Source organism: Novosphingobium terrae (assembly GCF_017163935.1).
In the GTDB taxonomy this organism is placed as follows: Bacteria; Pseudomonadota; Alphaproteobacteria; order Sphingomonadales; family Sphingomonadaceae; genus Novosphingobium; species Novosphingobium terrae.
Window position 1 is genome coordinate 1,095,139 of sequence record NZ_JABVZR010000002.1, and the last position, 57,671, is coordinate 1,152,809.

Genomic DNA, 57,671 nt, shown 5'->3' on the forward strand with positions numbered 1-57,671 from the left:
GGGTTGCCTTGGTCTGGAACATTCGGGAGTTTTTAATGAAGAGACTAGTGATCGATTTGGATGGAACGATCACCATCGATGAGCCAGGCAAAGGTTATGACGAAAAAACCCCCAATGCAGATGTTGTTGCACGGTTGAGGGAATATCGTGAGGCTGGTTTCGAGATTGTTATTCAAACTGCACGCAACATGCGCACGCATAACAACTCGGTTGGCAAAATCACAGCTCATACCGTTCCTGTGATCATAGAATGGCTAAACCGGCATGATATTCCTTACGACGAAATCCATGTCGGCAAGCCATGGTGTGGCACCGAGGGCTTTTACGTCGATGATCGTGCTATCCGGCCCGATGAGTTCGTTAACATGAGTCGCGAACAGATTGCAGTTCTGCTCGGCGAAGGAGACCCTCAATGAGCCCCGCAGAACTCATTGCCATGCCCCCCGAGCAGCCAGATCAACCTCTGTGGCTCATCCTATCGGGCGCCTATGTCGGTCAGGAACTGGCCATCGAACTGGGCCAGTTACCGCCATCGATGATCCCGGTCGGCCATTCTCGCTTGTATGAAATGCAACTGGACGCCATTGGCCCCGGGCAGCGCGTTTATCTGGCGTTGCCTGCTCAATATCAGCCGCCGATTGAAGACTTGCGCCGCTTACGCGATCGTGGCGTGCAGATCGTCCAGATGCCCGAGGGACTAACCTTGGGTGAGGCGGTGGTCTATGCGTTCAATTACATCGGCGTTAGCGATCACCCGGTCCGGATTCTTCACGGTGACACCTTCGTCCGCGACATACCCGAAGCCATTGATACCATAGCGGTTGCCAGCAGCAGCGATGATTACCAATGGGCCGATGTCGAGGTTAAGGACGGCTTGGTTACCAAGCTCCATACTGCTTCGGCAGGCGCCAACGGCGGGGATAGACTGGTTGCCACCGGATATTTTGCGTGCTCTTCATGCTCGCTTTTGCTCCGTTCGATTGTCCTGTCTCACGGTGATTTCATTGCCGGACTTCAGGAATATAATCGCCAGCGTCCGCTCCAAGCCAGCTCGGTCGAGCAATGGTTGGACTTCGGCCATATTCAGACCTTCTTCCAGTCCCGCCGCTCGGCATCAACCGCCCGAGCATTTAACGATGTACGGATCGGCCAACATGTTGTGCGCAAGTCGAGTGCATCCAACGCTCAGAAAATTCGCGCCGAAACCCGTTGGCTAGCTGATGCACCTCCAGCCTTGCTACCCTTTTGCAGCCGGGTCATTGACAGCGGCGAAGGGCCCGACGGCCCCTTCTACGAAACTGAATACGAATACATGCTCACCCTGTCCGAACTCTATCTGTTCGGCAGCATCGGGCGGACCGGCTGGACTCGCGTGGTCAATGCCTGCGCAGATTTCCTACAGACATGCGCCTCGCTGGAAAGCGGTGCGATGGACAACACCACCTTGCGCCTGCTGACCAACAATATGTTCGGACGGCTGGAGCGATTTGCGCGTGAAACTGGTTTCGATATTGAGGCACCAACCGCGTTGGATGGAAGCCCTCTACCCTCATTGCTCGCCATCGCGGAGCAGGTGCAGGCGCGTATTGACTTGGAAACCCCTCGGCCGCAGCGAGCCATGCACGGCGATTTCTGCTTCAGCAATATTTTCTACAATGCTCGTGCACGTCGGGTGCGTGTTATCGATCCCCGTGGTTTTGCGGAGGAAGGGGTTTTCAGCCATTATGGTGATTCCCGCTACGACATGGCCAAGCTGGCCCATTCTGCAATCGGGCAATATGATCTGATCATTGGCGGCCGGTATCACTGCGAAAGGCAGTCTCCGACCGGTTTCAAGCTGGAGTTCGAAAACACGCCGGGACGACTTTGGCTCAAGGATGCCTTTGGTGAAATCACCGTTCAGGGGCAACGTCTGGCCTGCGATGAAATCCAGGCGATAATGACGGGGCTGTTCCTCTCCATGCTACCGCTGCATTCCGACCGCCCCGATCGTCAGCAAGCCTTTATCGCTAACGCCTTGCGCCTTTTTAAGGAGCGCTCCTGATATGATTATCATCCCCATGGCGGGCCTGTCGCGCCGTTTCACTGAAGCGGGCTATACCCAACCGAAATATATGCTGCCTTTGCATGGCAAGCCGGTGTTCGATCATGCCATCGAAAGCTTTTCTACCTATTTTGCATCACACCCCTTCGTACTGGTGGTGCGCGATGTGATGGATACTCCTGCCTTCGTAACGGAGCGATGCAAAGCGCTTGGCGTTGCGGACTTCCAGGTGATCGCACTGGATGGACCGACCGATGGTCAGGCCGAAACGGTGCAGCTTGGTCTTGATCGCGGCGATTTCGGCGACGAATCAGCACTGACAATTTTTAATATCGACACGTTCCGCCCGGGCTTCACCTTCCCTCAGGCCACCTGGAACCACAATTCGGCCGGCTATCTGGAAGTGTTTCACGGTAGTGGCGAGAATTGGTCCTATGTGAAACCAGCGCCTGAAGGCGATCATCTCGCCAGTGAAGTAGCGGAAAAGCGCCCCATTTCTGACCTGTGCTGCACCGGCTTATATCATTTCGCTAGGGCCGGTGATTTCCGTGCGGCGCTGAAGGCTGAGCGCGCAGCCCCATCGGCAAAGGAGCTGTTTGTTGCACCTTTGTACAATCATCTAATCGCCCAAGGCGGCGCAGTTCATTTTCAGAAAATCGAGCCCACTGAGGTGATATTCTGTGGCATTCCTGCAGAGTATGAAGCCTTGCTGGCTGAGAAAAACTGATAGATCTAGCTATTTTGGTTTGATAATGACCACGCTTGCTCCAACCTCTGCAGCCGAACTGTTTTCGCCACACACCGGCCATCGGCTGAGTATTGTCGTACAAGGCGGTGTCAATGCAAGCAACATCGCCCAAACCGCCAATTATTGCCAGCACTGGCGAGACCTTTTCCCACACGCCGAAATCATTATGGCCATTTCTTCACCGGATACCATCGGAGGCACACGTTCCGATGGCAATCCAGAGGGGCTTATGCTCAATCGGAATGATGGTGGGCTGGCCGAAGCAGCGTTGGGCGTGATAAAAGGTGCCTGCGACAAAGTTGTTCAAGCTGAAGGCGCACTACCTCTCCCCCCAATCAAAACGGATTCGCCTGGCCTCAACAACGTCAATCTCCAAATTGCTGCCGCGCAGGCCGGACTGGCGTTGGCCACAGGCACGCATATTCTGCGTATCCGAAATGATCTGATCTTTGCCGACACCGATTTCGTGACACAATGGCTGAACGGCAACAAATTGGCGCGGGGCACATGTGCAGCGTTGCGGCAAAGAGTGCTAATATCATATCTCTACACGCTTAATCCCTACACCTATGAGCGAATGCCATTCCACTACAGCGATTGGTTCCATTTTGGCTTGGCGCCAGACGTAGCGGATTTGTGGAATGTGCCCTTCATGACCATGGCTCAAGCCATCCATTATAGACATCATTCTTGCGCCGACTATTCAAACTATCAAGAGCGCAGAATGCTGACCCGCTTAGCCGTGGAGCAGCATATCGCTTATTTTGCATTGCGGCACTATTTTCCCGACTTGACGCTAAATTATCACAATGATCTTACTGATGTTAGGCGGTCGATTGATATCCTATGTGATAATTTCATCGTATGTGACCTGCTTGCAGCAAAAAGCGTATTTGATAAATACGCAAACGACTTTGAAAATCCACTCAAAAGACTACATTGTATTCCCCCAGAAGATGGGAGAATGCTGGCTACGTTACCGCCAGCGGCACGTGAACCGGCGCTACTGGAAAGAGCCCGAATCGCCGACAATCCGGCGCTGGCGCCCTTCCCGCGGCATTATCGGGCAACTGCATTGAGTACCCAAACGGGCGAACATGCCCATGGGGTGCTTATGACGATGAGTCGCGCTGGGCTGCTTGCTCACGGTCCATACGACACGTTACCGCGTGGTTCCTTCACTGCGTTAGTTGATTTACGACGCTTTGACGGGAAAGGGCTGCTTGATCTACGGGTGACACTGGGTGGGGGCACAGAGGTGCTCGCTCGACGAAGTGTGGCGTTATGCGATGTGCATGATCAAACCATCGCGATTGATTTCGACATCCATCACGACACAGGCCGATTGTTCGAAGTGGTAGTTGAAGCTCCGGGCGTCCCACTAATTGCTCTTGGCGGTGTGACCGTGGAACGACGACAGCCTGGCGAGGCTAACACCGTCGGCGTGCAGTTGTCCGCCGCCGATCACCCCTTTCAAAGCCAAGTGGGCACGAGTGCTCAGGGGATGCTGCATACCAGCGGGACAGGCGGGCGTCTGTTGTTTGGGCCATACTTGGCCCTCGCAAGGGGTAGCTATACCTTGCGCATCACCATGCCCCAGGGCAATGCTGTAGGCCACAGTTATATTGAAATCCTGGCCGGGGACAGGCATCGACGAATTGCCTGTCGAGGAATTAAGGTAAGTGATCTAGCGACCAGAACAATCGAACTGCCGTTTCTGCTGAGCAATGACGAAGATCAGGTCGAATTTCGTATCACTGTCAACCAAGGGGCAAATTTCACTCTGGATGATGTACAGCTAAGCGGCAAACTTACTGACGGCCCACCTCCTGGGGTTGCCAGGCAAGCCCTCTCTTCATACATTCATCACACTTTTCACACCCTGCGCGGGCTTATCGAGGTCAAATGAGCAACAACACTTCCGCACAGCAGGCTAGCTTATCCGCTAAAAAAGCGTCGCCCAAAGCGCGTACAGCAGTTTTATTCTATGGCATGCTGCGTAATTTCGAGATCGGGGCTAACTCGATCAAGCGGCATATGCTTTACGACGATGAGTGCGATGTCTTCTATTTCGGCCCTCGTGATACCGATAATCCTGACGTCAACTACACCGTTGGCCTGATGGATAAGGACGGATTCTTCATAGAGAATCCTAAGGAAAAATTCCAACACACAGAGCAGGCAGACACCGAGAAATTTCTGGAAATATATAAGCCTTTCATCAAGAAAGCCAGTTTCCACGACATGACGTTTAGCCAATTCGAGGATATCAGCTTAAGCCTTCGTCCGAAAGAGGACTGGTTGATGGGATTGAATCCGGCTCGCATGATTTCCATGTTCTACAACATGGGCGGGGTCATCGACATGGTTCTTAATCATATCGATGGTGAGCTCGATACTTATGACAAGATTATTGTCACACGTACCGATCTAGTCATTTATAGTAGGATTGCCTGTATTTTATCAGGACAAGAGATGCACATCCCCTTCGGCGAAGGGTTCGGCCCGAATGGCGAAAAGCATCGTGGTAATGCATCAACGCTCTACTATAAGAACATGATCACTGGTGACTATTCGCCTGGAGGTAGGACCGCCAATTTCAACGATCAAATTATGGTTATCAAAGGGCAGGATCTCGCAGCCTTGCGGAATCTGTTTCAAACAGTGACAGCCCTGATACGGGATCACGTCCCCCTCTCACCCGAAACCATTCTCTACATCGTATGCAAGAGATGCAATTTTGATATTCATACCCATGATGAATGGCATTATGAGATCTATCGGGATGGCAGAAAGCCAATTCAGTCTGTTCTTGACATACCTGACCTAGAAAAGATCGACAGGTATAATCCTCGACTACGTCAAAGCGAAAATAACACGCCAGCAAAAACAGCAAGTGACATTTTAGGCATAACTCGTGATGAGTTCGCCCGCCTTCGAAAGAGCTTTTTCTTGCGTCCTGTTCTGCTTGGGCGGGAAGTCCGCAGGCTGTCGGATGAAAAGTTGTTAGGATATGTCTTAAGATCGAAAAAAAGGATTGTGGGAATTGTGAAAAAATCGCTGTCAGAAGATTTGTCCCGCCAGGGTATTAGCGTTTTTTCCCTGACGACCAATGATGTTCACAGTCAATGCGCTATGCGGGTTGGTCAGAAGGGTGTCATCATCCCACAGGCAGCCTGCCACGCTCTTTACGGCCCCTATATCCGACTGGAGCCCGGACGATATACTGCAGAGTTTGTGTTTGACGAAATTGAGGGCGACCGTGTTCTAGTCGATGTTACCTCACCTACAAATGCTACAATTGCGGAAGCCCAAATCAAGATCAAAGGCGACAAAGTTATTTCTATCGATTGGGAACTGACCGAAGCACACAACGAAGTAGAAATCCGTCTTTTCGCATTTCCCGGCTTCAAGGGTATCTTTGAATATCTTCTGATCCAGAAAAAATGATCTTCTGATCGGGCCTGAGAGGGCCCGATCTGCACTCTGAAAAGTTACCATTCGTGGCAAGCGAAATTTCAGCGGCTTAGCCAAAGGCAACACTTGCCACGCCGTGACCTTTCCCGACCTTGATCAGACAGCTTCGATCCGAATAGACTTCATCGCAAAGATCGCATTTTTGTCCACCTTTACGATAACCGAAACGTTACTGTTCCTCCCTTCAATCAAGAAATCGGCCGTCAAACCTTCGTCGTTGCGCGAGCAGTCTTTAAGCTTCCGCTTACGGATCGGTAGCAGCGCGCCCGCGCGACGTACCTCCACCGCGCTGTTCCCCAGATTCAATACGTCATCCATAATCATCCGCACAACATAACGTCCAGGCTCCAAATCGACAATTGGAACCCGTGCCAAGTCACCCGCCTTACCATTTGTGTAAAGCCTATTCCTGGCAATCAAGCCGGCCACCGCACCAGCCTCAAGCCAAGGTGCATACCTAATTGAAAGGGCCGGCACAAAAGCCTGATTCGCCTCTACAATGGTCAAAGATCGGACCGACACCCGGGCAAAACCGGCATTATGGACGGCCAATTCAAGATCTTTAACCTCCTCGTTAGCCAGAAACGGGAACGAGATTTTTAGGCTTTCCTCACCAAACCACAGGCATTTCGCAAGCCTCCGCGCTCCACAATCAGCGGTGATGCTAAGTTCTAGCTTCCCCTGCCCTTCTAGATCGCCAAGGACCACGTGCGCCATATAACCGCCTGCGGGCAATTGAGCATAAGGTCCATAGGATACCAATCCATCGCACCCGATTAGGGCGATCCGATCCCCCAGCCTTTCTCCATCCCCAACACTCAATTCAGAGGCGTTCCAAACTCGACCTTCAAATACCGCTGCGGAGAAAGTCGAACCTGCAGAAAGGTCTCGCAGCAAAGCCTTTTCCGTGGCAATCTGCGCATCAGCCACAAAATCGTCATAACCAACAAAATCGGTGGGCAAAAAGCGGCCTGACCAAGCTTCACCTGCGTGCACCTCTTTGGCCAAATCAGGTTGGATTGAGACCATGTGACGTTCGAACTTTCCGTCGATCGCGGCCCACTCCACCACAACATATCGGTCCTCATCTTTCCAGACGAAGACGTTGCGGTCCACGTGGGCGATCTCCTCGATCTGCCCATCACGAATACCAGCAAAATGCCAGCGATCCCCAATCGTGACACTCGAACCTTGGGCCCTTATCTCGCCTTTGTGCAGATGGGCAGTCGGATTCAGATCAGCCCAGCGCAATTCGAGCACCGCAGCGGGCTCGAACCCTTGACTGATATATAGCCGCTCCAGCGCCTTTGGGCGGTCCAACGCAAAACGCGTAGCCTTCGCCTTGTCGCTAAAAAAAGTGTTTGCGTTTTCGAATGCAGGAAAGAGGCAAGGCGCTGACCACCAGACACCGTGCTGAGCGTGAAGAATCCGAGTAATATTTTCAGGATGATAACCTTCACCGCGCATCAACGCGTAATTCAAGTGAAACTGAACAATGTTCATTCGCGCATTGAGCATGTTAAGCGATAAAATATGCTCAGGATTAAAATAAATATCCTCAACTCGTTCTCGAGCATAAGAATAAGTGGTCATATAAACTCGCATGGCATCTGTGCCACCGATCGCAATCTGATCGTTTAAGCCCTGCGAATGAAAACCGCGGGGAACATAGAGAGAATTCCTGTTCAAATCTCCTTCAGCGCTGATCGCACGTAGGATCTCCCACAGCGGTAGTTCGAAAAACACATCTGGCCGCAACTTGATAATAAAATCATAATCTTCACCACTTGCTTCGACTAATTCGAAGCAACGTTCCATGCTATAGAACATCGCCAAACTGCCAATGTCACGGCCCGGACGTACGTTGGGTTCTCGATGCCTGATCCGTGCATCGATTTCCTTGAACATGTGGCGCGGAGGGTGCTCGAAAAGGCTGGCTTTAGGCTGAAGCGACTCAATAATGACCGCCTCGTCAGGATGATGCCATCCGTGCAGATACAAGTCATAGTCGCAGCCCGTTAAGAAGCCGGACAAATGCCTCACTTTATCAAAAGTCAGGGCGGGATTCCGAAACTCCCCTGTTATGCAAATGGCAATTTTCTTACGCAGCCAGGGTATATGCGCCGAGGATACAAAACAGCATATCGATGGTATTTTCAGAAACTCTGTTAAATATTCCGCCGAAATGAAAAAGGGCTCAAGGCGGAAAAATGGGACATGATAGGCATCGAAGAATGGTGCGATCTTCGCAACTTCGGAAGGTCTTAGAGTATAAGTGGCATGATCCGCGCCGAGAAAAGACAAAGGCGCCTTCTTCAAGTCATATCTTTGCGCGATTTCGGGCGAAACCGTGGATCTCCAAGCCTCTTCGAAATCGACAAAATTATATTCCCCTTCATAGTTATTTTGAAGGAAGATATAAATCATGATATTTTCAAAGATAGGCATCGATGGATTGGCGCTAGCCAAGAAAGAATTCAGATCCGATCCGTGCCTCGCCATGAAGGCGTGAACCTTGCTAACATCAAAGAACCAGAAAATCAGTTCCATGTAATTACGGCCAGGGTGATCGCATTCCATAATCGATGAACATTGCGTGGTTACGTTATCAACCAAACTGTTCCGCCACTCATCGCCACGACGATCAGTTTTCGTGTAAAATACATAAGGGTTAGCTGCGTAGGTTTGTACCAAATCAGCAATAGAGAAAGATTTCACGAATAGCGTTTCGCTATCTAGAACAATGGCCCACTGGGTGGCGGAATGCAAAAGTCCGCCGAATTTTTTAATGGACTGGAATGTAAATTTTCCAACACGTGAAAGAAATCGCGAGGGACGCTCGTTTATGTTGAAAATTTCCAGCGAATGCTCAGTCGTCACAGTTCGAACGTTAAGTTCGGGAAACTGTAACGCCATTGTCTCGATATGAAGAACGTTATGGCTTTCGACAACGACAATGATGTCGAGAAGATTTTTATCGGCGCAATATAGATTGATCGATTCGATAAAATCATGAAACCGCGAAAAATGTCGCTCATAAGTCGGAACGGTGATTGTGTAGCGACCGTGATCCAAGGGTTTTGCGAACTCAGACATAAATCTTTTCTCCTGGAAGCGCGGTCCGCACTTCCAAATGATCGAAACCCGGCCCGACCATGCCGCGCTTAACCGACAACTTTCATCAAAGTCGGCAACGGCATGACCGGTGCTCTTGCATCATTTCACTTTAAAGACTGTGCTCTTTCACACCTGCCCACAGCAACCACCCGATGGCATAGGCAAAGAACAACGCCGCAAAGACGGTGAACACCGTCTGGCCACGCTTAGGAAATTCCGATCTAACTGGTAGGTTAGGTTGAACCACCCGGATAAGATACAATTGCTTACGCTTCGCTTCAGCCTTGGCTTGCTCAAGCCTGACTGCTGCAGCGGCATATACCTTGGCAACCTGCTCACGCTGGATCACCAACTCCTCATAGCTGCTCAAGCGCTGCGCTACCGAATGTCCAGGTCCGGCGATCTTGGCACTCTGGCCTGCGACCTGCGCTTCCAGCGCGGCCACTTGGCGTGACATGGCTTGATATTGCGGACTATTATGGCTGATCACACCGCTCATGGCCTGAAGCCGCGCGCGTGCTTCCACCAAGCTCGCAGTCAAGCCTGTTACCATCGAAAGCTGTGCCTTACCCGTACTTTCAGGATCAACGTCGCTTTCGCCTCGGCGATAGCTCGTCATTCGGGTCTGAACGTCGGTCAACTGCTGGCTGGCCACGTCCAATTCCCGCTGCGAACTGGAAACATTGTCCTTGTAAGTACGCTCATTAATCGCGTTAATCTGATCTTCGCCCATTTTTAACAATTGGCCAGCAATGCGATAGGAATCGTCCTGACGGAAGGTGTGCACAGTCATATGGACAATACCCGTGGTCCCGTCCTGCTCGACATTCACATGGCTGCGATAATATTTCAGTAGTCGTTCCGGTGCTGGATTGGCCCACCAAAGGCGGCTGACCCAGTCCGTTCCGCTGCGACGGAACACATCGGTCAAATTGTCCTCTGCCTGTAACCGAGCCACCGCGTCGTGCGAAAGCAGGTACTCTTGCACCACGTAGGCATCCGAACTGGTTTGATTGCCACCCAAGCTAAAGCCCAGCAACTGACCGACATCAGCACCTGCGGATGGGCTTTCCGATCGACGCACGACAAAGTCGGCGCTGCTCTCATATTGATTGGACGCAACGAGCCCATAATAGAGCGCAACGATTACCGTCGGTAAGATAACTAGGGTGAAAAACACCCGATTAGCCCAAACCATGCTGCGCAAGCGCGCCCAGACGGTATGCCGCTGATCACCATTTTGAGCATTGGGGAAGACTATACCGTGCACATGAATTCTTTCAGCTTCGAGTCAAATTAGCAATTGGTCGCCTGAAAAAAGGCGACGTCAGGGAACATGAATATACTTACGCACGCGCCTGATCTCTAATAGCCCCCAATAACTGGCCAAGGTGGCGACCGTCACCACATACCAGGGGAATATATAAGTGGAGGGAGCCTGCTGGAATTGGCCATAACGCGCCATTTCGAACACGCTCATCATTGGGTTCCATGCCATGTAAGGCCGGGTCCACGCCGGAAGGATCGACATGGTGATAAAAGCGCCGCTGATCGGCAAGGCAAAATAGGACATTGGCGCAACCAAGCGTCCCATCAGTGGGCTGCGATAGGCATAGGATGATACAATCAGCGTCATTCCAAAGGCGAACCAAGCGAATAACAGAATTGCCCCGATCAGATAGATCGGTCGAGCGGGGAAATCAGCAACGCCAATCATGATTCCGGCGCTTTGCAGAAAAACTAGCGCCGACAGGCACCCGATCGTTTCCACCAATGACTTAGACAGCATGATATCAAACGGGCTGATCATCCCATGGTACATCAGCGTTTCCGAGGAATGCAGTGCGCTTTCTCCTCGGTTGAATGTATTGCGGAAAATGATGTAGATACTGTAACCAGTGAGCATGAACGTATAAGGGCTCATGCCTCCATCACTCTTGCCCGCGACCACCGAATGCAGCATCGTAATCACTGACGCCAGCATCATAGGCTCGGCGATCACCCATAGATAGCCGATATTGTCGCGCCCAAAGCGCTGTTGCAACTCACGGATCGACAGAGCGCGGATCACCGATGCTTGGGTAGACAAGCCGCTCCACAGAATATCCAGCCAGGATCGAGACATTGGCTTGTTCATACTATTGCCTTTGCACGATCAGAATGAAGCTGGCAACGCGATCCTCATCAAGAGCCAAATCGTTCGGAGCGGCAAAAGCCAAGGGCGCAACCGAAAAGCCTTTACCAATCAGACGCAACGCCCATTGCCCGATCTCATTGCGCGTTAGTTCACGATGATCCGCTGCAGTCTGACTACTCAAAAGCGCGTCACTTGACCGATATGAGAGACCGATAGCCGCCATGCCGCCAACTTTCAGGTGTCCCAAGGCTCCTTCCATCTGCTCCCACCGCTTCTGGGGATCGGCGTTCATCTCACCGCCTTGGGGCCACAGCAGAAAGTCTACAAAGTCATCGGGTGCTACTTGCTCAGCCAAAATGCCAGCATCTTCAATCTGCTGCAAAATAAAAGGTTTCGTGGCCAACTGAGCCCGCGCAGCATCACTAACCGGTCCAATCACCAAACCATGAAGGCCGCTGAGCACTACGCCATAGGCGGACAACGAGGCGAGACAAGCCTGCTCGCGCCACTGCGTCATAAGGACAGGCAAACTTAAAATAGCGATACCATTTTGCTCCCCCATCGCAACCAGTTGCGCCACGGTGCAATCCTGTGACACTGGCTCCTGCAGAGTGATCCGGCCAAAGTGAATCAGCGCATTGGCAGGCCGAGCATCCTTCATCACCGAATCGGCTGCCAGTGCCGAGCGCGGTGGTTCAATGAAGGCACCTACATCTTCACCTTCGTATTCGTGCAACTCGACCTTCACATGGGCGGCTTCGATGTCAGTATCCTCGGAAAAATAGCCATAGAAGGCATAAACTACACCGCGTAGCGCCGTGAAACGGGCTTCCACGCTCACATCCCCGTCACGCTCCTCCAACGCAAGGCGAGCGCCAGCGACCAGGCTGATCTGTACATCGTCGGGCGGCCGGAAGGCGTGGACCCGGAGCGTAAGCTCACCATGGGACGCCTTGACGCCATCCAGATGTATGACATAGCGGGCCGGGCCGGGCCGAACGTCGTTGTACATTGTATGAAAACAATAACGCGGGTCAGGCGATCGGCGCCTACCGCCAAATCCATGAATGGCGCTGGCGTGATCGGGCCAATAACTGAATGCCTCGACTTCCCGCATCATCGCTGTAACATCAACATAATATCCTCATTCGGGTCTGCTGCCAACACCTCAGCCTCAGCCATGCCAACAAGGCCGAGATAGGGATCAACCCGTGCCAGCGAGAACCCCGGCGCGAGAAGGCGGCCTAGGAACGCGGCCGGATCTTCATACCGCTTCGCGCAGAATTCCAGCAATACGTTTTTGAGCCGCCCTCCATCGAGAAGCCCCTGCATCCCTGCCCAGACCATCTGCTCGGCGCCTTCGACATCGACTTTTGCAAATTCGATGGCCTGCCAATCCACCTGACTGTCAAGCCGGGTACTGGATACGCGAATTTCTCGTCCAACCAGCGCATCAGGCGTGATTGGCTGCCCAGCACCAATTGTGTAGCCGTTCTTTGGCTCCCCCTCTGGCACGACCAGTACGGCCCCGCCGTCCGTCTCGCCCCCCAGCGCCGTGGGATGCACAATCACCCGCGGCCAAAAACCGTTGATTGAGACATTGCGACACAAAAGTTCCGTCATGCGGGGGTTTGGTTCGAAGGCATGCACCCTGCCCTGAGGTCCTACCAGATCCGCCATCACCATTGTAAAGTAACCAAGGTTGGCACCGATATCTGCGACAACCATACCTGGCCGCAGCAGTGAGACGATCGCCTCCGTCACCCACATTTCCCAGAAGCCGTCCAGCATCAGGTGAGGAGCAAGGCCATAATCATGGGTATCGACAAAAAACTTGTAGCGCCCCAGCACACGGCACAGCGACAGATTATCGCCAAGATAGGCGGTTTGTGCCATATTGCGAATCGCAGCCTCAGCGGGACCGCGAGTCAGGCGCGAGAGACCATGGACCGAAATAACGCCGTTTTCATCCCGTACCGGGCCGGCCACAGGCAAAGGCAGCGGCGCAGAACGCCTGAATGAGCGAAAAACCATGCCGGGCTCCTTACCCATCTGCCCCCGGCCGGTAAATATGTGTTGAGCATAGGACCCCTCAGTTTATACGAGTCCGATCCAAAAATTTGCGCAGGGTCAGAATGATCGAATTTCACGGCGTAACCAAAACCTACCACACCCGGGGCCTGAAACGTCGGGTGTTCAGCAACCTTTCCTTTCGAATCGAACCGGGTGACAGTCTGGCGATTTGTGGTGCCAATGGCGCTGGCAAGTCGACGCTGCTACGCTTGATCGCCGGGGTAGAACATCCGACCGGAGGCCATATTCACCGGACCATGCGCACATCATGGCCAATAGGCTTTTCCAGCGCCTTTCAGCCCGGTATGACAGGAGCTGACAATGCGCGCTTCATCGCCCGCATCTATCAGCAAGATGAGCAAGCAGTCCTTGATTATGTCAACGATTTCGCGCAGCTTGGCGTTTATATGAACCAGATGGTCAGCACCTATTCCTCGGGAATGGTGTCACGGCTTGCGTTTGGTGTATCGTTGGCGATTAATTTCGACTGCTATCTTGTCGATGAGGTCGCAGCCGCGGGTGATGTGCGCTTCCGTCGTCGCAGTGAGGAAGAGCTCATGAAACGCCGCGACAGCGGCACCCTCATCATGACCTCACACGATCCGTATATGCTGGAGCAATATTGCACGCGCGGTGCAGTGCTGTACAGCGGAGCGCTGGTGTTTTTCGATACGGTAGCTGAGGCATGCGAGGTGCATCATGCCCTGCAGATGCGCCAGCACTAAAGCCTTCTCTCTCCGCCTTTGATCAACACCAAGTCGTACTGCCGCTGTGCGTTAGCCAGTTCCACCCATTCGGCTCGACTCAATTCATGGGTCGAGCCATCTTCGTTGAGCAAGGTCACCGCAAAGCCGTAATGGGCAAAATCCTCCAAGAGAGCGAGCGGGTCGCTGCCGCGATCGCGATAGCTAACAGGGGAATACTCCAGAATGATCGCGAGCTTATCCTTCTCCCGCACCCAGGCCTTCATCCCCTCCCACAGCTCAACCTCAAAGCCCTCAACATCAATCTTAATCGCATCCGGACTACAAGCGCGATGAATCTCCGCAGCCAACTGCTCCAAAGCGGCGGGTAAAGTCGCCATGGCGACCTCCTCATAGTCCACGATCAACTCATTGCCGGTTAGCGTGGCCGACCCTGTCAGATGTTCAAACTTGCCCAAGCGCACGCGATCTTCTCGATCGCCGATTGCCAAGCCTTTTGCATGAACGAAAGCCCCCATATTGTTGGCGCTGATACTGCGTTTGAACAATTGAAGTGGGCGTTGCTGGGGTTCGAAGCCCACGACCAGCCCATTCGCTCCAACATGCCGGGCAACCATCAGGGCATGAAAACCAATGTTGGCACCGATATCCACGAAACATTCGCCAGCCCGCAGATTCTGTGTCAGCCAACGGCCAATCGCCGGTTCCCAAGCCCTATCGCGTAACAAACTAGGAGTGAGACTCGCATCGCGACCATCAAGATAGAGAAACATCCCATCAGGCCCACCCATCACTATCGTATCATCGCCTACATATTGGGCGAAAGAACGCTGCTCATGGTGCAGAATCTCCGCCAAAAAGCGGCGCAACCTATTTTTCAGATCAAGCAGCGCCACACCCAATCCTCGCCTCCACACACACGATAATCTGATTTTGAAGGGCGCTGATAGAGAAACGCTCTAGGTTCAAGCAAGAGGTAAGTGACATCTGAAAGACGTCACCTAGATCAAGACCAGCCCCTCGCCATTTCACCAAGGGATTTTACGTACTTTGAGACCACTGCTGCCACTGCATTGCGCAGCCATCCAAGCCAAAGGACGCTTCAGCACACCGTGATATTATGCAGGAGGATACCAAAAGGATTTTCGCACGGCAGGCAGACTATCAATTTTAGCCGCAATCAGAAATTCCCTTAGGGGTAGTTACTTATGGCCTAGAATAGCGCCAACAACCGGGTTTGCGGCCGCCCCCGAAGCGCCGCTCGTCGTTGACGAGGCCACGAAGGTACCTCCCAATTCCTGGGCAGCAGGGCCAAAGAACAACCCGCCAATGGGGCCGCTGTAGGAGTTGCTTCCTACTGTCAAGTTGACCGCACCAGAAAAGCCGTTGCCAGCACTGGCCAAGGTGCCTGTGGACTGGAAAGTCCCTGAGGCGCTGGTATGACTAATCCCATCACCACCATTATAACTGGCCATCTGGGTGATGTTTCCAGAAAAATTGTAGCTGCCGGATCCAAAATTCACGCTACCCGTACCAGTTCCCAGATAGGTGCCCATCAGATCGAGCGCATAAGTTGCGCTGCCGGTGCGCGGTATCGCGGAAGTAGGTGTCGGCATGCCGAACACAGCTACATCATCGCTCACGTTTGTTGTGAGTGGAACGATAGAACTTGCGTACGAATGAACAGAAGCGAAGGCGGCGTAACTATAAACAAAAGGTCCATTGCCTGTATGCGTGACAACATAAATGCTACTACCAGAATTCGCGGTGCCCGAAAAGCTGCTCCCATAACTCACCTCTGTCGGGTCGCTCGTTCCTGACTTGAATTGGGTGCTCCGCGCTGTTGAAATCAAGCTGTAGGTATTGCTGGCCGCATCATAGGATATATAAGAGCCCGCGGTTGACGGGATGGAAACGAAATTGCCACCCTGCATCGCTGCTCCAAAGGATGTGCTGCCTGACAATCCGGTGGGTGTAACCGGTGTCGGTGTCGGTGTGCTGCCAGTGCCGCCGGGAGCAGTGGTGGATACACTATTGACCCCACTGCCGCCATCGCTGCCGCATCCAGCCAAAGCGAGAAGAGCGAAACAGCCCAAAGAGCGCCCCAAATTCAACACGAATTTCATGCCTAACTCCGGCCTATCATAAATTTGCAGCGATTTTTAGCTCACCCAATCAGTAGGTATATCTCAGAATAACGAGTGACGAATAGCTTTTCCATACTTAATTTGAAACTGCACATTTTCTCCGATTCATACGTTGCATGAGATTATAAAATCCTCTGCGTTACCGCTGCAGGTATAGAAAAATCTTTCCTTACCCATATGTGCAGCTATCACCCACCCTTTGCCAGCGATGCCCCCACGATTGAGGTGCCAGCGTTCGCGCTGCCAGCAGGCATGGTCAACTGGAATGGGCCGCCGATTTCCTGACCCGTAGGGCCATAAAACTGGGTGGTGATGGTGCCTACGGCAATGGTGCCCTGGTTGAGGGCGCCCGTCACACCTTGCCCGCGCACCATGGTGCCAGCAAAATTGAACCCGCCGTAATTGACCGAGCCCGTGCTTCCAGAACCCGACAGGTTAAGCGCGCCCGTATAGGTCTGACTGCCGAAATTGACGTCATAGCTCGACGTGCCAGTCACCGCATAGGAGGCGCCCGTGGACGAATTGCCCGCCGCACCGTAGGCCACACCACTGTAATGCGCAGTGCCCGTACGCGCAGAGAGCAGATCATAACCGGTGGCCAAGCCGAAGACCTCATAGGTCTGCTGCACCGAATTGCTGTTGGTCGCCCCGTCGAACACATGCGCGAAGCTGGCGTAGGTCAGCGCCAGCTCGGTGTTGGCGCTACCGCTGTTGTAGACCTCGGTGGTTGCCGTCTGGCCGTTCACTGTCTTTTGATAGGTGGTGAAATTGGCTGAACCGCTGATCTTGTCTGCCGCGGTATATTGATAAGAGGGCAAGGCATAGTTGTTCGGCACCAGCAGGCTCCCGTCAGGGGTCTGCGTCAATTGCAGATGATCGGCGCCCGTGCTGGTGTAATAGGCAGGGGTGGCATTGCCGTGCGAGGCATAGAGCGTATCGGCCAGCGTATAATACAGCTGGTTGGTCACCAGATTGACCAGCGACAGGTTGACCGGCGTCAGCGCCGTGGTCGGCGCATAACCGATCAACGAACCACTGGCCGCGCTGCCGTCCGCGCCATTTGCCGTGAAGCTGGCGCCAACTTCCTGCCCATTGGGGCCGTAAAGGCGCCCGCTCAGCGTGCCAGTGGCATTGGCATGCAGGCCGCTGTAATTGACCAGCCCCGACAGCGTGCCGTCGGTAGACGAAAGCGTGCCACTGCCAGTCAGTTGCACACCGCCGCCCGTTGCGCCTGCGCCGGTGACCAGCGCGCTTTCGGTAACAGACGTGGCCGTGCTGAAGAGCCCTCGCTGAAAATCGATGTCGAACCGGCCGGTACCGCTGAAAGAGGCCGGCTCATAGCCCGGCGTGGTGGTCAGGCCGAACACATAGGTGGCCAGCGCCGCCTGCCCCGTGCGCGGCACCGCCGAGGCGGGCGTGTCGAGGCCATAGGTGAAGATGTCAAAGCTGGTGTTCTGCGTGGTGCCGCTGACTCCGTTGCGCTGCCAGAAGCCCAGCCCGACATATTTAGCCCCGCCGGTGCCACCAAAGGTTGCCGCCTGTAACGTCAGATAATCCAGCGTGCTGCCCGTGGTCTTCTTGAACACCGCCTGCCCGTTGGCATTGCTTGTGATGTCCGTCGCGGCAAAGCTCTGGCTGCGGCCTTGCGTGGTCAGCGTATAGGTGTTGCTGGCCAGATCATACTGGATGGTCAGCGCCGATTTGGCCGATGAGCCCGAGATCGTCTGCGACGTGCTCAGGTTGAAGGTGGCGCTATGCGTGGTGGCGTCATTGGGGAAGCTCTGACTGGCGACCAGGCTGGCCAGCGAAGCATTGGTGGGCGCGGCGGGCGGCGCAGTCGTCGAAGCCACACCGCCGCCGCCATCGCTGCCGCAGGCCGCCAGAGCCATGCTGGCGGCAGGCACGACGATGGCCCGGATCGCAAATTTCACGCGCATTCGCCCTGTTCTCCTGTCGCGCCGGATCACCGCATCAAAAGGCGGTGGTGATCCCGGCTTCCCCTACGAAACGTCTGTAATCATAAATTTGCACGGTGGAGGCATTTCGCTCGAAGCGAAAGCGCAGCACCGGAGCGATGCTGCCCACGCGGATCTGGCGCAGAGTCGCACTGACCCCGGCGATATAGGTGTTATCGATCCTGCGGTCGGTGAACAGAACAAGCCGCGCGTCGCCCTCCAGATGATTGTAGGCGGCATTGACCGTCACCGTGGTCTTGCCGATCTCGCGAAAGACATAGCCGTTCAGACCGCCGCCCGCCGTGGCATAGCCTGGATCACGCGCGGTCTGGCGGAGAGCCGTGACCTGCATGCCGCCGCCCAGCCTTGCGGAGAAGGCCCGGTCCAAACCTATCCCCAGCGACCACGCATCACCCGTTTCCAGAGCATCGCGCCGGTTGTCGATGGCTGCGAAACCGGCGTCCACACGGATCTGCGCCTTGCGACCCAGCGGATGCTGCCAATTGGCGCTGCCCAACCATGAGAAGGAATAGGGCACCGCGCCATACCATCGCCATGCCCCGCCGACTGCAAGGTTGAGCTTCCCCTTGCCCAACGTGATCTCGGGGCCAATCTGAGGCGCCAGAATAAAATCGTCGAATTCGCTGGCGCGATAAACATTGGCACTGCCCGAAACGCGAGCCAGCAGGTCCACTCCGTTCGCAGCCGGCACGCGAACAAAGCCCTGGCCACGCACCGTTGCGCCCAGCCCCGAGGAGGCTTTTGCATCATTGCTCAGCGCAAAATTACCCAGAACCGTGGCCAGCGTGGGCGCAGCGGTGGCACGGTTGATGTTGCTGTCAGGCGCGAGGGTCACCTCCAGACTGCCCCCCACCGGTCTGCGCACATCCAGCGCCTGCGCGTAAAAACGCACCGCCCGTTCCACCTCGGGCGGGAGCCCGGCGGCCTGTGCCGCGCGCAATTCGCGCCCCGCCGCGCCCACCCGGCCCAGCAGCGCATCGATCCGCGCCAGTTCCAGCCGCACGCGGGCAACCTTGGGCTTTTCGTCGAGGATCTGGCGTAGCAGTTGCGCTGCCTCGGTCGGGCGCTTGCATTGATAGGCCAGCATCATGGCCAGCCTGAACCGAGCCTCGGCGCGCACATCGGCATCGGTGTTACCGGCCAGCGCGCGATAGGCAGCCTCGGCGGTGGTATAATCTTTTTTATCGCGCGCGGCATCGGCGAAGCCGAATAGCTCGAACGGGGTGAGTTGGACGGCTGCCGGAGATCCCTGGGGCCTTTGATCCGCCTCTTGGGCGACCGCCACACTGGGGCAGAATGCCACATAAGCGACACACACAGCCAGTCCCAGCCCTGAAAAAATACCCCGTCGCCCCATAGTGCTTCCCTTAGGGCGGCAGTTTCAACTCAGCAAGAGTTACCTATAAATATCTTGACCTTACGCGCCCGAATGCATGATCATGCGCTGTAGGATATGTTACGCTGACCCAGAATAGAGAAAAGATGCTTTCCCGGCGCACAAAGCAGGAAGCGACATAGGCAATGTTTGGGCGTACTGTAGCGCGCGCGGGGTGCGGGGTCGGGATAAATTCACGCTTACGGCCTGTCACGCGAGAGAAATTGGGCAGGAAGCGATCCTGCTCGAACTGCGATTGATCACGCCACCGCTGGCGCAACAAGCGCGCTGGCCTTCTGTTCAAAAAATTCGGCACGCGCCCGATGCTTGCTTGAATCAGCGGCATCGCTTTCGAGAGCCTTCTCACGCTCCTCTTTCGCGCGCATGCGGTAGTAGGCTGCGTCGATCTGGTCGAACATGGGCATTCCTCTCAAAACGGTCACCTTTGGCGACTCGCTTGAACTTGCCTAGCACCGGAATGTTGCCCGTTCAGGTCAAATATTATACCAATTCATTGCTATGCTCGCCGAGGCTGCTCTCGCCAGATCCGGCCAGTTCATCACCGGCGCCTGAATCTCCAGCGAGCAAATCTCCGATCAGCCGGAGTCGGCGCTCCCAACGGCAACCGGAGACCGTGGCGGTTGCTGCGCGGGAAAGGCACATTGGCCCGCTACGCATTTGATGAAATCAGGGGGCCTGAACAACGCTGTTTCGACCTTCGCGCTTGGCGCGATAAAGTGCCGCATCGGCTTGATCGACCAGTTGGGCCGGATCACCTGGTTTCTGGAATGTGGTCAGGCCGATGGAAGCTGTCACCACCTTGAAGGGAAGATTGCCCTCGTGGGGGAGCTGCATCTCCTCGATTTCGGCGCGTAGGCCTTCGAAGAAAGCGAGGGCGCTTTGCACATCGATCCATTTGCTCGCCACGAGGAACTCCTCGCCACCGATGCGAAATGCCAGATCATCGCCTGCTCTGAGCGATCGGCGCAGCAAGCTGCCAATCTTGCGCAGAATCACATCTCCCGCCGCGTGGCCATAGCGATCATTGTAGGCCTTGAAGTTATCGACATCCAAAAGCCCGACCGCACGGACCATGCCATCGGCCTCGGCTTCCACAAAGCGTGGAAACTGGCCGGCATAGGCGCGCCGGTTGGGAAGGCCGGACAGCGCATCGATATGGGCATGGCGGGCCTCGGTCACATCGGTGAAAATCCAGAGCCGGGCTGCAAAGGAGCCGCTTTCATCGAAGGGCACGCTGCGGCGGGCCAGCACCCGCCCATCCTTCAGCAACAGCTCGTCCTCCGAGGCCTCCATGGTCGGATGGATGCGTTCGACCTCGCGCAAGAAGGCGGCCGGATCGACCAGTTGCTCACGCACCAAATCGAGCAGGACCATCTCATCGAGGGCCCTCAGCGCCCAGGCGGGGATGTTCCAGTGTTTGGTGAAGGCAAGATTGCAGTAAAGAATGCGGCGATGGGCATCCGCCAGCAACACGCCATCGGGAAGCGCATCCAATGCCCGTTCAAACATGGAGTGCTGCGGTGAGGCTGCCGCAGGGTCAGCCGTGATGTTGGAAAACTGGAAAATGAGCCGCCACCTTCTTGTCCCGGGCGCTATCCTAAGCCTGCTTGCCTAATGATCCCTTAGGGAAGGGTATCGTCAGTACACCTTGGGGCATGCCGCAAGGGCCAGCGGCGTCACCGCCCTCACGCGGCGATAAACATAGAGAGACGGCGTTTGCGGCATCTCCTGATAGTTATCTGCCAGGAACGCTCGGATGTCTGGCCTCCTCAGGAAAAAAGCGCGCATATCGAACGGGATCGGCTGAGAAGCATAGCGCACTTGGCGTTCAATCAGAATGGCGGCAGGCGGCGCGCAATGCATGTCCAGCGCGGCTTCTTCCAGAATGCGCCCGGACAAGATGCGCAGCTGCGGCGTGGAGGTCCCCGTGCTTTCGGCATGAGCGATCGCCGGAAGCATCCAATAGGTATAGAGGCGGGAATGCCACGGCAAATGCCTCTCCTCGACAAGAGGCCAGGCCCACAGAGGGTCCGCACCCAGAATTTGCACTGGCTGACCGGACGGAACCGTAGCCAGCGCCCTGTCCGCCTCAGACCGCTGGGCATTGGAATAAGGGCCGACAATCAAAGGCATTGCCATGGCCAGCACCAGCATCGCATACCCCAGCATCTTGGGCATGAAGCGTTGCTGCAGCCCACCCACCAGCGCGAAGCCCAATGCCAGCGCAAATGCGCCCGCTGTCGGCAAGGCATGATAGGCCCATCCCTTCATCTGCGCGACATAGGCAAAGGCAAAACCCAGCGCCGTGATCAGCAAGGTCTGCACCAGCGGATCGCCTTGCCTGCGCCCATAAAGACAGAACCATGTCGCCATCAGCGCCCAGAGGAGCGTCCATGGTGCGAGCAGCACGTCAAGCCAGGCTGCATAACCATAATAGCCAACGCGGATCATCGGTAGAATATTGCTGAAAAAAAGCCGGCGTCACCATGACGGCACCGATGGCGTATACCAGCGCAACCAGCGTCAGCGTGGTCGTTTCCGGCCTGAGCAGGCGCCACTCTCGGCGCATTCTCACGATCAACCACAGTTCCAACAGAACCGGGATCGCCACGAAATAGTGTTTCAGCGCAAAACCATAGGCCGCCATCAGGGCGACCAGCACCGCACATCCTTTCGAGGGCTCTCCCGCCGACGCCCATGTCCTCCGGGCGAGCAGGGCGGCATAGGGAACCGCACAGATCAGAGCGAGATGTTCGCGCTGGGCAAAATCGGAGAGCGGGCCGATCACCACCAGCCAGAAGGTCATCAGCATCGCCACAAAGAGCCGCGACGGCGTGGCATACCCCGCCAAATGCCCGACCAACCAGGCCGACAAGGCACCAAGCGCCACCACCCCCATCACCAGAAGCTGCAAAGGCGGTACGTGCAGCGCCTGAGCCAGCAGCCGGATCGGCATCGCCGTCCAGAACCACAGCGGCGGGTTGACCTCCCATATGTCGAGGTAGAGTTGCGAGCCCCCGAGCAACTGTCGCGCAATCCAGAATTGCCATACGACGTCATGCGACAGTGGCATTCCTCGCAAGGTCAGGGCGGTGACGATCGCAATGCTGGCGAGTAAGCATGCCGGAAGTTGGGCAGGTAACTGAGCCTTGAGGCGTTGAATGAGTACCGACGCCTGATCATCAGCAGCAACCGCAGCAACGTCAACTTTGGTCATGGTATCGTTCTTTGGTGAGCTCCAGTGGTCATCCCGATCTCCGTCCATGCCGCAGGCATAGTGCAGCATTTCAGGGCAATACACAGCGGCCACTGCTTGGCTGCCATATAAATCCGTCCAAAATACTCTCCGAAGACGCCCATGATCATCAGTTGCGCACTATCCACAATAAAAAACAACGCCTGCTTAAACAGGATTTCTCCCGGGTGGCAAGGATCGTTATCTATAGAGCAGACCATAGCCTTCTCGGATCTTTTCGAGAATTTCGGTAAGAAGCTCTGGCGGATCCTGTAGATCAGCGTCGATAGCCAGCACCGGATCGCCGCAGCAAGCCTACCATTTGGCGGTCAATGTTAGCTGGTATCCGTTGGTTGATGCTAACCGGCTGCGGCAATCGAGCCGCATAGGCAAAAATCATCGGCTATGCCTGATCTTGCGGGCCATCTTTGATCAAGAAAATCCCGCCATTCTCCGGAAATTAAATTTCGAGAGATTTACGAGATAATTATAGAAAATACCAAGCACTGATTGGCAAATTCGACGCCAATTAACAATACAAAATCTACATTATATCATATAATACTTATTAAATTTCTGGATTTTATCAGTTTCATCCAACGCCATAGATCGATTGTCAAAATTAAAAATTTAACAATCGATGACTTTCGACGAAACGACCCACCGCTCTTAATTGATAAATCGACAATGACCGCCGCCCACATTCAACGAGGTTCAGCGGATAGCCGACTGGCCCATTTTTCCAGACACGACCGGAATAAATCGATCCAGTACCATCCGCATCGCCCAATCCGATACTCATAAAGATTGAGTCGATATCGGTGGTTCTTCGGAGCAAGTGCAACTGCTCTCTTCTGCTCGCAGATCGCTGCGGATCGTTCGCCGCACTTCCACAAGAACGCCGCCCGCCAGTTTCCAAGATGAGCAGTTTCCGGCGCCACGTCCGTGACCTCCTTCGCGATCGCTATAGCTTCCCTCTGCGCACCGGAAAGGCGAAGGGCCTCCCCGAAGGGAACAAGATACATCGGCATACGTCCCGTCTGCAAAAGGATCTCGCGGTGAAGCGCCACGGCTTCAGCATGGTTACCAGCACGTGTAAGGGCGCGCGCCAGACTCAACGCAGCAAGAGTCGCGTCAGGATTTAATCCGTATGCCGCTTGTGCAAGCGCCAGAGCCATGCGCGGTCGAACATCGGGCTGCCTCTCTGAAAGTGTGCCGAGATACACAGTACTGATAGATCGACGTGCCCGGATTGTTTCGGTAACAGCCTGAGCATCGAAACGATCTTTCAGCACATCTTCAATCAATTGCTGAAGCAGACCGATCTCGTTGAGAAACGTGCCTGTCGGATGACCGCTATATGGGGCAGGAATCAACACTGACGGCGTTTCTGCCGCAATTTTTGCGGCATGCCTGCGATCGAGTGGCAAGTGTGGATCATAGACCAGTACCGGCTTTGCCCGGCATCGCGCGGATCCATCAATCTTGTCGAGCCAACGGATCCTGCGAGAATCCTCCGGCCAGCGGTTTTCCCAGCGCGCACGAGAAGGATTGATCGACCATTGCGGAGATAGTGCAAGCACGGCGTCCGCCCCAACCGCATCGGCAAAGCGTACAGCCGCATAGCCCCCCATGCTTGATCCGTATGTTATCCGCCGCAGGGCACCAGCGGTTGCCTTGCGAACCGCCGCAAGCGCATCGAAAACGTCGTCATATTGATACCAATCGTTGCCACGCCCAAGAATGTGGATTGCAGAAATCCCCATCCCCGACAGGATCTTTTCACAAAAACCGTGGCGATCAAAACCATTTCCGATACTGTGGTGATCAAAGGTAATGACCCAAGGCTGCGCGGAATCGGCCGTATTTTTTTTGACCAGCAGTGTATCACTGCGGAATAATTCGACCGACATCCACCCTTCCTTTTACGGCCTCTCGAGATACCTCTCTAGCAATTTATTTGGATCGAACAACACCCGCAGCAATCAGCATAAAGAGCATGCACAAGAGACCCTATTCACCCCGGGAATGCCGGTATGAAATGAGTTGTAGGTTATCGTCCTACAATCCACATCAATTCCAGCGATGATGATCGATGCGTTCAAATTTGACCAAGGAGTTATTATCGCACAATTCCCGGCCAAATGCTTGCCATGTGGGTAGTACGTGAGGGGGGATGGTCGCGACGTAGCGGATGCGCATTTTGCGAACGAGCTCATCTGCATTGAAGCATCAATACATGCAGAAATCGATGGTCACGATAATCGCTTGCCCATCCTGCTTGTTTGATCCGTCTGTTCCACCACTTGCACAGGCTCGATCATGACTTGATTCAAGCTTCCCGGTGGCAATGGCAGGGAGAAAATTTTGCAGAAGCAGGCTGGGCGCCGTATTGCTGGGAAGGTCTGCCCGGCCGACCTCAAGCACGCCAGGCATAAAGCGCATCTGATAGTTCGCCCCCGCAGACAAACTTCCGACCTCAATCAGGTAAAGGCCAGGAGGAGAATCTGTCGTCGCGCTTGTTGTCAGGGTGCCCATCAGCCTGTCGCCTGACGCGAGACCATCACCGGCGATGGTATAGGTCAACAATGGGTTGGGGGCGCCGGATTGACGGACAACGGAATCGGCCGTCACCAGAATGGATCGGGTCCCTACGGTCAAGGTCCCCGGCCTATAGGCAATCACATAATTGCCACTTTGCAGCCCGGAGGCCGTCAGGCCATAGCCCCCGGCATTGATCGCCCCCTGCGCCGCACCACCATAGACAAGCGCGCCACTCAACACCGAGGCTGTCTCGCCATTGACGAAACCGGCATAGGCCACACCATTGCCGCCGCTGTAGGCCAGCCCATCATAGGTTTTGGAAGCATCATTGGCTGTGACGATCAGCGGTGACTTATTCACCACCAGCGTGGCGGGCGCATAGGTAATCGCATAATTCCCACTGCTCAGACCCGAGGCAGCCAGCCCATAGGTCCCGGCATTCACCGCGCCCTGCGCTGAACCGCCATAGGCCAGTGCGCCACCCAATACCGAAGCCGTCTCGCCGTTGACAAAGCCTGCATAGGTGACGCCATTGCCTCCGCTATACGCCAACCCATCATAGGTTTTGGAGGCATCATTGGCCGTCACCGTCAACGCTGCCTGATTGACTGTCAACATGCCCGGGACATAGCTGATCGCGTAGTTCCCGCTGCTCAAACCCGAAGCTGCCAGCCCATAGGTTCCGGCGTTCACCGCGCCTTGCGCTGCGCCGCCATAGGTCAGCGCACCACTCAGCACGGAGGTTGTCTCGCCATTGACGAAGCCCGCATAGGTCACACCATTGCCGCCGCTATAGGCCAGCCCGTCATAGGTTTTGGTCACATTATTGGCGGTGACGGTCAGGGCTGCCTTTTGCACAGCCAGCGTGCCCGGCGCATAGGAAATGGCGTAATTCCCACTGCTCAGACCCGAGGCTGTCAGCCCATAGGCACCCGCGTTCACGGCACCTTGCGCCGTCCCGCCATACGCCAGCGCGCCGCCCAACACCGAAGCCGTTTCGCCATTGACGAAACCGGCATAGGTCACGCCGTTGCCGCCGCTGTAGGCCAACCCGTCATAGGTCTTGGACGCATCATTGGCGGTTACAGCCAGCGCGGCCCTGTTCACCGTCAGCATGCCCGGTGAATAGGTGATGGTGTAGTTCGCGCTGCTCAAACCCGAGCTTGTCAGAACATAGGTCCCAGCGTTCACCGCTCCCTGCGCCGAACCGCCGTAGACCAAAGAACCGCCCAGCACAGAGGCTGTCTCACCATTGACAAAGCCCGCATAGCTCGCGCCGTTGCCGCCGCTGTAAGCCAACCCATCATAGGTTTTGGATGCATCATTGGCCGTCACGACCAGCGCGACTTTGCTCACCGCCAGCACCCCCGGCGCATAGGTGATCGCATAGTTCCCGCTGCTCAATCCCGAGCCTGACAGGCTATAGGTCCCGGCGTTCACAGCCCCTTGCGCCGTGCCAACATAGGCCAGTGAACCACCCAGCACAGAAGCCGCCTCACCATTGACGAAACCGGCATAGGTCACGCCATTGCCACCGCTATAGGCCAGCCCATCATAGGTCTTGGCCGCATCACTGGCGGTCACTGTCAGCGCGGCCTTGTTCACCGTCAGCACGCCATCGGCCAGCGCCAGTTGATAGCCGTCAAGTCCGGCCAGCGAACCTTGCCCCATCGTGATGGCATAAGCTCCGGTGCCGACACTGGCGCTCGCCGCAGCCCCGCCCGACGACAGCGTCGGAGAGCCTGACAAGGCAGTCGCCAGCGTATCCGGCAGAAAAGCGCCCGAAACGCCGCCGCGCAGCCCGCTGACCGTGTAATCCGTGCCGACAACCGTGCCGAAACTCACCGTATCGCCATAGGTCTTGGTGCGGTCTGCAGCGGTAAGAGTCAGCACCGGCGCCTCGGCAAAGAGGTAGCGGTTGCCCGTCTGCGCCATCGATCCCATGGCTGAGACGCCCCAGATCGCAGTGTTGCCGCTGTCCAATCCGCCGAAGGAGGAAGTCGAAGGGCTGGCCGCATAGATCAGCCAGCGGCCATTGGGCGTGGTCACCGCGCCAGCCCCCGCCTGATTGACGAAACGCTGGCCCGCCAGCAAGCTCACCGCATCGCCGCTGGCCGAGGAGGTCACCACCGCGCCAGAGGCGAGGGTCAGATCGCTCCCCACCGCCGCGATCTGCACCGCGCCGGTGGAGGACAAAGACTCCACGGTCAGCGCATCGAGATTGTTGACCGTCACCTGCCCCACCGGCGCTGAAGCCGAGAGCGTGGCAAGATGGTTGGCCCCCGTCAGGCTGTAGCTGCCCGCGCCGCTCAGCAGCAGCCCCGCTGCTGTTACGGCGCCCGTCGCGGCAAAGCTGGCACCACTGGCGACATTGAGCTGAAGCGTCCCCCCACCCCCATTCCAGGAACCGTTCAGGTTAAGGCTGCCGCTGCTTAGCGTGGTCGCCCCTGTATAGCTGTTCGCGCCCGAAAGCGTCAGCGTGGAAGCCCCCGTATCCTTCACCAAAGCCCCCGCGCCGGACAGCGCGCCGGACAGAATCTGGTCCGCGGTGGAGGACATTTCCAATGTCGTACCGCTGCCCAGCGTGATGGCGCCGGCATAAGAGCCCGATCCCAGCGTGCCGTTGCCCGCGATCTGGACGGTGCCGCCATTGATGATCGTCGGCCCGCTGTAGGCATGGGTGCCTGACAGGCTGAGGGTTCCACTCCCCGCTTTGGTGAGGGACAGGATACCCGTGCCATCCTGCAGAATGCCGCTGAAGCTGGTGGAACTGTTCGCCCCGCCCGTGGTCAGCGTCGCCCCGCCCGCAGCGCCATTGGTCACCACCCCCGCGCCGGAGAGCGATCCCACCGTGGTCGAGAAGCCTTGCAGATCCAGCACCGCGCCGCTGGCGATGCTCAGAGTCGTCAGGCCGCCAAACGCACTGTTCGATCCGGCCAGCAGAGTGCCCGCCGCAAGGGCCGTCACCCCCGAATAGGTGTTGGTGCCAGAGAGCGTGACGGCACCCGCACCGCTCTTGGTCAGGCTGGCCGCATTCGTAATCGCGCCCAGCATGGTGCCAGTTGCAGCGGCGCCTTCGGTGTCCAACGTCAGCGTTCCGCTGCTGGAGATCGTCCCGGCGGAACTGCTGGAAAGGCCGCCCGCACCCAACGCCGTCAGCGAGATGGCCCCATTTGCGCTCAGCGCCGCATTGAGCGCGACACTGCCTCCGGTGATGCTAATCGGCCCCAGCACGGACAGCGCATTGCTCAGCGTCAGCGAGGCCGTGTTGGTCGCTCTGCCCAGCGTGAAGCCCGTCAGGCTGCCGCCGAAGTCCCAATCGCTGCCAAAGCTCAAGATCCCCGATCCGGCGCGCAGATAGGTAAAGCTGGTGCCGGATGGCTGAATGGTCAGCGCGCCCCGGGTCTGGGCCTTGATCGAGCCGGATGTGGCATTGCTGTTGCTCTGGTTGATCGAATTGGCATTGATGGTGATGGCGCCGCTGGCGGTGTTGCTCCCGTCATCGCCGATGCGGATGCTGCCTGCCGCATTGGCGGCGGACAGGATCAGCCCATCGGCATTGGGGCCAATCGCCTCCAGCGTGTTGCTGCCGGTGATGGCGATCGCTCCGCTGCTCGACACAATGCCGACCTGCCCGGTGACGGTATCGCTTTCCAGCCGCACCCCTGCCGTATTGCCGCTGGTGTAATTGTTGGTCGAAAAGCTTGCCCCGCCACTGAGCGCGATGGCGCCGCTGTCGCTGCGCACGATGGTCTGGTCCCCGGCACTGCGGGCAACCAGCGTCAGCGCGTCGCGCTGGCCCGTGCTGCCGCCCGTGCTATCGGCCCCGGTTCCGGCGATGGTGATGGTGCCGCTGCCGCTGGTGATCAACACATTGCCGGTGGCGCTGCCGGAACGCCCGCCCAGCATCACCCCCGTGCCGCTGGCATATTTGCCCAGCAGATCGCCCGCGATCGCGATCGAGCCGCTGGTGGTGGTGAGCGAGGTGCCGGTGTCGAGCCAGATGCCGACATTGTTCGTGCCATTGTTGAGGGTGCTGGCATTGCTCTGTGCGCGCAGGCTGATGCTGCCTGCGCCGGTGGTGATGCTTGAGGTCCCAAGATAGATGCCGGGGATGTTGCCGGTGTAGCTGGTGACCGGATTGGCCCCCACCGCCAGTCCCTTGAATGTGCCGCCCGGCAAGCCCCCGCCCATCCAGACGCTGCCGCCATTGGTGTTGATGGTCGATCCGGTGATGGAGATCGGGCCGTCATGCCCGGTGGAGTTGTAGCGCGTCCACAGCACCAGATTGAGCGCGCTGTTGGCGGAGGTGATCGTGGCACCGGTCAGCGTGATCGGCGAACTGCCCGACGCATTGCCCGCCTGCAGGGTCAAGGTGGACGCGGTACTGCCTGTCTTGGCGAGGCTGACGCCGCTTTGCCATGTGATGCTGCCCGTCACCGAATTGAGCACATCGGTACCGGTGCCCAGCGTGTTGGCATAGCTGGTGGCGATGCTCTGGGTGATGGTGCTGTCCGCCGGATCGATCAGCCATGTGCCGCCCGCCCCCATCGACGCCCCCGCATCGACCAGCCCGCCCGCACTGTCGACCTGATGGCCCGAGGTTTCGACCATGCCGCCCGCCCCAGAGCCCGCGCCGCGCGCCCGGATCGTGCCGGCAAAACGCGTGAGCGATGCCGGATCGGCCACATCGGACCACAGGACGGCGGTGCCGCCCTGACCATCCCCCATGGCGCTGACATCCACGCTGCTGCCCGCAGCCATGCTCACGCTGGTGGCCTGAGGCAGGCCTCCCGCGCCATGCAGACCGCCGCCGACCAGCACGGTGCCCCCGGCGCTGCCTCCGGTGGCGGCCAGACTTGCGCCAGTGTCGAGGTCGATATCCTTGCCGGTCAGGGTGATGGCCCCGCCTTGCGTCGCGCCCGAGGCATCCACGCTGCCCGCCACCCTTACCGCGCCGCCCGCCCCGCCATCGAGAATGACAGTGCCCCCCTCGGCATGCGCACCCTGAGCGGAGAGCGCGCCGGGCACATTGACGGCGTTGCGGATGGCGTCAGAGACGGTCGCGGCGCGCAGCTCAATGCGCGCGCCCGACAGCTTGCCCGCCATCTCCACCAGAGCATCGTCGCCCGAGGCGGGGGAGGGAAGCACCACCTGCAGGAAGCCATCGCCGGTGAGGTCCAGCGTGGCCTGCCGCCCCGCGCCCAGACCGATGCGGCCCAAGGGCGCGGCAATGGTGCCGCTGCTCGCCACCTTGCCGCCCAGCAGCGCCGCAAAGCCACCGCTGCCTATGCTGATCGCGCCGCTATTGCTGACGGTTCCCGTACCGGAACCGCTGAAGCTGAGCGAAGCATTGGCGAAATCGCGGTCGCTGATATCCAGCGTGGAGGCGACAAAACCGCCGCCCATCGCCACCGTGCCGGACGGCGTGATGGCGATGCCATTGGGATTGACCAGAAACATCTGCCCATTGCCGCTGACCGTCCCGGCAATGGTCGAGGCCGCGGCGCCCGTCACCCGGTTGAGGATCGCCGCGCTCACATTCGGCTGATTGAAGGTGACCGATGCCCCCTGCCCCACCGAAAAACTGTCCCAATTGACCACGGCGCGCTGGCTGGTCTGGTCCACGGTGACGCTGCTGGCGCCGCCATGGATCGCCGCATTGCCCAGCGCCACGCTGCCGCCTTGCGGCAGGCTCGCCTGCGCATGGGCCAGCGCACTGCCCGACAGCAGCATGGCGATCAGGGCGATACGGGCGGGAGTGCGCGCCATGCTCAGAACCTCACCGCTGTGGAGACATTGACCCGCGCGCCGTCGGGGCGGGCATGGCCACCGGTCATGCCCAGTTCGACTTTCAGGCTGGCGCCTGGCTTGCCGGTGAGGGCGAAGCGCGCGCCCATGCCGAAGGCGTGAAGCGTGGTGAAACGCGGCTCCACCGCGCTGGCCGCATTGAGCCAGCCCCAGCCCTGAGCCGCGAAGAGGTAATGTTCAATGGCCGCGCCACGCACAATGGGCGGGAGCATATGGCCAACCTCGGCGCGCAGGGTCAGCCCCTGATCGACGCTGGCGCTGCCCGAGGGGAGGGTCGAGGCCGCCTCCGGCCCATCCAGCGTGAACTGTTCGGAGAGCATCTGGGGCTGGCCAAAGGCATCCTGCCCGCGCGCAACAAGATGAAGATGCAAGCCCTGAGCCGAGCCCACACCAACCCGCGCCGTGGAGGCCAGCGTGGAGAAATGGCTGTCCGCGCCCTGCCGTGACAATGGCAAGGACTGCGTCCCATCGCGCCCGTCCAGCCCATGCGACAGGGTGATTTCCAGCCCGGTCTGGACGCCCGGCAGCTGATATTGCCATTCGCCCCCGATGCGCAGCGCACGATAGCTGTCGCGGTTGAGGGTGAGGTCGAAATCGGGCGCGCGCAAGCTCTGCCGGATGGCGGCGAAGGTGCCGGTCAGCCGCAGCGTTTCGCGGCGCGTCCGCACCACCGGCACCGTCAGACGCATTTGCAGGCGGGTGAAATTACCCACGGTGACCGGCACGCCGGGCGGCGGCGTGGGCTGGGTGCGCGAGATCACGGCCTCGCCGTTGAGCGTCACCCCACCCCGGCCCAGCGGCACGGTCAGGCCGCCGCCCAGCACGCCGAAGGGGCCATGGGGGAAGCCGTAGCGGCCCAGCGCCGGTTGCGCTCCGGCAAAGGCATAGAGCTGGTCGCCCAGCCCCAGCAGATCATTGGCCGCGAGGCTGGCATTCACCGCCCATGTGCCCAATGAGGCAGGCAGCGTGTTGTCGAGACCGAGAGCGCCGTTGAAGCGGTCAAACCGGCCTTCCACGATGAGCCGGGCGCCGCCGGTCTGATCACCACGTGTCAGGGCGCTGCGCAGATGGGCGCCGGGCAGATCGGCGGCCAGCAGCAGGGCGCGCTCGATGTCGCTCTGCGTGATATGGCGGCGGCCCACCAATGCGCGCAGCCGCGCCAGCACCAGGCCCCGATGGGCAGGCGACAGGGCGGAGACATCCACCGCCTCGATAAAGCCATCGGTGATGACGACGCGCAAGGGGCGGCCCGGGGCAAGCTGTTGCGGCGGAATCGTGACCCGCGCCAGAATATAGCCGTGGCGCGCATAGGCCTGTTCCAGCTGGCGCGCCGCCGCGAAAAGCCCGCCCACCGTCATGGGCCTCAGCGCGATCTGGCGGGCAAAACTGCTGTTGGCCGCGGCCATCTCCGGAAAGGCGCCTTCCAGATCGAGGGGGCCCGGATCGACCGGAAGGTCAGCGCCACGATCCATCGCATGGTCCGCCGGGGCCGAGGCATCGGGCGTGATCAGAGGCGCTTGCGGCTGAACCGGCGGCGGCGGGGCGATGTCTCGGGGTGTCACCTGACTGGGCGCCACCTGCGCGGCAGCCATGGGCACATGGGCCAGACCCGCGAACAAGGGCACGGTTAACCCTATGGTACGACAGCCTGTCCGGGCTTTCGAGACTGTGGCCGCTGGCAAATTTCTCTCTGTGGATCGCGCTGTCGATGCTGATCCGCAGATGTATCAGGCGGCTGTTGAGGCCTCTTTAAGCATGTGACCGTGTTTTCTCTGATGGATGAGGCTTGGCGCACCTTTGGGCGGCCCGTCCATGTTGGATGCAGACGCCTCCGGCAGCCATCAAAGGCTCGCCAACCCATTGCCGACAGGATAATCCCCGCCCAGGGCTCCCTGCAAGATAGCCCCTATCGGAAGAACATGTTCACACTTGACCACATTATCAGCGACCGAGGCTCCAAATATGCCGTTTCAGGATCACCCTGCGCGGATCTGGACGAAGCCAGAGAGCTGATCGCGCAGCTAAAAGCGCGAAGCAAAAAATTTGCCAAGGCAACGCATCACAGCTGGGGGCTGATCGCCGCATCGGGGCCGCTCAAGGACGATGACGGCGAATCTGGTGCCGGCAACATCATCCTCAAGATTCTTGAGCGCGAGGGTCTCTCCAACCATCTTGTCGTGGTCACACGCTGGTATGGCGGCAAGCATCTGGGAGGCGACCGTTTCAGGCATGTCCGCGATGCGGTCATGGCCTATCTTGCTGAAACTGCTGGCAGCGCACCCATGCGATCCGGGCTGTAACGAGCAGCGCAGTGGGGCTCTCGCGGCCCTGAAGCAATGGCGGCAGGCCTTAATGCGCCAGTGCGGCCTGATTGCCCCTGCTCAAGTCAGTGTGGTTTTCGGCGCTTAACGAACGCGTTCAGGATCAAGCGCTTATCGCCTCTGGGCGCAGCCCGACATTTGTTCAAGCTGGATGGTTCTGAGGGGAAAGGGCATGATGCCCTCTCCGCCTCTCCTGTCAGAGCCGGAAGCGCAGACCCGCGGTTGCGCTTTCACGTTTGCCGGCCTTACCCAACTCGCCAGAAGCGTTGAAAAACAGGCTTGCGCCCGGTGCCAACCGGTATTCCACACCTGCCGCAATGGTGGCGTCCAAGCGGTTACGCCCCACACCCAAGGCTGTCAGCGTGGGCGAATAGCCCGCCAGCGCCGCAGTGGCCATGGTGCCATCGCCCTGAGCCCGATAGCGCGCGCCCAGCGTCAGGAAGCGCCGCCATGGGCCCTTTGCATCAGGCGCGGTTTCGAAACCCAACCCTGCATCGATAAAGCCCTGAGTCATATCCGCCGCCTGCACGTTCAACGCAAAGGGGTGAGCGCTGACCTCGGCGATGGCGTCATGGCTGGTCCTCACCCAGGTCGTGCCAATTTGCGGCCGCACCACCCAGCCATCCCCCAGGGGCACGGCATGGCTGATCGAGGCATCAAAGGACCAGCTCGGCAAAGCATAGCTGGTCGAGATCGTGCCGGCATCCGGGACATAACGCCGAGTCAGCGCATGGGCATTGTCATAATTGACCGCCAAGGTTAGGCGCGTGGCGCCGCCGAACCGCGCAGCGACGCCGCCCACGACCCCGCGCGCCTTGGTCGATGCGCCCAGCGCGGCGATGGACTGCATCTGATCGACCCATCCGACATAGGCGGAGAAGGCATAATCGGCCCCGGCCACACCCAAGCCGCCCAGCACGCCAAAACCGTTGATCGAAGCATGGCTGACGCCCTGCTCCTCATTGCTGGCAAACTGGCGAAGGCTGCCCAACATCTGACCGAAGCCAAAAAGATGGGTTGCCCCGCTGGTTTCACCCTCACCGAGCGAACGCGCCGCACTCGACAGCGACAAAGCGGTTTCCGTGCCGATCTGCATGGCATCGGCATAGGGCTCGGGCGTCAGCTGCGCGAAAGCCGAGGCAATCGGTGCAGCATTGCTGTCCTGCAGGGAGGAGAGGGCCGGGAACAGGGCAGTTGGTGCGCTGCTGGCCGCCATGGCGTTGTTGAGATAGGCGATCGCATTGCGGACCTGGGGCGTGTAGTTCCCCGGGTTGGCAAACTGGACCAACAGACCCAGATCGCCATTGGCCAGTGCACGAACCGAGCCAGCCATGCCCGTCACTGTGTCATAGGTGCCGCTCACCCCGCCTGTGGCGCTGATCAGATCGAGCGTGCTGCCCACCTTCACCGGTGAGGAGGCGGCGATCTGCAAGGTGCTGCCGGACTGGATCGTCATCTTGCCATTGACGACCAGCTTGTCAGACACTGTCGGCGTGATTTCGAACAGCGATGTCGAGCCACTGTTCAGCGTCACATTGCCGTTCACCGTCATCGTGCCCGGCGACGCACCGGGGCTGAGTGTGCCGCTGACGGTGACATTGCCCTTGACCGTGCCGGCTGAACCGAAGGTGGCATTGCTGCCCACAGTGAAGTTGGCGGCACTCAACACGGATCCGGCCAGTCCCACCAGACGCCCGCCTGTCAGCGTGGCACTGTCGAAGGTCGCGGCGCCCGAGACGGTTGCAAAACCACCCGTTTGCGTCAGCGTATTGATGCCATAAATCGACTTGAACGCCACCGGCGCGCTCTGGCTGCCACCGTTGATGGAGAGGGTGTTGACCTGTGTTCCGACATAGAAGCCGGTTCCGGCATAGATGCTGCCGGAAAAAGCGCCGTTCATGGCAATCGTGGCATTGCCGGTCCCTGTGCTGATGTCGCCGTTGATGGTCCCATTGTTGATCACAGTGACATCACCGCCACTCAGGGAGATCCCGCCGTTGATCGTGCCGCTGTTTGTTACGCTCAACCGGCCAAGATTATAGCCAGTGGCATAGATCGCTGTTCCGACCAGAGAGCCATAGGGCTGGCCGGAGATTGTGCCACTGTTGACGACGTCGAATGAAGCTCCACCCGGGCTGTTGTTGGTGACATAGGCGTTCACCCCATTGGTGATCGTGCCGCTGTTGTTCAGGCTCAGGCGAGCGACATTGTAGCCATAGGCGGTGAGCCCGTAATTGTTGTAGCTGCCTGTTGTTGCCTTGCCGGTGATGGTTCCGCTGTTGATCAGGTCGAGCGTCACAGGGTTTGCCGTGTTCGTGACGCTGAAATAATTGGCCGTGGCGATAAGCCCGCCAGTGATTGTGCCGCTGTTGGTCACCGTGCTGTTGCCGGTGGTGACTGACAGGGATGCGGCCGGCGTGTTGCCATTGTTGATGATCGTGCCGCTGTTGTTGAAGACCATGCTCCCGGCCGTCCCGACAGACAAGGCCGTGCCTGTCAGGCTGGCTGAACCGATGATGGCCGAATTGTCAAAGCTGGTCGTGTTGAGCGACACGCCGCCCACATTGGCCCGGTTGACGAAGCTTGCCAGCTCCGTCTTGAGGTAAGGCGCATAGCTGATGCCGGATGCATTCAACCCATAGACGGTGCCAGTGGTGGCAAGCTGGTTGATGATCGTGCCATCCCCGCCAACATAGATATTGCCGGCATAAGCGCTGGGGCCTGTCAGCGTGACCTGCGAGGCGGAACCCGCTGCCACGGAGAACTCGCCGGAGAAGGTGTTGGGCAATGTGCTGCCCAGCGTGACCGTCGCCGTACCGCTGCGCTGATGGCCGACCCAGTTGGTGCCCGCACCGCCATCGATCGTGCCGGTCACACCGAAACCGGCCCCCGTTTCGATCAGTATGTCGTTGCCAGAGCCAAATGTCAGATTGCCGTTCAGCGTGCCGCCGTTGGCGATATAGGCGCTGGTGATATAGCCGGTACCGCCGGAAGGCGAATAGCTCAGGTCCACATTGCCGTTGATGGTGCCTGCGTTGCTGACCAGCGCATTGCTCATCTGCACAGCCGCACCGACACCATTGATGGTTCCGCCGGCAAGATTGATCAGCGTGTCACCACCGCCATAGATCACGGCACTGCGGATCGCTGCGCCAGCGGTGCTGGTGATGGTGCCGCTGTTGGTCGTGGTGGAATTGCTGGTCGAGACCGCCACGCCGTTGGAGGTGATGCTGCCCGTGTTGTTGAGCGTGGTCGCCGAAACGGCTGTGCCGCCGGTGGCATTGATGGTGCCATTGTTGGCCACCGTCACGCTGGATACGGCGGCATAGGTGCTGCTGCCACCAGTGGTGTCAGTAAAGCTGACGGTGCCGTTGTTGATGAAGGTGGAGCCGGTATAGCCGGTGCTGCTGTAACTGGACGGCAGCAGCACCGTGCCTGTCGTGCCGGAGCTGGAGCTGCGTGTGCTGGCCAGCGTGCCATTGTTGGTGACCGTCAAGATGCTGTTTGCGGAGGTAAAATCCGAATTCAGCACTGCGGTGGAGGTCAAGGCTGCCTGGTTGGTGGTGTTCACCGTTCCGTTCAACACCACATTGCCATTGCCCGCCAGGGTAACCGCCGAGCCCGAGCTCCCATTGGTCCCCAGCGTCAGCGTGGTGCCGCTGGCCACCTGATAGATGGTGGTGCCGAAACCGGCATGGGTGGTCAGCGTGCTGCTGGCATCGGCTGTTACGTCGTAGCGCAGTATCGAATTGTTGCCATAGACCGTGCCATTGATCCCGGCATAGCCGCTGGTGCCGCTGCCAGTGAGGGGGGTGACGAGCTGGTCGCCATTGCCCAGCACCAGATTGCCGTTGAGCACGCTGCCCGCCGACGCATAATAGGTGTTGCCGATGCTCAGGCTGGACCAGTTGGAATTCGTGATGTTGACCGAACCGTTGATGGTGCCGGCATTGTGGACATTGGAAAAATAGTTGCCGTAAGCGACGGTAATCGCGGCAGCACCGCCGGAGATAACGCCGCCGGCCTGATTGTCGATCCTGGCATAGCTGCCAAGCGTGACCGCGGTGTTGGACGCGCTGATGGTGCCGGTGTTCGCCAGAGTCCCATCGATCAGGTTGAGACCAAGGCTGGCCCCGGAAATCACGCCGCTGTTGCTGCCCGTGCCGCAAGTGCAGGAAAACATCAGCGACAGGCCCGTGCCTCCCGTGGAACTGATCGTACCGCTGTTGGTGAAATTACTCCCCACATAGACGGAAGCAGCTGTCCCTCCGGCCGAGATCGTACCACTGTTGGTGAACGTGTTGCCGCCTGACAGCACCACCGCATTGCCGGTGGCCGAGATGCTGCCGATGTTGTTGATCGAGCCCGAGACCATGCTGACCGCGGCGGTGGTTCCCGAGGTGGCGCTGGTGATCGACCCGCTGTTCTTGAAGGTGCCGCCCGCCGCATAGCCGTTCAGCTGGCCCAGGATCTGGCCCGAACCACGAATCGTGGCCTGATTGTCCAGCGTGCCTGTGCCATCGAACAGAATGGTGGAAAGCACCGGATAGGTGCTGGCCAGTGTCAGCGTCGTGTTTCCGGCAGGGGCGAGATCCAGCACCGAAAAATTGGTGGGCAGTGCCACGGCAGAGGAGAGCGTGGCGTCGGTGGAAGTCTTCACCACAACCGCGTTGGTGCCGCCGCCGCCATCGATGCTGCCAGAAATGCCGGTGTAAAGGCTGCCGTTCTTCAGTGTGGCAATCAGCGTGTCATTGGCGCTGCCCAGGATAAGGTTGCCGGTGATCGTGCCGCTGCTCGAATCGATGGTGCTGACGCCGTTCCCGGCCATCACATTGCCCACGATGGAGCCTTTGTTGACGAGATTGAGCCCAGCCGTCGTGCTCAGCACGGTGTTGCCTGCAGCTGTGGAGATGACGCCACCGGCATTGTTGGTCACAGCCAGGCCATTGCCGCTCACGGCGATGACCGCGCCCGTACCGGTGTTGGCGATGGTTCCCGAATTGGTCAACGCAGCCGTGCTGGTGCCCCCGCCCAGCACGGCGCTGCCGCTCGCGCTGATCGTGCCCCCTGCCAGATTGGTGATGTTCAGCGCGGGCGAATTGACAGCCATGCCGCTGCCCGTGTTGGTGATCGTGCCGCTGTTGGTTACATAGACGTAATTGGCGATGGTGCCGGCGCTGCTGGTCGAGGTGATCGTGCCGCTGTTGGTGATGCTGCCGTAGTAGACCGCAGTACCGCCGCCCGGAGCGATGGCGCTCAGCGAACCGCCATCAATCGTGCCGGCGTTGGTGATGCTGGAATTGGCCTGAATCGCTCCGATCTTGCCGGTCGCCTGGTTCGTGATGGACGAAAAAGAGGCACTGTTGCCCGAAGTGTAGAGCGCCACGCCACTGGAACCACTGATGGTGCCGGCATTGACCAGCGAGACTGAGGCTGCACCATAGCTGTTTCCCGCCGTTTGCGCGGCGGTGATGCCATAGGTGCCGCTGACCGATCCTGTGGCGCCCACCAGAATGCTGGCGGTGGTCCCGTAATAATCATAGCTGGACGTCCCCAGCGAGCCGGCTTGTACGCTGATCCCCGCAGCGCCGTTGGCCGACACCGTTCCATTGACGGTGATCGTGGCATAGCGCGGGCTGTATGGTCCCGAGGCCGGGATGGAAACACCAATCGCCGCTGCGCCATTGTTGGTCACGCTGGCGTCGCTGTTGACCGTCAGCGGCGAGGCGCTGGTGGTGATGGTGTAGCCATTGGTGTCACTGCCCGAACAGGTGATCGCATTATTGGCCTGGCTCGGATCAGGAGAGCATTGCGCCCAGGATTGCGACGGAGCGGCGGCAATCAGCGCCACAAAACTGACTTGCACGCCAAAAAACGCCGCTCGATTCGAGCGACGAACAGTCTTTTTATGGATCACCGATTGCCCCTGGTTTACCCTATGTAGTCAGTATCGCTATCGGATATTTTCGGCAAAGTCATACGGAATTTGTATCAAATATCCGAATTATTGCATAAATTAAGTACCAGATGTTAAGAGGATGCGCGATCATCGAGGGTCATCTGTCGCGACCCATTGCGCCATACCCACCAAGACCGCTCACCCGATTCAGGGCTTCCCATGCTCATCGGGCATGGTCGCGGGCAGCTTGCCGGAATTTCAGAATGCGGCCTGTTCAAACCGGAAAGCAAGATTCTGTAAAATTTACAGAAATTCTCGCTTTTCATCCCAGCATCAAACCGGGATGGCTCGGAATGGCTGACGAATTTGCCATCCGCGCGATCAAGCATCCGCTCTTATAGCTGCCATCCGATGTGATCAGCATGATTGCAGGATCAAAGGCGCCCGCCAAGCGTTGGCGAGGCGGAGCCGGCTTTGCGGGAGCACCATGACCGATCTTCTCAAGGCCCTGGTGAAAGCCGCAAGTCTGGCGCGCAAAGGCCGCCCGCTCTCCGCCGTTCTCGCGGCTCAGCGAGGCCTTGCTCCCGCCCGCCCGGCAAAACGCAAAGGCGGCGCGAAGACCAAGGTCAGCCGCAAGCCCCAAGCATCGGCAAGCCTGTCGCCGCGCCCTGCCCCCGGCAGCTTCATCTCCGGGGAGTTTACCTGCCCTCAGGGCACGCTCGCCTACAGGCTCTACACGCCCCATGGATCGCCATTGCGCCGTATGCCGCTGGTGGTGATGCTGCATGGCTGCTCCCAATCGGCGGTCGATTTCGCGATCGGCACCGGCATGAACAGGCTGGCCGATGCCTTGGGCTTTATCGTCCTCTACCCCCAGCAGAGCCAGAGCGCGAACCTTGCCCGGTGCTGGAACTGGCACAATCCGGACAACCAGAAGCGTGGGCGCGGAGAACCTGCGGTGATCGCGGCCCTCACCCGCCATGCCATGGCCCTCAGCCGGGCCAATCCCGCGCGCATCTACATCGCGGGCCTCTCGGCAGGAGGCGCCGCCGCCGCGATCACCGGGGCAGCCTATCCCGACCTCTTTGTCGCCATCGGCGTCCACTCCGGGGTGGCTCAGGGCCAGATCGGGTCGCTGGCAACGGCCATATCGGCCATGCGCGGGCGGAGGGCTTCGGGTCCCTCCGGAAAACTCAGGCGGCCTCCCCCCACGATCGTGTTTCACGGCGATCAGGATCGCGTTGTGCATCCTTCCAACGCGGGCGCGTTTCTGGCCAATCTTGAAAGGTCGAAGCCCGGACCGCTCCTGTCACAATCCTTTGCCGGAACCTCGGCCCAGGGGCGCGACTTTACCCGAAAAGTCTACAAATCGGCGCATGGCGAGATCCTGCTTGAGGATTGGACCATTCACGGCAGCGGCCATGGATGGTCAGGCGGCCACGCGGGCGGATCCTACACCGATCCCGCCGGGCCCGACGCATCGAAGGAAATGCTCCGCTTCTTTCTTGCGCGACGGCGACAGGCCCCCAAACAGAAGCCAGCTGTGAAGAGCGATCCTTGAACCTCAGGGCGTGTCATGCATCCGCGCAAGGCTCGATGAACGGTTCGAATAGGTGACATAGATGACAGCAGCCGCTGCCAGCCACACGGCAAAGATCACAAATGTGTCGAGCGGCAACTGACTGATGAGGAACAGGCAGATGCCCACGCTAGCGATCGGCAGCACCGGATAGAGGGGCACGCCATAGCCGCGCGCAAGATCGGGGCGTGTCCGCCGCAGGATGATGACACCGGCCGAAACCGCGCAAAAGGCCACCAAAGTCCCCATGCTGGTGGCATTGACCAGCGCATCGAGCGGAACGAGCGCGGCAAGCAGCGCCACGAAGATCGAGACGATCCAGGTGTTCTCCCGCGGCACATGGTGCCTGGCATCGACCTTGTGGAACACGGCCGGCAACAGGCCATCCTTGCTCATGGCATAGAGGATACGCGTCTGGCCAAAGATGCACATCAGCGTGACACTCATGATCGAGGCGACCGCCCCCGCCGACAGCACGATGGCCGGCCATTGCGCCCCGGTGACGTTATGCAGGATAACGGCAAGGCCAGCCTCTTGCCCGGCGAATTTGGTCCATGGCTGCGCGCCCACGGCGCTGATCGCGACCAGAATGTAGGTGACGGTCACGATGAGAAGGGCGCCGATGATCGCCAGCGGCAGGGTTCGATGGGGGTTTTCCACCTCCTCCCCGGCTGTCGCGATGGTGTCGATCCCCACATAGGAGAAGAAAATCGAGGAGGCCGCGGCACCGATCCCGCCCATGCCCTTGGGCGCGAAGGGATGCAGGTTCGCCGGGTCGGCATGCATCAGCGCGATGCCGACGAACAGCGCCAGCACCGCAAGTTTGGCCATCACCAGGATCGAATTGGTCTTCGCGGACTCGCTGGTGCCCTTGAGCAGCAGCACAAGGCAGAGCCCCACCAGAATGACCGCCGGCAGGTTGACGATGCCCCCGGCGCCGGGCGGCTGCGCCAGCGCGTCGGGAATGTGCCAGCCCGTGGTCATCAGGAACAGCTCGTTGAGATACTGCCCCCAACCGACAGCCACAGCCGACGCCGCGACACCATATTCAAGCACCAGACAGGCGCCGATCAGGAAGGCGGGCAGCTCGCCCAGCGTGGCATAGGCGTAGGAATAGGAGCTTCCCGCCGCCGGCACGACCGAGGCGAGCTCGGCATAGCACAAAGCGGTCAGCGTGGCGGCGATGCCCGCGATCACGAAAGACAGGGTGACCGCAGGCCCCGCTTCGGGCACGGCGGTGGTCAAGGCCACGAAGATGCCGGTGCCGATCGTCGACCCGACCCCGATCATCATCAGGTGGAACAGGCTGATCGAGCGGGTCAGCCCGGCTCCCGGGTCCTGCCTGGCCTCGCCGCTGTAGCTGGCGATCGGTTTGCTTCGCACGAGCGAAGCGAGATAGGCGGTTATTGCCAAGTCGATGATCCTCTTGACCCACCGCGCCCCTGAAAAGCGGCGCCAGTTTCCGGGTCTGGTGCTCCGTCGGCGGCCAGTAGCGCAAGGTTGGCGTAAAAGACACCCCGCCCGGTTCCTCCGGTCCGCTTTCGCCGATTTCAAGCTGGATGCCGAGGGTCAGCCCTTCCGTTCACCGCGCAACAGCTCATTTTATGCATGCTATCCTTGGCAGATCACCGCCGGCCTGCGATGCATGGTCCATGACGACAGAGCCCTTGCTTGAAACAGGCCGCAATTGCTGGCGGGTCGAAGCTGCTGCCCGCGCGAGCGTCATCATCGACGCCGACGACTATTTCAAGGCGGCCCGCGCGGCGATGTTGAAAGCGAAAAAGCAGATCCTGCTCGTAGGTTGGGATTTCGATGCCCGCATCCGTTTTGGTGGCGATATCGACGATGGTGCTCCCAACCGGGTCGGGGCGTTTCTGAGCTGGCTGGTCAGGCGCACGCCGGGCCTCCAGATCTATATCCTGCGCTGGGATACAGGCGCCATCAAAACCCTGTTCCACGGCCAGACGCTGCTGCGCATCGCGCAATGGCTGCGCGACCCGAACATCCATTTTCGTCTGGATGCCCATCATCCACCCGCCGGATCGCATCATCAGAAGGTCGTTGTCATCGATGATGATGTGGCCTTTTGCGGCGGCATCGACATGACCGCGAGACGCTGGGACACGCGTGAGCACGCGGATACCGAAGCCCGGCGCGTCGATCCCGATGGCAAGGCTTATGGTCCATGGCATGATGCCAGCACCTTGCTGCAAGGCCCTGTCGCGGCGGCGCTGGGCGACATGTGCCGTGAACGCTGGACAATCTCGGGCGGCGACAGGATCGCGCCGGTTGCACAGGGCGCGGATTGCTGGCCGGATGAGACCGAGGCTGATTTCCTCAATGTCGAGGTGGGCATCGCCCGCACCGTCCCCGACATGGCGGATCAGCAGCCCAGCCATGAAATCGAGGATCTCTATGTCGATCTGATCGCCCGGGCCAAGCGGTGGGTCTATGCCGAAAGCCAGTATTTTGCCTCACGCAAGGTGGCCGAAGCCATCGCGAAGCGCCTGGCCGAAGCGGATGGACCGGAGTTTGTCATCGTTCACCCGACCTCGGCGCAGGGCTGGCTGGAGCCTGTCGCCATGGATTCGGCGCGGGCCAGGCTGGTGGAAGCCCTGCGGGAAGGCGATCCCCATGGGCGTCTGCGCTTGTATCACCCTTTCACGGCGCAGGGCGAACCCATCTATGTTCACGCCAAGGTGACCGTCATCGATGACACGGTGCTGCGGGTTGGCTCATCGAATTTCAACAATCGCTCCCTGCGGCTGGACACGGAATGCGATGCGGTGATCGATGCCGGGCGCCCTGCCAACACCCAGGCGGTCCACGCGATTGCCGGCATTCGCAACAGCTTGCTGGCCGAGCATCTTGGGACCGATTGCCAGACCATCGAGACGACGATCGAGCGCACCGGCTCCCTCATCGCAACGGTGGAGCAGTTGCGCGGGGAGGGCCGCTCCCTGCGCCCCTATGAGGTGCCCGATCTTGACGCGGTGAGGACGTGGCTGGCGGACAACAAGATCCTCGATCCGGAAGGGCCGGGCGAGATGTTCGAAGCCCTCTCCCGCCGCAAGCCTTTGCTGAGCCGCCTGCGTCCCCATCTTCATCGTGAGGATGGCAACCTCTCGGGCGGAGCCTTTGCCGGTCTGGCGTTGCTGGCGATGGGCGGTGCTGTCTTGCTTGGCAAGGCGGTGGTTCGGGGACGTAAGCCGGAATAGGCTGACCGTCATGGCGGTGTGCTTGCGGGGTGAGCAGGATCTCTGCTGGTCATTTCAGATGCCGAGTCCGCGCAACTCCCAAGCGATATTCAATGTCATGGTTTTTGTTTCCGTGTCAGTGATTTGCTTGCTGTTGAGCAAATCATGGCGAAGCTGTTGCAATATCTTTGTGCGCGCCGCCTGAAACCTGTCCTCCGGCACAAACGCATATTCCTTGCGAACCCCCGCTGCGTACCATGCATAGACCTGCGGATCGGGATGCCAAAGGATGCTGAGATCAGCCTTCAGGAGGTGATTGATTGCCTCGCCCTCGGGATTGTCATCCCGGAAATGATGGCTCTTGGTCGCGAGGATCATGGCGAAGACCAGCGGCTCGTCGAGCGGCTTCGGCGTTGCGAGCCTGCTTGCGGCGGACTGGAACATTGCCAGCGACAGCTCTTCATTGTCGGAACGGGTCGGATCGTAGATGATGTCATGGAAAAGCGTCGCGGCGATCATCTCGGGCGCATGGGCATGATCGACCGGGAGTTGACGAAGCATAAGGTCGATGTGACGGAGCGTATGATAGTGGCGATGTGCCTCGCTGTGATGGTTGATGATCAGCGCCCGCAGATCGGCAGGCACGTCAAGCCGGTCGAATGCGGCGATCAGGGATGGATGGTGGGACATGCGCGGACCTCCAGCCGCCAGACTAGGTTCAGGGGGATGACAGTGCAACCATCGGCAGCAGCATGAGTGTCTATGTAGACAGTGCCATCCACGCGCTGCGCGGGCGGCGAATGTGCCACATGTTCTCGCCGGACCTGGCCGAGCTGCATGCCATGGCTCAACGCATCGGCATCGAGCAGCGGTGGTTTCAGGACCCGGCAACCATGCGCGTGTCATGGCCACATTACGACATCGATGAGGAGCGGCGCAGGCACGCCATCGATCTGGGCGCCATTGCCTGCGACAAGTATCAGACTGTGGCGATGGCGGCGATCATCCAGGGCAGGCCGGACAAATTGCAACGTATCCACAAGCTGGCCGATCCGAACCGCGCCTTCGCGCCAGCGGCTCACGTTCCGGCGTGGCTGTCGGAGCAGGGGTTTCCGCAGGCTTGGAATGGGTAAAGGGCTCCGGAGGTTGTAGCCCTCCTTTCAAACGCCGAAAATACACCCGTTCCAACGCCTCTCTCAGAGCGTCCCAAAACAGCTCGTAGCGTTATGTTTTTCAACACTTTTATCCGGTATACCGCCTCGGAAGTTCCAGATATGCTCCACCCCAGCCCATCCACTTTGATGGGTTAGCCTCCGCGCTCGTGGTGTAATTTCTGGTGCAGACTGAGGTGATCGCCAGGGGTGGGGCATGCCCCACCCCTGGCGATTTCGATCTCGGTGGCTACCGGGCTCATCGGTAAGGTGGAGTTACCACACTTCACACGCCCACCGAGGAGTTGATCCCGATGATCGACGACAGACTACCGCTTGCCGAACTGATGGCGAAGACCGGAGATGGAGATTTTCTGCGCACGATCGCAGAGAGCGTTTTGCAGCTCATCATCGAAGCCGACGTTGACGGCCTGGTCGGTGCTGGCCGCCGTGAACGATCCGGCGACCGGACGATCTGGCGCAATGGCTGCCGCGACCGCAGCCTCGATACCCGGCTCGGCACACTCACCGCTACATGCAAATCGAGTGCATGGCCGCCCTTGCCACACCAACGATCGAGGAGCTTCAGCCGCGACAGATTACACCCAAGGCCGCCTGAAAATGCTGCCCGCTGGCCACACCCGATTTTACACCACATTGACGGACACGACTCGGGCAGCGGACATTCGCGGCGGACCGGGATGGCTAAGGCCGACTTTGATTGCCGGGCAAAGGCCTGCGGAGCACCCCCCATCGGAGGTTTCCCTCTTCACCCCTTGAGGAAGGAAGCCTCCCATACCTCATGGGCAAGAATCTTCGCACGCAAGGCGGCTGCATCGTGCCGGGCATTGTGCGGCACCGCTGAAGGATGCTCTCCCCCCGCAATGATGAGGTCGGGATCGAACAGTTCGAAGCGCAAACCGCGCACGGGCATCATCATGCCGGGACCGGTGATCAGCAGGCGCGATGCATGCGCAATGTCTTCCGGCCAGTCGGCCACCAGCAAAGGCGCCTCATCATTATGAAGGTAACGGGCGAAGCGTTTGGCCACCTCGGCCCGACTGCGGGGCTTCACCTCCAGCACTGGCAAGACGTTTTCCGTAACCCAAGGCGTTGGCTCCCGGCAGGTGACCGCCTCATAGAAATGCGGTCTGGCTTCATCCTCGGGCACCAGCGCGATGGAAATCAGTTCACCACCAAAGCCGTTGAATTCCGTATCGAGGAAATAGCGCATGCCGATCTCCAGAGAGTGAGGGGAAGGCGCTGATCGGGAGCACGATCCGCTATCAAGCCAATCGCTTCCGGCAGACTTCCTCGACCAGTCGCTGCAAATGCGCCACGCGCTCAGCGGCATAGTGGAGCTCGTCTTCAGTAATGACGTAATGCGGCGAGTAGCGCGCATTCACGTAGGCCTGCCGCAGCAACTCATAGCAGCGACGGCTCATGCGTTCATCGCGTGGCCAAGCCGCGATCAATTCAGGCGCGACCTCCTCGGCATGCGAGCGCAAGAAGTTGAGCTTGTGAGATTTGGGCGAGTAGAGGTTCAGCACCAGCAGCGTGCAATGGTAGAAACGCTCGGTCGATTGATGCAATTCGAAAGCCGCGATCTTTGATCTGCCATTCTCAATCGCGAAAACCGCTTGCTTGAGAAAGTCGGTCGCAGTGGCAAACCACTCGTCGAAATGCCCCTGCGCCTCAACCTTGGCCTCTGGTTCGGGCAGATGGCGTGGTTGGGCAAAGCAGAAACCCTCCTCATCATAGAGGGCGATACCATCGCGCACGATGTCGATGAAGAAGGGCCGCCCGCGCTCCAACTGGTAGTTCACATCCGTCAGCGAATGGACGATCAGATTGACCGGCGCCGACAGGGTGTTGAAGATCGTCATGTCACGCATCAGCCGCGATTCCGCCGCCGACCAGAATTCAAACTCCGTCAGCCGCTCATCACTGACCACGATCAGGATATCATAGTCAGATTTGTAGCCCCCTATCGGATCATCGACCCAGGTGCCGCGCGCATAGCTACCGTAAAGCACGATCTTGAAGAGCCGCCCCTGCTTCTTCCATTTCTGGGTGCCGGTGGCATGGGCCGCCTCGAATTCCTCGAAGAGCACGCGCACGATATGGGCCAGCTCGCGCTGCTTTTTGGCCGGGAGATGGTCGAGTTCCGTGCGCATGGATCGAATCCTAGCAATTCAACGGCTTTGCGCAACCTTGCCCGACACGGGAGCCGGGCAAGGCCGCATCAGATTACCACAGCCAGCGGCGCCACCAGTGCCGGTGCGGATCGCGAAGGTTCCGGTCCAGATTGTAGAGGGCCCTTCCGACAAGCTTCATCACCTTCTCATCGGATATGCCGATCTTCTCCCCGATCTCGGCATAGGACAGATAATCCAGCCTCACAGAGAGGAACACATCCCGCTCCAGCCTCGACATACGCAACAGGGCGTCGTTCATCCGCGCGATCGTTGCAGCATCAGGCGGAGGTCCTTTATCGGGCCGCTTCGGGGGCACGCAGCTTGCCCTGACCCGTTCATAAGCGCTCTTTGGCCGCACACTCATCCGCAGACTGGCCCTGATTGTTTCCAGATCGGCAAGAGGAAGCGCAGCAACGTGCTCGCGCCATTGCTCCATGCCCGAATGGGAGTGATGCAAATGCTCGACAGCCTTGGCGAACTGCCGCCTCACCTGCTTGCGGGACAGGCCGGTCTGTCGGCACATTTCCTCCATCGAGAGCTTATGGAAGCGCCAGGCAATGAAGATGTCGCGAGCCAAATTCGGCATGGCTGCGAAGATAGCCTCCATCTCCGCAAGGCTTGGCGCGTTGACATCGGGCGCCGCTCCAACCTCGGCGCCCTCGATGCCTGCCGCTTGATCCAAAGGCTCGCCTCCGACAGGCCCGACGGGACCGGACTTATCGCCCGTGCCCGCCCCGCTCATGCGACGCCTCCCGCATCAACAGCAGCATCAGCGCCGGACCGAAACGCCAGCAGGAAATCAGCAGCCTTGCTGGCCTGACTGGCCGCCCGGAAGATCGCCCGATTGTCACCCTTCAGCACCTCCAGCCAGCACGCGATATAATCGGAATGGCGCACCGTCGGTACGATGCCCAAGGCCGCGCAGGTGAAGGCGCTGCACATCTCCGCGACCAGTTCCTCGCACCCATAAGAGGCTGTGCCGAAACGCCCTGTCTGATCGCGATCCAGCCGGGAGGGATGGCCTGTCCAATGGCCAAGCTCATGGAGTACGGTGCGATAGTAATTGATGGGCTCGATGAAAGCCGCCTGCAACGGCACCTCGATCCGATCAGCACGCGGCCTGTAGCAGGCATTGGGTGATCCGACGGCAATGTTGGCCCCGCTCGCCGCGATCAGTGCCTCGGCCTCAGGGATGGTCACCAGATCGGCCCGTTGCTCCCGATCTTCGGCTTCATAGAGATGCTCGGGCAGCCCGTCACATTGCGCAACATTGAAGACCGTGAAGCGCTTGAGAAAGGCAACCTTGCGCGCCTCATCCCCGGCACCTGATGGCGCCCCTTCATCCGCGCCTGCGCCGCCTTCACTGCCCGGCTCACCCCTGGGCGTAAAGCGATCAGCATAACAGACGGTCACCCCGCGCTCGCCCTTGCGGACATGGCCGCCCAACGCCTCGGCCTGCTTGAAGGTCAGCCAGCGCTGCGCAGTAAATTCTTGATCGAAAAGCGCCTGCCAGAGGATCAGAAGTAGGGTGGGCTGGCCCTGTCTCAATGAGAACATGGCTCAGCCTCCCCCCGAACCGGACGTGCGGCTTTCACCGCATCCGGCTCTCCACTTCCAACTACCCTTGGTGGGCGTGTATAGGGCCGATAGCTGTGGACCTTTTCATGGCAGTCCACGCAAAGCACGATGCGCTTGCGCGAGCGCGCGGCACGCATGTAGCTCAGGTAGTCATCGTCTCGACGGTGGTCGTTCAACCTTCGGACGTGATGGACTTCACACGGCTGATCATCCCGCCCGCAGCGCTCGCAGACGCGGGCATTGAGGCGTTCGACCAGTTCCGTTTGGCGGTACACGAACGGCGTGTGCGGGATGGCATCAACGACGCCATATCGCCTTACCGTGGGTACCAAGTCCTTCAGCTTCCAGAGTTTAATCGACCGGGTTTCGCCCCTCACCTTGAAGGTAACGTAAAATTCCTGCCCCCTTCGCAGCCTTCGTGCGATACGCGTCGTCGTGCTCTTATGCTTGTTGGCGAGCGTGCGAAGGAAGCTGCCGAAGGCCAGATATTCGGCCTTGTTCAACTTCCGCTTCACATCGTGCGCTAAAGCATAATAGTTGGCGAAGCCCCGCAGTTCGGCATTGTAGGCGGCAGCGATCTCTACATCACTGGCGTAGAGCAGCGCGGGTCGGTGGGTTGGTTTGCAGGCGTCGAAGCGCCCCCACTTCTTGTCTTGGACAAACCGCAGCACCCGCTCCCGAGGTACGTGCAACTGCACCCGGTCCCGGCATCCCCGTCGCGTGACCCGGCGGGTGCCGAAGTTCGCGCGATAGGAGTTCGGGTTGGTCCGGGTGCAGATGTCGTAACCGAGGAAGCGCGCCCCGTTCGAAGCATGCCGGATGCCGCTTTTCGCCTCGGACACCTCCAGTTTCAGGTGCTCGGCCAGGAAGACCCTGACCTCTTCCATCATCTGGCGAGCCTCGGCTTTGCTGCCGGTTATTCCGATGAGGAAGTCATCAGCGTAGCGGCAGTAGCGGAGCCTGCGATAATTCGGATCGAGGGCGTCGGTGGCCGGAATTGCCCGGCTTTCCGCGCTTTCACGACCGATCCTTTCCAACAGGGATTGGATCACAGCCGGATCGGGGTTCTCGCTCGCGCGAAGTTTCTCGACCCGGTGACGGAGTTTGCCGATGCGACCTTTCACCCGGCGATAGTCCGGGTGCATGGCCCGCTTAACCCCTTTGTCGAAGGCCGTGATCTTGCCCTGCATCCACTCATCGAGTTCGTGCAGATAGATGTTGGCCAACAACGGCGAGACGACACCGCCTTGCGGGGTGCCGCTCAGGGTTCGATGGAAGCGCCAGTCCTCCATATAACCCGCCTTGAGCATCCCTCGGATCAACGCGATGAAGCGACGATCCTCGATCCGCTTATCGAGCAGACGCAGAAGAATGGCATGATCAATGTTGTCGAAGAAGCTGACAACATCGACGTCCACCAGCCATTTGACGCCCGTCCAAACCGCACCAATGGTTTTTAGCGCGGTGTGGCAGGATCGACCTTCCCGGAACCCGTGGCTCGCATCATAGAAGATGGGCTCGTAGATCTGGTTGAGCACGATCCTGACCACCTCTTGGACGAGACGGTCCTCCGTGGTCGGTATGCCGAGCGGTCGCATGCGACCGTCGGACTTGGGTATCAAGACGCGACGTACAGCAGCGGGCTTGTATGATCCGTCCGATAGCCGGTCGATGATGGAGCGGACCTTTTCGGGCGAGTAGCCGTCGAACGTTCTTCCATCGATGCCCGGTGTCATCGCCCCCTTGTTGGAGGCGAGCTTCAGATAGGCCTGATCCCAGAGGGACGGGCTTTTCATCAGGCGGAACAGGCCATTGGCCCGCCGGCCCGACCGCACCACGGTCGGGAGTGATCCGATTGCCTTTTCAACAGTTTCCGGCAGCATTAGCACGCCCCCGTTGAAGTCGTTCGGATCTTAGAAGCTGCCGTCCTTCCCCCAATCGGTGAGCGTTTCACGCAGGTCACCCCGCGCTTATCGCGTCGATCGTTCGCCGGTTTCCCGGCGACTGTCCCGGCCGTTACGCCAGGCATTTGAGTACTATGACGGCTCCGTCGCCATGCAGGTCCGGCCAAACCGTCCTGTTTAGGCGATCCCGCATTTACGCGAGTGGGAGGTTGCGACGTGTTTAGGTGCCCCGTTCGTTCACTTGTCCCTCCATACAGAGGATGCGTTGGACGAGCTGGTAGGCCGGGCCTCTCAACATCGGAGGACCGGCTCGCGGAAAGTATCAACTGCGCACTTTCCGACCATCCAATGTACCGCGTCAGCCATTCTGCGGTACCACTGCGGGTGTAAGTCGCTGCAAACTGGGGTTCAGGCAGTATAGCTTTCACCATGCACGTCTTACCCTGACCCGCCACGCCACAAATGGCTTCGGCGCTTTGGGCCTTTTCCAGACATGCTATTGTCCCCCGCCCCTTTCGGGGTCGCAGCCATTTCTGGCCGAGGTTAATCTGGTGGGTACAGGTCATTACCAGCGAACCTGACTGTTCATTCAGTTCCTCCTTCTTCTCGCGCCGATACGGCGCACTGTTGATCCCGGAATAAGGCCGTCCGGTGCCTGCGTTTCTCGGGAAGCCCGCCAGCACAAAGGAATTGTCCCAAGGCTGCACCCAAGGAAGCCGCCCCTCTTCCAGCTCTGCAACAATGCGCGCCGTCATCGTGGAATAGAGCTCCTCCATGGGCCGAGGCCGGGAAGTCTCCGCATCGGATTGGCCCGAACGCTGCGAAAGCCTGCGCGAAGTATGATTGAAAGCCATAATCCTTCACTCCTGCCTTAAACCGCCGCAAACCGGCGCCGGTCTGGCGGGTGGGCGGCAGGAGCATGACCAGAAGGCCCGTCGATGAAGGCGCGGGGCACCCGCAGGGCCGCAACGCAGTGGAGGACCCCGGCTTTGCCGGGGTTGCGCCGCGCCGCGACGGGCCTACAGGGCAGCGACGCCCACCCGTCAGACTGGAGCCGGAGGCCAACGCCAGCGCGCGCAAGCGCGCTGTCCGCCAGGACGGGCTAAGCCCGGCCGCCGCGCCAGGGGCGCGGCCTTTGCCTCCTTCCGCGTCAGCGATCGTAAGCAGCTATGCTGACGAGACGCCAGGCGGCTCGGGTGGAGCGCAGCGGAACCAGAGCACGGTCTGGCACCCCGAACAGGGGAGCCGGAGACGCCCTGAGAGTGTTCGCCACCACCACCCGCTCAAGGACTTCCAGAGCGACCCCGCCATGCCGACCGCGTGGCAAGAGACGACGGAAGGTATCTTCAAGATGCGGGGAGATGCTCCCATTTGTCCCGTCCTGACCGCTTTCGACCCTATTTGCACCGTTCAAGCTGCCAGCATTTTAAACGACAATCGCCGCACGATTTCTCGTGAAAGGATTGTCCTTATGACCACCGATTCCTTCATCCGATTCGACGAAGTGCTCAAGCGCACCAGCCTGAGCCCCGCGACCCTCTACCGGAAGATCAAGGATGGCAGCTTCCCGGCGCAGACCAGGATTTCCAAACGCCGCTGCGGCTGGAAGGAATCCGCCCTCCAGCACTGGTGCGACAATCTCATGAACTGGAGCGCGGACAGTATGTGAGATAGAATTTTCCTGACCGCCTTTGTCTCGGGCGTACGCAACATTCCCAGCCCGCAACCATTGCTATCAATGGTTCGGAATAGCATCATATTTCGCGGCATCTGTCGTGGTAGAGATCAGACTGGAAAGTCAGCTCCTAGCCAGCTCGTATCAAACCGCGAATCACTCACTGAAGGTTTCGAATCCTACGTTTAGATTCGAACCCTCTTTAAATCTTTTTTGATGGTTCATCTGATGGATCGAGGCAAAGAGCGTCATATTTTATTATTTTATTTCAATTTTTAACTCCTGAATTAGATTCCCTTCACCTCCTCCCAGCGTATGAATGTGAAGGCTCCGTAGGGTAGGTGCCCAGCCGCTGACAAAGGGGCCATACACCGCAGGCAACCAGCCCATATGAAGCGGGTCTCTGGCAGACCGTTTATACTAAATCAGTTGAAGGAATCGCTGGCAGCAGGAAATGCGAATGAATAGTGTGGAGAGCGCCCACCTATGAAAGCTTCCGCAGTGAACATTTGCGCGCCGGCCCCTCAATCCGTGATCCGCATACAGCGGTCAAGGAAGCCCGGACTGGACCTTATTCGTGCGATCGCGATTGTCTGGGTCATGCTGTACCACGCAAGCATCATGGGCTTGATGTCCGCCCCGGCACAGGTTTTGATATCCTTTGGCTGGATGGGCGTGGACCTGTTTTTTGTTTTGAGCGGTTATTTGATCGCAAGCCAGCTTCTTCGCCCTGTAGCGGCGGGCCAAAGGTCGAATTATCGAACATTCTTCTCCCGCCGCCTTCTCAGAACACTCCCGGCCTATGCGGTCTTGCTTGCAATATACTTCCTCGCTCCGGGGCTCCGTGAGCGCGCGGTCATTCAGCCATTCTGGCAATATCTCACCTTCACGGAAAACCTGTTCATTGATGTCGGCCGTGGAACCGCATTCTCGCATGTCTGGTCTCTCTGCGTCGAGGAGCAGTTCTACCTGATGTTCCCGATAGCGGTGATGGCGCTCACGATCCGGCCGAGTACGGCAAAGACGGTCACCGCCATTGCCTCCATCCTTGCTCTCGGGATCGGACTGCGTGGCTACCTGTGGCTGGCCCATGTTTCGTCCCAGCCCTTCGACGCAGCCGGCACGCCCGACCACCTGCGCTATATGAAGCTGATCTATTACCCAACCTGGAGCCGACTGGACGGCCTCCTCGCAGGGATCAGCATCGCCGCGATCGAGATCTTCCGCCCCTCCCTGTGGCAAAGGATGACGTGCAGGCCAAACCTGCTGCTTGCCCTTGGCATGATGGGAACAGGCGCGGCAATGCTGTGGTTCGGCGGCCAGATCAGCACCTTCTATCCCACAATTTTCGCCTACCCCCTGCTGGCTTTGAGCATTGCCCTGCTGGTCGCCGGCGCTGCCGACAGCCACTCCCTTGCCGGACGCTACACGATCCCGGGCGCAAAGGCATTGGCGACAGGCGCTTACAGCCTCTACCTGTCGCACAAGATCGCGTTCCATCTCGCCGCCCCTTCGGATGACGGCTCTCCGGACTGGCTGCACCTTAGCCTTGCTTTCGGGCTGGCTCTCACCTTCGGCACAGCGCTTTACTGGTGCGTGGAGCGCCCCTTCCTCAGACTGCGCGACCGACTGGATGGACGAACCCGAACACCGACCGTTAGCGACGTAAGCCCGAAGCCCGGATTGGCAGAGGCCGCCTAACTGTCAGCCAGAGCATTCGAGCGAGACACCCGCACCTAAACCACAAGCGCTTTTTGCATCTGGGTCGAATCCCGCTCAATCACCGTGAAATCGGCCAGTTCATCATGGCACGCTGCCCCCTCGTCCATCATGGCGAGCAACAGCGCAAAGGCCCGGTGGGTCATGGCATCGATCGGTTGACGCACTGTGGTCAGCGCGGGCCAGACACGGGTCGCCACAAGGCTGTCGTCGAAACCGGTGACGGCCAGCTCATCCGGCAGGCGCAGGCCACGGCGATGCGCTTCCCAGATCACGCCGGCGGCCATATCGTCATTCGCCGCCGCAATGGCCGTGGGCGGCTGCGGCAGGGACAACAAGTGCTTCGCCCAAGCCACCCCCGAGTCAAAGGTGAAGGCGCCCTGAGCGACCAGCGCGGGATCTTCGGCAAATCCCCGCGCGGCCATGGCCGCCTGATGCCCGGCAAGCCGCGCCAGACTGTCCGAATGGCCCGAAGGCCCGGCGATCACCCCGATCCGGCGATGGCCCTGATCCAGCAGCAGGCTGGTCAGCGCGAAAGAGGCCGCGTGATTATCAATGCGCAAGGTCGCCATATCGGGCAGCGGGCGCCCCGTGACCAGCGCCAGCAGCGGAACGCCCAAATCCGCGATGGCCGGCGATCCGCTCAGCGCTTCGGCAAAGGGAGGCATCACCAGCAGCGCCCCCGCACCCTCGGCCAGCAGCTCGCGCGCGCAGGCGAGGATCGCTTCGGGCGCATCATCGCTCTGCGGCCGCAGCAGCAACTGCACATCATGCACCGCCGCCGCGCTGGAGGCACTGGCCAGAGCGGTACGCACGAAAATCGTATCCACATCGTGATGGATCAGCCCGATCCTCACCGGCCCGCCCCTGATCGCATCACCGCGCCCCGCATCCGCCGCCGACCGATAGCCCAAAGCCCCGATCGCCTGCTGCACGCGGGCGCGCGCCGCCTCCCCCACCCGCCCCTTGCGGTTGAGGACATTGGAGACCGTCATCGCCGAAACGCCCGCCTTCTCGGCGACCTCCCGGATGGTGACCTGCCCCGTCTTGCTGCGCCTTGCCTTCACCGCTCACCCATCTTTGCTCTTGCCCGCCTTGTGGGATCGCAGCCGGGCCGAAGCAAGAGGCGATGGGGCAAGGGCGCCATATCAGCCGCGCATCGGCACGCGCGCCGCTTCCCGCGCCTCCTTGTAGCGGGCCCGCCGCCCGACCTCGATCGCCAGGCGCCGATCCAGCCCGGGATCAGCCGGATACTCCCGAAATTCGCCGAGAATTTCGGCAAAGACCTCGGCAAGTTCGTCGCGGAATTCGGGATGCGAAAAGACGTGGAAGCGGTTGTCCTTGATGGCATCGATGGTGCGCTGGGCGATGACCTCCGGCTCCATCCCAGCCTGATGCACCTGCTCCAACTGGCCCACGAAGGCGGTGTTGACGGGCTTGGCCCCGGCCCTCAGCGCGTCGGGACGGATTTCATCGCTGGCGTAGATATGGGTCTTCACCAGCCCCGGGCACAGCATGGACACGCCGATGCCGTGAGGCGCCAGACTGTAGCGCAGGGATTCGCTCAGCCCCCGCACCGCGAATTTGGTGGTGTTGTAGATGCCGGGAACACCGCTGCCCAGAAAAGCCGCCATCGAGGCGGTGTTGCAGACATGCCCGCCCTCCCCGCGCGCCTTCATGCCCGGAACAAAGGTGGCGATGCCATTGATGACGCCATGCAGATTGACGCCCAGCAGCCAGTCCCAATCGTCATAGGAGGAGTCGTCGATCGTCTGGAACAGGTTCACCCCGGCGTTGTTGAACAACAGGCTCACCGGCCCCAGATCGCGCTCCACCCTTGCGGCGGCCTCGGCAAAACCCTCACGCGAGGAGACATCGAGCTTCACGCCGATCACATGCTGATTTTCCAGCAGCTTGAGCGCTTCCTCGATCGCATCCTCGCGAATATCGGCGATCGCCACCTTGCAGCCCTCGGCCAGGAGAGTCCTGGCCAGCCCCAGCCCCACGCCATTGGCCCCGCCAGTCACAAAGGCGGTTCTGCCTGCCAGATCCTTCATCGCACAGGCTCCCTTCAGGCTTCGGCGCGCTGATCGGCGCGCAGACGGTTCTGGCGCGCGATCTCATCGGTGATGGCCGGATTGCGGAACAGAATTGCGAAGGTACGCTTATAATCTTCATTCTCGGCCAGCTGGGTCTGGACCGCTGCCGTGGTCGCCTCGCCGCGCTCACGCACCCCCACCAGAAATTCATGGTGAGTCAGGATGTACAGCTCATCGTTGAGGATGCCCTGAAGCACCCGCTGCCCCACCTCTTCCTTGGTCTGATAGAGATGGAACAGTGAGCCGCCCGCCTGCCTCCCCTTGTCCGCCTCGGCATAGCCGGTCTCGCCCAGCGCGGCGGGCCGGGTCTTGCCAGCCTCGGCGATGTTGGACTGGACCGCCCCCGGGCAGAAGGCCGAACAGATCACCCCGCGCGCCTCCAGCTCGGGCCGCATGCACTCCATCATCGAGGTCACCGCTGCCTTGCCCGAGGAATAGATCGTCGTCCCCGGCGCCGGAACCAGCGCCGACATGGAGGCGGTGTTGACGATGTGCCCTCCCTGCCCATGCGCCAGAATTCTGGGCAATATCGTGACGATACCGTTGATCGTACCGCCCAGATTGACCCCCATCACCCAGTCCCAGTCGGCAAAGGTGGCAATGTCCGTGGGGCCCACCACCGCCACGCCGGCATTGTTGCACAGCAGATGGATCGCCCCGAATTTTGCCTCGGCGGCATCGGCGGCGGCGGCGAAGGCGGCGCGGTCGGTCACGTCCAGCCTGATCGCCAGCACCCGCGCCCCGCCGTCCAGTTCGGCCACGGCGTCATCGAGGTGATCCTGACGAATGTCGGCGATGGTCACATTCATCCCCGCCCCCAGCAGGGCCTTGGCGATGCCAAGCCCGATACCGCTGGCGCCACCGGTCACAAACGCGGTCTTCCCGGGAAGATCCTGCATGTCCTCTCTCCTCTCTGAACGAAATTTTCTGCCCGAAAGCGAA

General features: G+C 59.1%; 40 protein-coding genes and 1 pseudogene. 13 read left to right on the forward strand and 28 right to left on the reverse strand.

From position 1 onward, the window contains the following. Nucleotides 1-35: 35 nt before the first annotated feature. Genes HGK27_RS23130 through HGK27_RS23150 form a run of 5 tightly spaced genes read left to right on the forward strand, consistent with a single transcriptional unit; the run spans nucleotide 36 to nucleotide 6,242 of the window. Nucleotides 36-416 (forward strand): HAD family hydrolase, encoded by a 381-nt coding sequence (locus HGK27_RS23130; RefSeq protein ID WP_206245239.1) that lies wholly within the window; start codon nucleotides 36-38, stop codon nucleotides 414-416. Beyond that, nucleotides 413-2,044, forward strand: coding sequence for a phosphotransferase (locus tag HGK27_RS23135; protein WP_206245240.1), 1,632 nt, complete (start codon nucleotides 413-415; stop codon nucleotides 2,042-2,044). Before HGK27_RS23130 ends, HGK27_RS23135 begins: the two co-directional genes overlap by 4 nt. 1 nt (nucleotide 2,045) lies before the next feature. After that, complete coding sequence (locus tag HGK27_RS23140; RefSeq protein WP_206245241.1) at nucleotides 2,046-2,771, forward strand: glycosyltransferase family 2 protein; 726 nt, start codon at nucleotides 2,046-2,048, stop codon at nucleotides 2,769-2,771. A 25-nt stretch (nucleotides 2,772-2,796) separates the two neighbouring features. Beyond that, nucleotides 2,797-4,701 (forward strand): WavE lipopolysaccharide synthesis family protein, encoded by a 1,905-nt coding sequence (locus HGK27_RS23145; RefSeq protein ID WP_206245242.1) that lies wholly within the window; start codon nucleotides 2,797-2,799, stop codon nucleotides 4,699-4,701. After that, on the forward strand, nucleotides 4,698-6,242 hold the full coding sequence (locus tag HGK27_RS23150; protein ID WP_206245243.1) for a hypothetical protein: 1,545 nt from the start codon (nucleotides 4,698-4,700) through the stop codon (nucleotides 6,240-6,242). The genes HGK27_RS23145 and HGK27_RS23150 overlap by 4 nt, the downstream gene beginning before the upstream one ends. Before the next feature lie 123 nt (nucleotides 6,243-6,365). On the opposite strand, the gene HGK27_RS23155 is transcribed toward HGK27_RS23150, so the two are convergent. The 5 genes from HGK27_RS23155 to HGK27_RS23175 form a co-directional block, all read right to left on the reverse strand. Next, a complete protein-coding gene (locus HGK27_RS23155; RefSeq protein WP_206245244.1) occupies nucleotides 6,366-9,365 on the reverse strand; it encodes a hypothetical protein in 3,000 nt (999 codons plus the stop codon). Nucleotides 9,366-9,495: 130 nt separating this feature from the next. Beyond that, on the reverse strand, nucleotides 9,496-10,656 hold the full coding sequence (locus HGK27_RS23160; RefSeq protein WP_206245245.1) for a lipopolysaccharide biosynthesis protein: 1,161 nt from the start codon (nucleotides 10,654-10,656) through the stop codon (nucleotides 9,496-9,498). A gap of 57 nt (nucleotides 10,657-10,713) precedes the next feature. Next, a complete protein-coding gene (locus tag HGK27_RS23165) occupies nucleotides 10,714-11,523 on the reverse strand; it encodes an ABC transporter permease (RefSeq protein WP_206245246.1) in 810 nt (269 codons plus the stop codon). A 1-nt stretch (nucleotide 11,524) separates the two neighbouring features. Further along, nucleotides 11,525-12,643 carry a hypothetical protein gene (locus HGK27_RS23170; RefSeq protein WP_241127779.1) on the reverse strand — a complete coding sequence of 373 codons (1,119 nt, stop codon included), beginning with the start codon at nucleotides 12,641-12,643 and terminating at the stop codon, nucleotides 11,525-11,527. Then, nucleotides 12,640-13,557 (reverse strand): FkbM family methyltransferase, encoded by a 918-nt coding sequence (locus tag HGK27_RS23175; protein WP_206245247.1) that lies wholly within the window; start codon nucleotides 13,555-13,557, stop codon nucleotides 12,640-12,642. Before HGK27_RS23175 ends, HGK27_RS23170 begins: the two co-directional genes overlap by 4 nt. A 101-nt stretch (nucleotides 13,558-13,658) precedes the next feature. On the opposite strand from HGK27_RS23175, the gene HGK27_RS23180 reads away from it, so the two are divergent. Further along, a complete protein-coding gene (locus tag HGK27_RS23180; protein ID WP_206245248.1) occupies nucleotides 13,659-14,321 on the forward strand; it encodes an ABC transporter ATP-binding protein in 663 nt (220 codons plus the stop codon). Here HGK27_RS23180 and HGK27_RS23185 read toward each other — a convergent pair. The 11 genes from HGK27_RS23185 to HGK27_RS23235 form a co-directional block, all read right to left on the reverse strand. Further along, nucleotides 14,318-15,196 carry an FkbM family methyltransferase gene (locus HGK27_RS23185; protein ID WP_206245249.1) on the reverse strand — a complete coding sequence of 293 codons (879 nt, stop codon included), beginning with the start codon at nucleotides 15,194-15,196 and terminating at the stop codon, nucleotides 14,318-14,320. The genes HGK27_RS23180 and HGK27_RS23185 overlap by 4 nt on opposite strands. A 306-nt stretch (nucleotides 15,197-15,502) precedes the next feature. Continuing rightward, a complete protein-coding gene (locus HGK27_RS23190; RefSeq protein ID WP_206245250.1) occupies nucleotides 15,503-16,426 on the reverse strand; it encodes a HupA family protein in 924 nt (307 codons plus the stop codon). A 209-nt stretch (nucleotides 16,427-16,635) separates the two neighbouring features. Beyond that, a complete protein-coding gene (locus HGK27_RS23195) occupies nucleotides 16,636-18,384 on the reverse strand; it encodes a transferrin-binding protein-like solute binding protein (protein WP_241127781.1) in 1,749 nt (582 codons plus the stop codon). 34 nt (nucleotides 18,385-18,418) lie between these two features. Then, nucleotides 18,419-19,708, reverse strand: a complete 1,290-nt coding sequence (locus HGK27_RS23200; protein ID WP_241127783.1) for a surface lipoprotein assembly modifier — start codon at nucleotides 19,706-19,708, stop codon at nucleotides 18,419-18,421. A gap of 350 nt (nucleotides 19,709-20,058) precedes the next feature. After that, nucleotides 20,059-20,217, reverse strand: a complete 159-nt coding sequence (locus HGK27_RS23205; protein ID WP_206245252.1) for a hypothetical protein — start codon at nucleotides 20,215-20,217, stop codon at nucleotides 20,059-20,061. Nucleotides 20,218-20,485: 268 nt separating this feature from the next. After that, complete coding sequence (locus HGK27_RS23210) at nucleotides 20,486-21,328, reverse strand: sensor domain-containing diguanylate cyclase (protein WP_206245253.1); 843 nt, start codon at nucleotides 21,326-21,328, stop codon at nucleotides 20,486-20,488. Nucleotides 21,329-21,457: 129 nt separating this feature from the next. Continuing rightward, nucleotides 21,458-22,270 (reverse strand): hypothetical protein, encoded by an 813-nt coding sequence (locus HGK27_RS23215; RefSeq protein ID WP_206245254.1) that lies wholly within the window; start codon nucleotides 22,268-22,270, stop codon nucleotides 21,458-21,460. Continuing rightward, on the reverse strand, nucleotides 22,230-23,036 hold the full coding sequence (locus tag HGK27_RS23220) for a hypothetical protein (protein WP_206245255.1): 807 nt from the start codon (nucleotides 23,034-23,036) through the stop codon (nucleotides 22,230-22,232). Before HGK27_RS23220 ends, HGK27_RS23215 begins: the two co-directional genes overlap by 41 nt. A gap of 722 nt (nucleotides 23,037-23,758) precedes the next feature. Continuing rightward, complete coding sequence (locus HGK27_RS23225) at nucleotides 23,759-24,967, reverse strand: alpha/beta fold hydrolase (protein WP_206245256.1); 1,209 nt, start codon at nucleotides 24,965-24,967, stop codon at nucleotides 23,759-23,761. A gap of 319 nt (nucleotides 24,968-25,286) precedes the next feature. Then, nucleotides 25,287-31,370: an MBG domain-containing protein gene (locus tag HGK27_RS23230; protein ID WP_206245257.1), complete on the reverse strand. Its 6,084-nt coding sequence runs from the start codon at nucleotides 31,368-31,370 to the stop codon at nucleotides 25,287-25,289. A 2-nt stretch (nucleotides 31,371-31,372) separates the two neighbouring features. After that, on the reverse strand, nucleotides 31,373-33,034 hold the full coding sequence (locus HGK27_RS23235; RefSeq protein ID WP_206245258.1) for a ShlB/FhaC/HecB family hemolysin secretion/activation protein: 1,662 nt from the start codon (nucleotides 33,032-33,034) through the stop codon (nucleotides 31,373-31,375). Between the two features lie 294 nt (nucleotides 33,035-33,328). Between HGK27_RS23235 and HGK27_RS23240 the strand changes: the two genes are divergently transcribed. Continuing rightward, a complete protein-coding gene (locus HGK27_RS23240; RefSeq protein ID WP_206245259.1) occupies nucleotides 33,329-33,709 on the forward strand; it encodes a YigZ family protein in 381 nt (126 codons plus the stop codon). Between the two features lie 217 nt (nucleotides 33,710-33,926). On the opposite strand, the gene HGK27_RS23245 is transcribed toward HGK27_RS23240, so the two are convergent. Further along, nucleotides 33,927-39,596, reverse strand: coding sequence for a hypothetical protein (locus HGK27_RS23245; protein WP_206245260.1), 5,670 nt, complete (start codon nucleotides 39,594-39,596; stop codon nucleotides 33,927-33,929). A gap of 520 nt (nucleotides 39,597-40,116) precedes the next feature. On the opposite strand from HGK27_RS23245, the gene HGK27_RS23250 reads away from it, so the two are divergent. Next, nucleotides 40,117-41,190 carry an extracellular catalytic domain type 1 short-chain-length polyhydroxyalkanoate depolymerase gene (locus tag HGK27_RS23250; protein ID WP_206245261.1) on the forward strand — a complete coding sequence of 358 codons (1,074 nt, stop codon included), beginning with the start codon at nucleotides 40,117-40,119 and terminating at the stop codon, nucleotides 41,188-41,190. 3 nt (nucleotides 41,191-41,193) lie between these two features. On the opposite strand, the gene HGK27_RS23255 is transcribed toward HGK27_RS23250, so the two are convergent. Further along, nucleotides 41,194-42,621 carry an APC family permease gene (locus HGK27_RS23255; RefSeq protein WP_206245262.1) on the reverse strand — a complete coding sequence of 476 codons (1,428 nt, stop codon included), beginning with the start codon at nucleotides 42,619-42,621 and terminating at the stop codon, nucleotides 41,194-41,196. Between the two features lie 239 nt (nucleotides 42,622-42,860). Here HGK27_RS23255 and HGK27_RS23260 point away from each other — a divergent pair, with 239 nt between their 5' ends. Beyond that, nucleotides 42,861-44,426: a phospholipase D-like domain-containing protein gene (locus HGK27_RS23260; RefSeq protein ID WP_206245263.1), complete on the forward strand. Its 1,566-nt coding sequence runs from the start codon at nucleotides 42,861-42,863 to the stop codon at nucleotides 44,424-44,426. A gap of 54 nt (nucleotides 44,427-44,480) precedes the next feature. Here HGK27_RS23260 and HGK27_RS23265 read toward each other — a convergent pair whose 3' ends face one another. After that, complete coding sequence (locus tag HGK27_RS23265) at nucleotides 44,481-45,095, reverse strand: HD domain-containing protein (RefSeq protein ID WP_206245264.1); 615 nt, start codon at nucleotides 45,093-45,095, stop codon at nucleotides 44,481-44,483. A 62-nt stretch (nucleotides 45,096-45,157) separates the two neighbouring features. Here HGK27_RS23265 and HGK27_RS23270 point away from each other — a divergent pair, with 62 nt between their 5' ends. Together HGK27_RS23270 and HGK27_RS23275 are read left to right on the forward strand one after the other, a co-directional pair. Beyond that, the gene (locus tag HGK27_RS23270) at nucleotides 45,158-45,538 is read left to right on the forward strand and encodes a DUF4031 domain-containing protein (RefSeq protein WP_206245265.1); all 381 of its coding nucleotides are present in this window, start codon (nucleotides 45,158-45,160) and stop codon (nucleotides 45,536-45,538) included. Nucleotides 45,539-45,870: 332 nt separating this feature from the next. Beyond that, nucleotides 45,871-46,167: pseudogene (locus tag HGK27_RS23275) on the forward strand (transposase); the annotation flags it as partial. 158 nt (nucleotides 46,168-46,325) lie between these two features. Here HGK27_RS23275 and HGK27_RS23280 read toward each other — a convergent pair. The 6 genes from HGK27_RS23280 to HGK27_RS31475 all read right to left on the reverse strand — a co-directional run bounded on the left by HGK27_RS23280 (nucleotide 46,326) and on the right by HGK27_RS31475 (nucleotide 52,090). Further along, nucleotides 46,326-46,790, reverse strand: coding sequence for a hypothetical protein (locus tag HGK27_RS23280; protein ID WP_206245266.1), 465 nt, complete (start codon nucleotides 46,788-46,790; stop codon nucleotides 46,326-46,328). Nucleotides 46,791-46,842: 52 nt separating this feature from the next. Next, nucleotides 46,843-47,733 carry a HEPN domain-containing protein gene (locus HGK27_RS23285; protein WP_206245267.1) on the reverse strand — a complete coding sequence of 297 codons (891 nt, stop codon included), beginning with the start codon at nucleotides 47,731-47,733 and terminating at the stop codon, nucleotides 46,843-46,845. 73 nt (nucleotides 47,734-47,806) lie between these two features. Beyond that, nucleotides 47,807-48,496, reverse strand: a complete 690-nt coding sequence (locus HGK27_RS31165; protein WP_241127785.1) for a sigma factor-like helix-turn-helix DNA-binding protein — start codon at nucleotides 48,494-48,496, stop codon at nucleotides 47,807-47,809. Then, on the reverse strand, nucleotides 48,493-49,311 hold the full coding sequence (locus HGK27_RS23295) for an ArdC family protein (RefSeq protein ID WP_206245268.1): 819 nt from the start codon (nucleotides 49,309-49,311) through the stop codon (nucleotides 48,493-48,495). Before HGK27_RS23295 ends, HGK27_RS31165 begins: the two co-directional genes overlap by 4 nt. After that, entirely contained in the window at nucleotides 49,299-51,215 is a 1,917-nt protein-coding gene (locus HGK27_RS23300; RefSeq protein WP_206245269.1) for a reverse transcriptase domain-containing protein, read from the reverse strand. Before HGK27_RS23300 ends, HGK27_RS23295 begins: the two co-directional genes overlap by 13 nt. Continuing rightward, nucleotides 51,215-52,090 carry an ArdC-like ssDNA-binding domain-containing protein gene (locus HGK27_RS31475; RefSeq protein WP_407674700.1) on the reverse strand — a complete coding sequence of 292 codons (876 nt, stop codon included), beginning with the start codon at nucleotides 52,088-52,090 and terminating at the stop codon, nucleotides 51,215-51,217. Before HGK27_RS31475 ends, HGK27_RS23300 begins: the two co-directional genes overlap by 1 nt. 617 nt (nucleotides 52,091-52,707) lie before the next feature. Here HGK27_RS31475 and HGK27_RS23310 point away from each other — a divergent pair. Further along, nucleotides 52,708-52,905, forward strand: a complete 198-nt coding sequence (locus HGK27_RS23310; RefSeq protein WP_206245271.1) for a helix-turn-helix transcriptional regulator — start codon at nucleotides 52,708-52,710, stop codon at nucleotides 52,903-52,905. Nucleotides 52,906-53,397: 492 nt separating this feature from the next. Then, the gene (locus HGK27_RS23315; RefSeq protein ID WP_206245272.1) at nucleotides 53,398-54,612 is read left to right on the forward strand and encodes an acyltransferase family protein; all 1,215 of its coding nucleotides are present in this window, start codon (nucleotides 53,398-53,400) and stop codon (nucleotides 54,610-54,612) included. A gap of 35 nt (nucleotides 54,613-54,647) precedes the next feature. Here the strand turns inward: HGK27_RS23315 and HGK27_RS23320 are convergent, their stop codons facing one another. From HGK27_RS23320 to HGK27_RS23330, 3 genes are all read right to left on the reverse strand, one after another. Then, entirely contained in the window at nucleotides 54,648-55,697 is a 1,050-nt protein-coding gene (locus tag HGK27_RS23320) for a LacI family DNA-binding transcriptional regulator (RefSeq protein WP_241127788.1), read from the reverse strand. A gap of 81 nt (nucleotides 55,698-55,778) precedes the next feature. Further along, nucleotides 55,779-56,687 carry an SDR family NAD(P)-dependent oxidoreductase gene (locus tag HGK27_RS23325; RefSeq protein ID WP_206245273.1) on the reverse strand — a complete coding sequence of 303 codons (909 nt, stop codon included), beginning with the start codon at nucleotides 56,685-56,687 and terminating at the stop codon, nucleotides 55,779-55,781. 14 nt (nucleotides 56,688-56,701) lie between these two features. Continuing rightward, entirely contained in the window at nucleotides 56,702-57,628 is a 927-nt protein-coding gene (locus HGK27_RS23330) for an SDR family NAD(P)-dependent oxidoreductase (RefSeq protein WP_206245274.1), read from the reverse strand. Nucleotides 57,629-57,671 lie beyond the last annotated feature (43 nt).

What these genes read in the sequence shown, in the direction of transcription:
- HGK27_RS23325 (WP_206245273.1), bottom strand. Translation starts at nt 56,687, where the DNA reads ATGAAGGATCTGGCAGGCAGAACCGCCTTTGTGACTGGCGGGGCCAAT.
- HGK27_RS23205 (WP_206245252.1), bottom strand. Translation starts at nt 20,217, where the DNA reads ATGTTCGACCAGATCGACGCAGCCTACTACCGCATGCGCGCGAAAGAG.
- HGK27_RS23300 (WP_206245269.1), bottom strand. Translation starts at nt 51,215, where the DNA reads ATGCTGCCGGAAACTGTTGAAAAGGCAATCGGATCACTCCCGACCGTG.
- HGK27_RS23270 (WP_206245265.1), top strand. Translation starts at nt 45,158, where the DNA reads ATGAGTGTCTATGTAGACAGTGCCATCCACGCGCTGCGCGGGCGGCGA.
- HGK27_RS23150 (WP_206245243.1), top strand. Translation starts at nt 4,698, where the DNA reads ATGAGCAACAACACTTCCGCACAGCAGGCTAGCTTATCCGCTAAAAAA.
- HGK27_RS23265 (WP_206245264.1), bottom strand. Translation starts at nt 45,095, where the DNA reads ATGTCCCACCATCCATCCCTGATCGCCGCATTCGACCGGCTTGACGTG.
- HGK27_RS23295 (WP_206245268.1), bottom strand. Translation starts at nt 49,311, where the DNA reads ATGTTCTCATTGAGACAGGGCCAGCCCACCCTACTTCTGATCCTCTGG.
- HGK27_RS23225 (WP_206245256.1), bottom strand. Translation starts at nt 24,967, where the DNA reads ATGTCGGTCGAATTATTCCGCAGTGATACACTGCTGGTCAAAAAAAAT.
- HGK27_RS23330 (WP_206245274.1), bottom strand. Translation starts at nt 57,628, where the DNA reads ATGCAGGATCTTCCCGGGAAGACCGCGTTTGTGACCGGTGGCGCCAGC.
- HGK27_RS23315 (WP_206245272.1), top strand. Translation starts at nt 53,398, where the DNA reads ATGAAAGCTTCCGCAGTGAACATTTGCGCGCCGGCCCCTCAATCCGTG.
- HGK27_RS23140 (WP_206245241.1), top strand. Translation starts at nt 2,046, where the DNA reads ATGATTATCATCCCCATGGCGGGCCTGTCGCGCCGTTTCACTGAAGCG.
- HGK27_RS23240 (WP_206245259.1), top strand. Translation starts at nt 33,329, where the DNA reads ATGTTCACACTTGACCACATTATCAGCGACCGAGGCTCCAAATATGCC.
- HGK27_RS23135 (WP_206245240.1), top strand. Translation starts at nt 413, where the DNA reads ATGAGCCCCGCAGAACTCATTGCCATGCCCCCCGAGCAGCCAGATCAA.
- HGK27_RS23250 (WP_206245261.1), top strand. Translation starts at nt 40,117, where the DNA reads ATGACCGATCTTCTCAAGGCCCTGGTGAAAGCCGCAAGTCTGGCGCGC.
- HGK27_RS23285 (WP_206245267.1), bottom strand. Translation starts at nt 47,733, where the DNA reads ATGCGCACGGAACTCGACCATCTCCCGGCCAAAAAGCAGCGCGAGCTG.
- HGK27_RS23145 (WP_206245242.1), top strand. Translation starts at nt 2,797, where the DNA reads ATGACCACGCTTGCTCCAACCTCTGCAGCCGAACTGTTTTCGCCACAC.
- HGK27_RS23165 (WP_206245246.1), bottom strand. Translation starts at nt 11,523, where the DNA reads ATGAACAAGCCAATGTCTCGATCCTGGCTGGATATTCTGTGGAGCGGC.
- HGK27_RS23175 (WP_206245247.1), bottom strand. Translation starts at nt 13,557, where the DNA reads ATGGTTTTTCGCTCATTCAGGCGTTCTGCGCCGCTGCCTTTGCCTGTG.
- HGK27_RS23215 (WP_206245254.1), bottom strand. Translation starts at nt 22,270, where the DNA reads ATGATCCGCGTTGGCTATTATGGTTATGCAGCCTGGCTTGACGTGCTG.
- HGK27_RS23260 (WP_206245263.1), top strand. Translation starts at nt 42,861, where the DNA reads ATGACGACAGAGCCCTTGCTTGAAACAGGCCGCAATTGCTGGCGGGTC.
- HGK27_RS23220 (WP_206245255.1), bottom strand. Translation starts at nt 23,036, where the DNA reads ATGACCAAAGTTGACGTTGCTGCGGTTGCTGCTGATGATCAGGCGTCG.
- HGK27_RS23130 (WP_206245239.1), top strand. Translation starts at nt 36, where the DNA reads ATGAAGAGACTAGTGATCGATTTGGATGGAACGATCACCATCGATGAG.
- HGK27_RS23310 (WP_206245271.1), top strand. Translation starts at nt 52,708, where the DNA reads ATGACCACCGATTCCTTCATCCGATTCGACGAAGTGCTCAAGCGCACC.
- HGK27_RS31475 (WP_407674700.1), bottom strand. Translation starts at nt 52,090, where the DNA reads ATGGCTTTCAATCATACTTCGCGCAGGCTTTCGCAGCGTTCGGGCCAA.
- HGK27_RS23155 (WP_206245244.1), bottom strand. Translation starts at nt 9,365, where the DNA reads ATGTCTGAGTTCGCAAAACCCTTGGATCACGGTCGCTACACAATCACC.
- HGK27_RS23210 (WP_206245253.1), bottom strand. Translation starts at nt 21,328, where the DNA reads ATGTTTGAACGGGCATTGGATGCGCTTCCCGATGGCGTGTTGCTGGCG.
- HGK27_RS23170 (WP_241127779.1), bottom strand. Translation starts at nt 12,643, where the DNA reads ATGATGCGGGAAGTCGAGGCATTCAGTTATTGGCCCGATCACGCCAGC.
- HGK27_RS23280 (WP_206245266.1), bottom strand. Translation starts at nt 46,790, where the DNA reads ATGCGCTATTTCCTCGATACGGAATTCAACGGCTTTGGTGGTGAACTG.
- HGK27_RS23190 (WP_206245250.1), bottom strand. Translation starts at nt 16,426, where the DNA reads ATGAAATTCGTGTTGAATTTGGGGCGCTCTTTGGGCTGTTTCGCTCTT.
- HGK27_RS23180 (WP_206245248.1), top strand. Translation starts at nt 13,659, where the DNA reads ATGATCGAATTTCACGGCGTAACCAAAACCTACCACACCCGGGGCCTG.
- HGK27_RS23195 (WP_241127781.1), bottom strand. Translation starts at nt 18,384, where the DNA reads ATGCGCGTGAAATTTGCGATCCGGGCCATCGTCGTGCCTGCCGCCAGC.
- HGK27_RS31165 (WP_241127785.1), bottom strand. Translation starts at nt 48,496, where the DNA reads ATGAGCGGGGCGGGCACGGGCGATAAGTCCGGTCCCGTCGGGCCTGTC.
- HGK27_RS23230 (WP_206245257.1), bottom strand. Translation starts at nt 31,370, where the DNA reads ATGGCGCGCACTCCCGCCCGTATCGCCCTGATCGCCATGCTGCTGTCG.